Source organism: Nocardioides sp. W7 (genome assembly GCF_022919075.1).
Lineage (GTDB): Bacteria > Actinomycetota > Actinomycetes > Propionibacteriales > Nocardioidaceae > Nocardioides.
The window spans coordinates 1925414-1982009 of the sequence record NZ_CP095078.1 but is presented as its reverse complement, the minus strand read 5'-3'; the positions used below and the strand labels follow the sequence as shown (position 1 = coordinate 1982009).

56 protein-coding genes (2 of these 56 cut by a window edge) are annotated in these 56596 nt (G+C 72.4%); 16 read left to right on the top strand and 40 right to left on the bottom strand.

Annotation, left to right across the window (positions count from 1 at the left end; translation table 11 throughout):
* From MUB56_RS09390 to MUB56_RS09380, 3 genes are all read right to left on the bottom strand, one after another.
* Positions 1 to 304: the 5' end (the start) of a site-specific DNA-methyltransferase gene (locus MUB56_RS09390; RefSeq protein ID WP_244931634.1), read on the bottom strand. The gene continues 896 nt to the left of window position 1, outside the view; the window shows 304 of its 1200 coding nt (coding positions 1–304); its start codon is at positions 302 to 304; its stop codon lies off the left edge, out of view.
* Between the two features lie 29 nt (positions 305 to 333).
* Positions 334 to 864, bottom strand: a complete 531-nt coding sequence (locus MUB56_RS09385; protein ID WP_244931633.1) for a hypothetical protein — start codon at positions 862 to 864, stop codon at positions 334 to 336.
* A 260-nt stretch (positions 865 to 1124) separates the two neighbouring features.
* Positions 1125 to 1697, bottom strand: a complete 573-nt coding sequence (locus tag MUB56_RS09380) for a DUF6318 family protein (protein ID WP_244931632.1) — start codon at positions 1695 to 1697, stop codon at positions 1125 to 1127.
* A gap of 159 nt (positions 1698 to 1856) precedes the next feature.
* Here MUB56_RS09380 and MUB56_RS09375 point away from each other — a divergent pair, with 159 nt between their 5' ends.
* The 3 genes from MUB56_RS09375 to MUB56_RS09365 all read left to right on the top strand — a co-directional run bounded on the left by MUB56_RS09375 (position 1857) and on the right by MUB56_RS09365 (position 4730).
* Positions 1857 to 2783: a matrixin family metalloprotease gene (locus MUB56_RS09375; protein ID WP_244931631.1), complete on the top strand. Its 927-nt coding sequence runs from the start codon at positions 1857 to 1859 to the stop codon at positions 2781 to 2783.
* A 70-nt stretch (positions 2784 to 2853) separates the two neighbouring features.
* Positions 2854 to 4056: a phosphodiester glycosidase family protein gene (locus MUB56_RS09370; protein WP_244931630.1), complete on the top strand. Its 1203-nt coding sequence runs from the start codon at positions 2854 to 2856 to the stop codon at positions 4054 to 4056.
* Between the two features lie 77 nt (positions 4057 to 4133).
* Positions 4134 to 4730, top strand: coding sequence for a mismatch-specific DNA-glycosylase (locus tag MUB56_RS09365; protein WP_244931629.1), 597 nt, complete (start codon positions 4134 to 4136; stop codon positions 4728 to 4730).
* Between the two features lie 105 nt (positions 4731 to 4835).
* Here the strand turns inward: MUB56_RS09365 and MUB56_RS09360 are convergent, their stop codons facing one another.
* Positions 4836 to 6083, bottom strand: a complete 1248-nt coding sequence (locus tag MUB56_RS09360; RefSeq protein ID WP_244931628.1) for a glucose-1-phosphate adenylyltransferase — start codon at positions 6081 to 6083, stop codon at positions 4836 to 4838.
* Between the two features lie 37 nt (positions 6084 to 6120).
* Between MUB56_RS09360 and glgA the strand changes: the two genes are divergently transcribed.
* Positions 6121 to 7317 carry a glycogen synthase gene (gene glgA / locus MUB56_RS09355; RefSeq protein ID WP_244931627.1) on the top strand — a complete coding sequence of 399 codons (1197 nt, stop codon included), beginning with the start codon at positions 6121 to 6123 and terminating at the stop codon, positions 7315 to 7317.
* Here the strand turns inward: glgA and MUB56_RS09350 are convergent.
* Positions 7299 to 7754: a hypothetical protein gene (locus MUB56_RS09350; protein WP_244931626.1), complete on the bottom strand. Its 456-nt coding sequence runs from the start codon at positions 7752 to 7754 to the stop codon at positions 7299 to 7301. The genes glgA and MUB56_RS09350 overlap by 19 nt on opposite strands.
* Positions 7755 to 7950: 196 nt before the next feature.
* On the opposite strand from MUB56_RS09350, the gene MUB56_RS09345 reads away from it, so the two are divergent.
* A complete protein-coding gene (locus MUB56_RS09345; protein WP_244931625.1) occupies positions 7951 to 8637 on the top strand; it encodes a hypothetical protein in 687 nt (228 codons plus the stop codon).
* Between the two features lie 29 nt (positions 8638 to 8666).
* Here the strand turns inward: MUB56_RS09345 and MUB56_RS09340 are convergent, their stop codons facing one another.
* From MUB56_RS09340 to MUB56_RS09300, 9 genes are all read right to left on the bottom strand, one after another.
* Entirely contained in the window at positions 8667 to 10055 is a 1389-nt protein-coding gene (locus MUB56_RS09340) for a gluconate:H+ symporter (RefSeq protein WP_244931624.1), read from the bottom strand.
* Positions 10052 to 10531, bottom strand: coding sequence for a gluconokinase (locus MUB56_RS09335; RefSeq protein WP_244931623.1), 480 nt, complete (start codon positions 10529 to 10531; stop codon positions 10052 to 10054). The genes MUB56_RS09340 and MUB56_RS09335 overlap by 4 nt, the downstream gene beginning before the upstream one ends.
* Positions 10532 to 10569: 38 nt before the next feature.
* Positions 10570 to 10989: a DUF4234 domain-containing protein gene (locus MUB56_RS09330; protein WP_244931622.1), complete on the bottom strand. Its 420-nt coding sequence runs from the start codon at positions 10987 to 10989 to the stop codon at positions 10570 to 10572.
* A 42-nt stretch (positions 10990 to 11031) separates the two neighbouring features.
* Positions 11032 to 11658 (bottom strand): alpha/beta fold hydrolase, encoded by a 627-nt coding sequence (locus MUB56_RS09325; protein WP_244931621.1) that lies wholly within the window; start codon positions 11656 to 11658, stop codon positions 11032 to 11034.
* Positions 11659 to 11668: 10 nt separating this feature from the next.
* Positions 11669 to 12358, bottom strand: coding sequence for a hypothetical protein (locus MUB56_RS09320; RefSeq protein ID WP_244931620.1), 690 nt, complete (start codon positions 12356 to 12358; stop codon positions 11669 to 11671).
* 205 nt (positions 12359 to 12563) lie between these two features.
* Positions 12564 to 12893: a TraR/DksA C4-type zinc finger protein gene (locus tag MUB56_RS09315; RefSeq protein WP_244931619.1), complete on the bottom strand. Its 330-nt coding sequence runs from the start codon at positions 12891 to 12893 to the stop codon at positions 12564 to 12566.
* Positions 12890 to 13714: a hypothetical protein gene (locus tag MUB56_RS09310; protein WP_244931618.1), complete on the bottom strand. Its 825-nt coding sequence runs from the start codon at positions 13712 to 13714 to the stop codon at positions 12890 to 12892. Before MUB56_RS09310 ends, MUB56_RS09315 begins: the two co-directional genes overlap by 4 nt.
* Positions 13715 to 13933: 219 nt before the next feature.
* Entirely contained in the window at positions 13934 to 15046 is a 1113-nt protein-coding gene (rlmC, locus tag MUB56_RS09305) for a 23S rRNA (uracil(747)-C(5))-methyltransferase RlmC (RefSeq protein ID WP_244931617.1), read from the bottom strand.
* Positions 15047 to 15057: 11 nt separating this feature from the next.
* Entirely contained in the window at positions 15058 to 16047 is a 990-nt protein-coding gene (locus MUB56_RS09300) for an aldo/keto reductase (RefSeq protein ID WP_244931616.1), read from the bottom strand.
* 183 nt (positions 16048 to 16230) lie between these two features.
* Between MUB56_RS09300 and MUB56_RS09295 the strand changes: the two genes are divergently transcribed.
* Complete coding sequence (locus MUB56_RS09295) at positions 16231 to 17376, top strand: ScyD/ScyE family protein (protein ID WP_244931615.1); 1146 nt, start codon at positions 16231 to 16233, stop codon at positions 17374 to 17376.
* A 15-nt stretch (positions 17377 to 17391) separates the two neighbouring features.
* Here MUB56_RS09295 and MUB56_RS09290 read toward each other — a convergent pair whose 3' ends face one another.
* Positions 17392 to 19575, bottom strand: coding sequence for a glycoside hydrolase family 15 protein (locus MUB56_RS09290; protein WP_244931614.1), 2184 nt, complete (start codon positions 19573 to 19575; stop codon positions 17392 to 17394).
* 56 nt (positions 19576 to 19631) lie between these two features.
* Entirely contained in the window at positions 19632 to 19787 is a 156-nt protein-coding gene (locus tag MUB56_RS09285) for a hypothetical protein (protein WP_244931613.1), read from the bottom strand.
* 29 nt (positions 19788 to 19816) lie between these two features.
* Here MUB56_RS09285 and MUB56_RS09280 point away from each other — a divergent pair, with 29 nt between their 5' ends.
* Positions 19817 to 20434 carry a hypothetical protein gene (locus MUB56_RS09280; protein WP_244931612.1) on the top strand — a complete coding sequence of 206 codons (618 nt, stop codon included), beginning with the start codon at positions 19817 to 19819 and terminating at the stop codon, positions 20432 to 20434.
* A gap of 6 nt (positions 20435 to 20440) precedes the next feature.
* On the opposite strand, the gene MUB56_RS09275 is transcribed toward MUB56_RS09280, so the two are convergent.
* Positions 20441 to 22147, bottom strand: a complete 1707-nt coding sequence (locus tag MUB56_RS09275; protein WP_244931611.1) for a DUF3352 domain-containing protein — start codon at positions 22145 to 22147, stop codon at positions 20441 to 20443.
* Positions 22148 to 22385: 238 nt separating this feature from the next.
* On the bottom strand, positions 22386 to 22739 hold the full coding sequence (locus MUB56_RS09270) for a hypothetical protein (RefSeq protein WP_244931610.1): 354 nt from the start codon (positions 22737 to 22739) through the stop codon (positions 22386 to 22388).
* A gap of 222 nt (positions 22740 to 22961) precedes the next feature.
* Here MUB56_RS09270 and MUB56_RS09265 point away from each other — a divergent pair, with 222 nt between their 5' ends.
* Entirely contained in the window at positions 22962 to 23426 is a 465-nt protein-coding gene (locus MUB56_RS09265) for a hypothetical protein (protein ID WP_244931609.1), read from the top strand.
* Positions 23423 to 23707, top strand: a complete 285-nt coding sequence (locus MUB56_RS09260) for a transcriptional regulator (protein ID WP_244931608.1) — start codon at positions 23423 to 23425, stop codon at positions 23705 to 23707. The genes MUB56_RS09265 and MUB56_RS09260 overlap by 4 nt, the downstream gene beginning before the upstream one ends.
* Here MUB56_RS09260 and MUB56_RS09255 read toward each other — a convergent pair whose 3' ends face one another.
* The 3 genes from MUB56_RS09255 to MUB56_RS09245 all read right to left on the bottom strand — a co-directional run bounded on the left by MUB56_RS09255 (position 23708) and on the right by MUB56_RS09245 (position 27570).
* The gene (locus MUB56_RS09255; RefSeq protein WP_244931607.1) at positions 23708 to 26575 is read right to left on the bottom strand and encodes a choice-of-anchor Q domain-containing protein; all 2868 of its coding nucleotides are present in this window, start codon (positions 26573 to 26575) and stop codon (positions 23708 to 23710) included.
* A gap of 53 nt (positions 26576 to 26628) precedes the next feature.
* The gene (locus tag MUB56_RS09250; RefSeq protein WP_244931606.1) at positions 26629 to 26805 is read right to left on the bottom strand and encodes a hypothetical protein; all 177 of its coding nucleotides are present in this window, start codon (positions 26803 to 26805) and stop codon (positions 26629 to 26631) included.
* Between the two features lie 81 nt (positions 26806 to 26886).
* Positions 26887 to 27570, bottom strand: a complete 684-nt coding sequence (locus tag MUB56_RS09245) for a SprT-like domain-containing protein (RefSeq protein ID WP_244931605.1) — start codon at positions 27568 to 27570, stop codon at positions 26887 to 26889.
* A gap of 86 nt (positions 27571 to 27656) precedes the next feature.
* Here MUB56_RS09245 and MUB56_RS09240 point away from each other — a divergent pair, with 86 nt between their 5' ends.
* A complete protein-coding gene (locus MUB56_RS09240) occupies positions 27657 to 28064 on the top strand; it encodes a VOC family protein (RefSeq protein WP_244931604.1) in 408 nt (135 codons plus the stop codon).
* A 63-nt stretch (positions 28065 to 28127) separates the two neighbouring features.
* Here the strand turns inward: MUB56_RS09240 and MUB56_RS09235 are convergent, their stop codons facing one another.
* The 4 genes from MUB56_RS09235 to MUB56_RS09220 all read right to left on the bottom strand — a co-directional run bounded on the left by MUB56_RS09235 (position 28128) and on the right by MUB56_RS09220 (position 33038).
* A complete protein-coding gene (locus tag MUB56_RS09235) occupies positions 28128 to 29633 on the bottom strand; it encodes an SPFH domain-containing protein (protein WP_244931603.1) in 1506 nt (501 codons plus the stop codon).
* 25 nt (positions 29634 to 29658) lie between these two features.
* A complete protein-coding gene (locus tag MUB56_RS09230) occupies positions 29659 to 30162 on the bottom strand; it encodes a hypothetical protein (RefSeq protein WP_244931602.1) in 504 nt (167 codons plus the stop codon).
* 90 nt (positions 30163 to 30252) lie between these two features.
* Positions 30253 to 31806 carry an alkaline phosphatase D family protein gene (locus tag MUB56_RS09225; protein WP_244931601.1) on the bottom strand — a complete coding sequence of 518 codons (1554 nt, stop codon included), beginning with the start codon at positions 31804 to 31806 and terminating at the stop codon, positions 30253 to 30255.
* Between the two features lie 62 nt (positions 31807 to 31868).
* Entirely contained in the window at positions 31869 to 33038 is a 1170-nt protein-coding gene (locus tag MUB56_RS09220) for an acyl-CoA desaturase (RefSeq protein ID WP_244931600.1), read from the bottom strand.
* A 138-nt stretch (positions 33039 to 33176) separates the two neighbouring features.
* Here MUB56_RS09220 and MUB56_RS09215 point away from each other — a divergent pair, with 138 nt between their 5' ends.
* A complete protein-coding gene (locus MUB56_RS09215) occupies positions 33177 to 33692 on the top strand; it encodes a hypothetical protein (protein WP_244931599.1) in 516 nt (171 codons plus the stop codon).
* A 14-nt stretch (positions 33693 to 33706) separates the two neighbouring features.
* On the opposite strand, the gene MUB56_RS09210 is transcribed toward MUB56_RS09215, so the two are convergent.
* From MUB56_RS09210 to MUB56_RS09200, 3 genes are all read right to left on the bottom strand, one after another.
* Complete coding sequence (locus MUB56_RS09210; protein WP_244931598.1) at positions 33707 to 36970, bottom strand: DEAD/DEAH box helicase; 3264 nt, start codon at positions 36968 to 36970, stop codon at positions 33707 to 33709.
* 69 nt (positions 36971 to 37039) lie between these two features.
* A complete protein-coding gene (locus MUB56_RS09205; RefSeq protein ID WP_244931597.1) occupies positions 37040 to 37504 on the bottom strand; it encodes a TspO/MBR family protein in 465 nt (154 codons plus the stop codon).
* A gap of 1 nt (position 37505) precedes the next feature.
* Positions 37506 to 38069: a hypothetical protein gene (locus MUB56_RS09200; RefSeq protein WP_244931596.1), complete on the bottom strand. Its 564-nt coding sequence runs from the start codon at positions 38067 to 38069 to the stop codon at positions 37506 to 37508.
* A gap of 57 nt (positions 38070 to 38126) precedes the next feature.
* Here MUB56_RS09200 and MUB56_RS09195 point away from each other — a divergent pair, with 57 nt between their 5' ends.
* The gene (locus MUB56_RS09195; protein ID WP_244931595.1) at positions 38127 to 38516 is read left to right on the top strand and encodes a DUF2237 domain-containing protein; all 390 of its coding nucleotides are present in this window, start codon (positions 38127 to 38129) and stop codon (positions 38514 to 38516) included.
* 151 nt (positions 38517 to 38667) lie between these two features.
* Here the strand turns inward: MUB56_RS09195 and MUB56_RS09190 are convergent, their stop codons facing one another.
* From MUB56_RS09190 to MUB56_RS09175, 4 genes are all read right to left on the bottom strand, one after another.
* Positions 38668 to 39654, bottom strand: coding sequence for an ERCC4 domain-containing protein (locus MUB56_RS09190; RefSeq protein ID WP_244931594.1), 987 nt, complete (start codon positions 39652 to 39654; stop codon positions 38668 to 38670).
* A gap of 68 nt (positions 39655 to 39722) precedes the next feature.
* Positions 39723 to 40931, bottom strand: coding sequence for a hypothetical protein (locus MUB56_RS09185; protein WP_244931593.1), 1209 nt, complete (start codon positions 40929 to 40931; stop codon positions 39723 to 39725).
* 175 nt (positions 40932 to 41106) lie between these two features.
* Positions 41107 to 41619 (bottom strand): C40 family peptidase, encoded by a 513-nt coding sequence (locus MUB56_RS09180; protein WP_244931592.1) that lies wholly within the window; start codon positions 41617 to 41619, stop codon positions 41107 to 41109.
* A gap of 352 nt (positions 41620 to 41971) precedes the next feature.
* Positions 41972 to 42634: a maleylpyruvate isomerase family mycothiol-dependent enzyme gene (locus MUB56_RS09175; RefSeq protein WP_280637388.1), complete on the bottom strand. Its 663-nt coding sequence runs from the start codon at positions 42632 to 42634 to the stop codon at positions 41972 to 41974.
* Between the two features lie 82 nt (positions 42635 to 42716).
* On the opposite strand from MUB56_RS09175, the gene MUB56_RS09170 reads away from it, so the two are divergent.
* Positions 42717 to 43166, top strand: coding sequence for a MarR family transcriptional regulator (locus MUB56_RS09170; protein ID WP_244931590.1), 450 nt, complete (start codon positions 42717 to 42719; stop codon positions 43164 to 43166).
* 188 nt (positions 43167 to 43354) lie between these two features.
* On the opposite strand, the gene MUB56_RS09165 is transcribed toward MUB56_RS09170, so the two are convergent.
* The 5 genes from MUB56_RS09165 to MUB56_RS09145 form a co-directional block, all read right to left on the bottom strand.
* Positions 43355 to 44293, bottom strand: coding sequence for a hypothetical protein (locus MUB56_RS09165; protein WP_244931589.1), 939 nt, complete (start codon positions 44291 to 44293; stop codon positions 43355 to 43357).
* 413 nt (positions 44294 to 44706) lie between these two features.
* The gene (locus MUB56_RS09160) at positions 44707 to 47610 is read right to left on the bottom strand and encodes a vitamin B12-dependent ribonucleotide reductase (protein ID WP_244931588.1); all 2904 of its coding nucleotides are present in this window, start codon (positions 47608 to 47610) and stop codon (positions 44707 to 44709) included.
* Positions 47611 to 47760: 150 nt separating this feature from the next.
* Positions 47761 to 48279: a transcriptional regulator NrdR gene (nrdR, locus tag MUB56_RS09155; protein WP_244931587.1), complete on the bottom strand. Its 519-nt coding sequence runs from the start codon at positions 48277 to 48279 to the stop codon at positions 47761 to 47763.
* A gap of 369 nt (positions 48280 to 48648) precedes the next feature.
* The gene (locus tag MUB56_RS09150) at positions 48649 to 49773 is read right to left on the bottom strand and encodes an IS30 family transposase (RefSeq protein ID WP_244931586.1); all 1125 of its coding nucleotides are present in this window, start codon (positions 49771 to 49773) and stop codon (positions 48649 to 48651) included.
* Between the two features lie 254 nt (positions 49774 to 50027).
* Positions 50028 to 50534 carry a mismatch-specific DNA-glycosylase gene (locus MUB56_RS09145; RefSeq protein ID WP_244931585.1) on the bottom strand — a complete coding sequence of 169 codons (507 nt, stop codon included), beginning with the start codon at positions 50532 to 50534 and terminating at the stop codon, positions 50028 to 50030.
* A gap of 100 nt (positions 50535 to 50634) precedes the next feature.
* On the opposite strand from MUB56_RS09145, the gene MUB56_RS09140 reads away from it, so the two are divergent.
* On the top strand, positions 50635 to 51006 hold the full coding sequence (locus tag MUB56_RS09140) for a hypothetical protein (RefSeq protein ID WP_244931584.1): 372 nt from the start codon (positions 50635 to 50637) through the stop codon (positions 51004 to 51006).
* A 110-nt stretch (positions 51007 to 51116) separates the two neighbouring features.
* On the opposite strand, the gene MUB56_RS09135 is transcribed toward MUB56_RS09140, so the two are convergent.
* A complete protein-coding gene (locus tag MUB56_RS09135) occupies positions 51117 to 51449 on the bottom strand; it encodes a LysM peptidoglycan-binding domain-containing protein (RefSeq protein ID WP_244931583.1) in 333 nt (110 codons plus the stop codon).
* 274 nt (positions 51450 to 51723) lie between these two features.
* Here MUB56_RS09135 and lexA point away from each other — a divergent pair, with 274 nt between their 5' ends.
* Positions 51724 to 52440 carry a transcriptional repressor LexA gene (lexA, locus tag MUB56_RS09130; RefSeq protein ID WP_244931582.1) on the top strand — a complete coding sequence of 239 codons (717 nt, stop codon included), beginning with the start codon at positions 51724 to 51726 and terminating at the stop codon, positions 52438 to 52440.
* 79 nt (positions 52441 to 52519) lie between these two features.
* On the top strand, positions 52520 to 54085 hold the full coding sequence (locus MUB56_RS09125) for an MXAN_6640 family putative metalloprotease (RefSeq protein WP_244931581.1): 1566 nt from the start codon (positions 52520 to 52522) through the stop codon (positions 54083 to 54085).
* Between the two features lie 11 nt (positions 54086 to 54096).
* Here MUB56_RS09125 and MUB56_RS09120 read toward each other — a convergent pair whose 3' ends face one another.
* Positions 54097 to 56073 (bottom strand): ATP-dependent DNA helicase, encoded by a 1977-nt coding sequence (locus tag MUB56_RS09120; RefSeq protein WP_244931580.1) that lies wholly within the window; start codon positions 56071 to 56073, stop codon positions 54097 to 54099.
* A gap of 66 nt (positions 56074 to 56139) precedes the next feature.
* Positions 56140 to 56596 carry the 3' end of a sugar phosphate isomerase/epimerase gene (locus MUB56_RS09115; protein WP_244931579.1) on the bottom strand. 497 nt of this gene lie beyond the right edge of the window, so 457 of the gene's 954 nt are visible here — the last part of the coding sequence; its start codon lies off the right edge, out of view; its stop codon occupies positions 56140 to 56142.

Below are 56596 nucleotides of genomic sequence, written 5' to 3'. Positions count from 1 at the left end.
CGTCCATCAGCAGGCGCAGGTGCGCGGCCTCGTTGTCGTCGATGCTGACCGCGATCGCACCGGTGTCGGCGAGCAGCTCGCGCGCGTGCACCAGCCGGGGCCGCATCATCGCCACCCAGGCCTGGTGGCGGCTCGTGGTCGCGTCGCCCCGGATGTCGTCGCGGTAGGCGAAGTCGTTGCCCGTGTTGTACGGCGGGTCGATGTAGACGAGGTCGTACGGCGCCGCGTCGCCCGCGATCTGCGCCAGCCGGGGCAGCACGTCGAGGTTGTCGCCCTCGACGAACGTGTTCCACGGCTCGGCCACGCGCCGACCCTAGCCGCGACCGACCCTCGTCAGCGGTAGCCGACCAGCGTCGGACTCGCGGTCCGCACCTGGAGCGCGACCGGCTCGCCCTGCATCGTCACCGTGCCCAGCACCGGCTCCCACGCACCGCCGTTCACCCGGAACTCCGCGCTGTACGTCGTGTCCACGCTCGGCGTAATCGCTCCGGCTCGCGCGTACTCGTGCGTGATCTCCAGCGCCGGGTACGCCGCCCCCGGCTCCGTCGTGGTGGTCCCGCTCCCGTCGCCGAAGCGCCACCCGAACCCGCTCGGCCGGATCCGCAGATCCACCCGCTGCCCTACCAACGTCACCGACCGCTCGAAGGGCGCCGCCTCGGTGTAGAAGTTCGTCGCGAAGTTCACCAGGGTCTCGCCGCCCGGGGGCTGGACGACGAGCTGCGACGCCGGGAGGGGGATGCGTTTGAAGGCGCGCGCGACCATGGCGTTCGTGATCTGGACGGGTGTGGCGATCTCGCCTTCCTCCGGACACGCGTAGTAGCTGTCGATTCTCTCGCCTTCCACCTCCAGCCACCAGAAAGTCATCGGACTTCCGTCGTCGCAGCGCATGGCCTCGACGCACAACGCCGCCCCACCGAGTGCACAGGCAGGCTGCGAATGCCACGTACCGGGCGAACTGCCCACGCTCTGTGCGGTGGGATCAGGCTCCCCGCTGTGCTGGCCAGTTTGGGAATGCACCGAGAACGCGGTGCCCTTGGGCCCTACTCCAGTGTCGTCGTCGGCCCCCGCCGGTTGCGGGCAGAAGTGGAACGCTGCAACGGCGAAGACAGCGAGCCCTGCACGTCTCATGAGAGCGTCTCCCAGAAGCCAATGGCGAACCCGCTCTCCTGCCGTTCCACGAGAAAGCGAGTGCTTATGACCGCAGCGGGAAACACTTCGTCGTCTTTCGGTTCTGGCCAGTCCACGATCTGTTTCTCGTTGCGAACTCTCGCTCGTACCTCGAACCCCTCTACCGGACCCGCCTCGTATTCGGTTGAAACAGTGCTCGTGACTGTCGTCTCACCACCCTTGAATGACGCGCCCTGCGCGAACGCATCTCGTAGATAGTCCGTGCCGGAGCGACAGTTCCTGCAGGAGGTGCTCGCGAGAGCCTCGAGGCCTTCGACATCACCCGATGCCTGCGCATAGTGCGCTGTCTCCCAGTAGAACCGCACGAACGCCTCAGCAGCGGCAGCATCATCCCCCTCCGCCTCAGGCGGAAGCGTGGGCTCGACCGGACCCGTCGGCGTGGGCGTCGGCGTACTGACGGCAGACGAGCTGTTCGTGGGCGGGACCTTGGGCTCCGGATCGTCGCCGTCCGTACAGCCCGCGAGCAGCACCAGCCCCATGGCCAGGGTGACGGTGGACAGTCGCCTCATGTCGAGTCCTTCCCGAGAGCGCGGCATCCAGACCCGAGACGCCAACCCGGAAACTACCCACATCGTCCCGGGTCACGCACCACCGAAGGTGAAGCCTGTGGAGAAGGGTCAACGAGCCTCAACGGGACCATCGGGAACAACGCCGGGGACAATGGAGCGGTGAGCTTCGCGGAACGACGTGCGCAGCGTCGGTGGCGACGCGAGATGGAGCGGCGCCTGCGCGAGCTCGACCGGCTCGACGAGCGATACCTGCACGAGCACCAGATCCACCGGCCCGTGAGTGCGCCGGTCCCGCTGGGACGCGAACGACGCAGACGGAGAGGACGAGGCAGGGACGGCACTGGCGGCAGGCCGCGCAAGGAGCGCGGGCCCGTCGTACCCGGCCTGCTCATCGTGCTGGTCATCATGGTCGGGGTCTTCCTGGTCAACCCGTCCGACAACGGGCGGCGGCTGCGGGAGCTGGTCGGCTTCGACGGCCGACTGGGCGAGCTGGTGGGGGTGCCGGAGGGCGACGGCGAGTACGCGTTCGCGACCACCCAGCCGAACAGCGACGAGCCGGTGAGCTGGAACCCCTGCCGCCCGATCCGGTACGTCGTCAACCCGGCGGGCGCCCCCGACGACTGGGAGGAGCTGCTCGCCGAGGCGATGAGCGACGTCGCGGACGCGACGGGGTTCCGGTTCGAGGACACCGGCACCTCCGACGAACGGGAGTTCGGCGACCGCATCGACGGGCTGAACCGTCCGAAGCCGGTCCTCATCGGCTGGGCCGACGAGGAGGAGGTGCCGCGGCTGGCGGGCGACGTGGCCGGCCTCGGCGGCAGCACCTACCTGGAGCGTCAGCGGCACCGCACCTACGTCACCGGCTCGATCGCCCTCGACGCCGACCTGTTCGCCGAGCTGGCCGACGAGCGTGACGGCGACGAGGTGATGCGCGCGATCATCACCCACGAGCTGGGTCACGTCATCGGGCTCGACCACGTCGACGACGAGAACGAGCTGATGTACGAGGACAACATCGGACAGACCGAGCTCGGCCCGGGCGACCGCGAGGGACTGGCCCGGCTGGGCTCCGTCGACTGCGCCTGAGCCGGTTCAAGTAGGGACACACGAACCCGCCTGTCCGACCAGCGCCCGCGACCCGTTTAGCCTTGCGCAGGTGACCAAGCGCCGACTGACCCTGCCCGCCGGCCTCCTGGTGTGCGCCCTGACGATCCCCGGCACCGCGTTCGCCGCTGCTGCCGACGACCCGTACCCGCAGCACTCCTCCGACGGGGTCCGCGGACCGATCGCCCGGGATCTCCCGGCGTACGCCCGCAGCGCGGCGCCGCGCAGCACGACCCCGACGGGGTACACGGTCGCGCCCGGAGTGACGTACTCGACCTGGTCCGAGACCGACGCCCGCGGGCCGATCAAGGCGCACCTGCTGCGGATCAACTACCAGCAGCCGGGGCTCCGCCTCAACTACGCGAACCCCGGTCGGATCGCCAGCACCCAGCGGGTGCGCGGGATGCTCGACAAGAAGGCCGTGGCCGGCGTCAACGGCGACTTCTTCGACATCGGCGACTCCGGCGCCCCGTTCGGGATCGGCCAGGAGCGGGCCAAGGGGTTCCTGCACGGACCGAGCCCGTCATGGAGCGCCGGCTTCACGATCAGCAAGAGCGGGCAGCCCTTCATCGGCCCGATCCAGGTCCGGGCGCGCATCAAGCAGTACCGCGACTGGCCGCTAACCAACGTCAACTCCCCCAGCGTCCCCGACGGCGGCATCGGGATCTACAACGCCCGCTGGGGATCGACGCCCGGGTACGGCGTGACCGACGGCCAGAAGAGCCGGATCGTCCAGGTCCAGGTCGTCAACGGGAAGGTCGTCCGCAAGAAGGCCCGGCTCCGTGCCGGTCACCGGATCAAGGGCTTCCTCCTGGTCGGCCGCGGCTCGGGAGCACGGCTGCTCCGTCAGCTGCAGTTCGGGGACCGGATCAGCGTCGCCCGCGGCGTGACCGGCCGGCCCGGGATGGCGATCACCAGCAACAGCTTCCTGCTGCGCAACGGCCTGCGCACCGTCACCGACGACGGCCAGATGCACCCCCGGACCGCTATCGGGATCAGCCACGACACCTCGGAGATCCTGATGCTCGTCGTCGACGGGCGACAGGCGGCCAGCCGCGGCTACACGATGGTCGAGCTGGCCGAGATGATGCTCCGGCTCGGCGCCGAGGACGCCCTCAACCTCGACGGCGGCGGCTCCTCGACGATGGTCGCCCGCCGGCCGGGCGGGACGAACCGGGTCCTGAACACCCCCTCGGACGGTCGCCCGCGCAGCGTCGCGAACGCCATCCAGGTGCTCTACTCCGCGCCCCGGTAGCCCACCGCTCGACCAGCACCACGCTCGTCACCGGCACCCAGCACGGGCGGGCTCCGGGCCCGTGGCAGGCTGCGCGGGTGCCTGCCGACGCCCCGCGCCGTACCTTCACCCGCGCCGAGCTCGAGTCCTTCCGCGACGCCGAGGTGCCCGACCTGCTCCCCGACGCCGACGCGCCGCCGCTGCGGCTGCTCTTCGTCGGGATCAACCCGGGGCTGTGGACGGCCGCGACGCGCACCCACTTCGCCCACCCGGGCAACCGGTTCTATCCGGCGCTGCTGCGCGCCGGCATCGTGACCCGGCCGATCGACCCGGCGGCCGGGATGACCGACGAGGACCGCGACCATCTGCGCTCGCGCGGGATCGGCATCACCAACGTCGTACGCCGGGCGACGGCGAAGGCGTCCGAGCTGACGGCCGAGGAGTACCGGGCCGGTGGCGCCGCGCTCGTCGAGACGGTACGCCGGGTCCGGCCGGCCGTCGTCGCGATCGCGGGGATCACGGCGTACCGCGCCGCCTTCGGCCTCCCCCGGGCGGTCCCCGGCCGCCAGCCCGAGCCGCTCGCCGACGCCGAGCTGTGGGTGGTGCCGAACCCGAGCGGGCTGAACGCGCACGAGACCGTCGCCTCGCTCGCCGACGCGTACGCCGCCGCCGCGCGTGCGGCCGGGGTGATCTGAGCGTCCCATCGGCATCAGGGGTCACTGCGCTGTCGAGGAACTCGCGCTGATGTCGTGATGCTTCATGACACAGGACCGAGATTCACCGCCTGGGCGGAGAAATTGTCAGCTCCCCGGAAAAGCCTGGTCCTTCCCCAGCACCGTCAGCCCGTCCTCGACCAGGAACCCGTTCGCCCGGTCGGCGTCGTGGTCGACACCGATCTGCGCGCCGGGCGGGACGATGATGTTCTTGTCGAGGATCGCGTTGCGGACGACCGCGCCCGGTCCGACGCGGACGCCGTTCATCAGCACCGATCCGTCGACGACCGCTCCGGCACCGACGCTCACGGCGGGCGAGAGCACGGAGCGGGTCACGATGCCGCCGCTGACGACGACGCCGGGCGAGAGGACCGCCTCGTCGACGCGCGAGTCGACGCCGTCGGCGCCCTGCACGACCTTGGCCGGCGGCTGCGGGCCGTAGGAGGTGTAGGTCGGCCAGTCGAAGTTGTAGAGGTTGAAGACCGGCAGCGGTGAGACGACGTCCATGTGGGCGGCGTAGTACGACGACAACGTCCCCACGTCGCGCCAGTAGCCGCGGTCGCGGTCCGTGGCGCCGGGGACGACATTGTCCTTGTAGTCGTAGACGCCGGCCTGCGAGCGTCGTACGAACGCGGGCACGATGTCGCCGCCCATGTCGTGCTTGGACCCGGTGGTGGTCGAGTCGCGGGTCACCGCCTCGACGAGCGCGTCCGCGTCGAAGACGTAGTTGCCCATCGACGCCAGCACCTCGCCGGGGTTGTCGGGCAGGCCGACCGGGTCGGTGGGCTTCTCGAGGAACTCCCGGATCCGGCGCGGCTCGTCGGGGTGGACGTCGATGACCCCGAACTGGTCGGCGAGCCCGATCGGCTGCCGGATCGCGGCGACCGTGCAGGCCGAGCCGCTCTCGACGTGCTGGTCGACCATCTGCGCGAAGTCCATCCGGTAGACGTGGTCGGCGCCCACGACCACGACGATGTCGGGCTTCTCGTCCTTGATCAGGTTGAGCGACTGGTAGATCGCGTCCCCGCTGCCGAGGTACCAGTGCTTGCCGACCCGCTGCTGAGCCGGCACCGGGGCCACGTAGTTGCCGAGCATCGTCGACATCCGCCAGGTCTGGGTGACGTGCCGGTCCAGGCTGTGCGACTTGTACTGGGTCAGCACGACGATCCGCAGGTAGCCGGAGTTCACGACGTTCGACAGCGCGAAGTCGATCAGCCGGTAGATCCCCGCGAACGGCACCGCCGGTTTCGCCCGGTCCGCGGTGAGCGGCATCAGGCGCTTCCCCTCCCCGCCCGCGAGGACGATGGCCAGGACCTTCTTCCGGGAGGCAACCATGATGGCAACCTAGCGCGCCCGGGATAGGTTTCGGAGCGTGCGAGTCGACGTGCTGAGCAGGGAGTACCCGCCCGAGGTGTACGGCGGTGCGGGGGTGCACGTCGCCGAGCTGGTGCGGGCTCTGCGCGGGCTGTCTCGTGAGCTGGACCTCGACGCACGGGTGCACGCGTTCGGCGCCCCGCGGGCCGAGGCCGGGACGTCGTCGTACCCCGAGCCCGTCGAACTCACCGACGCCAACCCCGCGCTCCGAACCCTCGGGGTCGACCTCGCGATCGCCGACGCCTGCGGCGGTACCGACCTGGTGCACTCGCACACCTGGTACGCCAACATGGCGGGCCACCTGGCCTCGCTGCTGCACGGCGTCCCGCACGTCGTCAGCGCCCACTCGCTCGAGCCGCTGCGGCCCTGGAAGGCCGAGCAGCTCGGCGGCGGGTACGCCGTGTCGTCGTGGGTCGAGCGGACCGCCTACGAGTCCGCGGCCGCCGTGATCGCGGTGTCGTCGGCGATGGGCCGCGACGTGCTGGCTTCGTACCCCTCGATCGACCCGGCGAAGGTGCACGTCGTCCACAACGGCATCGACACCCAGGACTGGCAGCCGATCGTGGCCCCCGACCGAGTCCGCGAGCTCGGCGTCGACCCGGACCGCCCCTCGGTGGTGTTCGTCGGCCGGATCACCCGCCAGAAGGGGCTGCCGCTCTTCCTGCGCGCCTGCGCCCTGCTGCCGCCGGAGGTGCAGGTGGTGCTGTGCGCGGGCGCACCCGACACCCCGGAGATCCTGGCCGAGGTCGAGGGCCTCGTCGACGACCTCCGGGCGACCCGCACCGGTGTGGTCTGGATCGCCGAGATGCTCCCCCGGCCCGACGTCGTGGCACTGCTGACCGCGGCGACGGCCTTCGCGTGCCCGTCGATCTACGAGCCCCTCGGCATCGTCAACCTCGAGGCGATGGCCTGCGAGACGGCCGTGGTCGCGACCGCCACCGGCGGCATCCCCGAGGTGGTGCTCGACGAGGAGACCGGGCGGTTGGTGCCCATCGAGCAGGCCACCGACGGCACCGGCACCCCCCTGGACCCGGAGCGGTACGTCGCCGACTTCGCCGCCGCGCTGACCGAGGTGGTCGGCGACCCGGACCGGGCGGCCGCGATGGGCCGGGCCGGACGGCAGCGTGCCATCGACGCGTTCAGCTGGGCGACGATCGCCGAGCGGACCGTGGCGGTCTACCGCTCGGTGCTCTGAGCGCGGTCTCGCCGCAGCTCGACCACCTCACCCGGGCCGGCCCGGGGTCGGTCCTCGACGGCGAACTGCTCGTCGTCGAGCCGCAGCGAGCGGACCCGGCTGGCCCTGACGGCGATCAGCATCGGCGAGGGGACGTCGACCAGGACCCGTCCGTCGACCCGATGGTCCTGCAGGCCCACGGCCGCGGCGCGCTCCCGGGCGACCCGTGCGCGGGGACTGAGCAGCTCGCGGAGCAGGAACCGCAGCCAGTCCTCGGCGAGACCGGCACTCACGCCGTCGGCGAGGTCGAGGCAGCAACCGTCCGCGCACACCGACCAGGGCGAGCGGGGCCGCGGGCGGCCCGGCCACAGGCCGAGGCCGGCGACCAGATCGCGCTCGGAGGCGTCCAGGGGCGGGCTCACCACGAGCCGCTGCGGCAGCGTGAACGGGTCCGACACGACGGGCACCTCCGGTCCGAGAAGCGAGATGGCACTTCCACTCTTCCCGACGCGGTCCGAGCGCGACACGCGGGGTCGTCGTACCTGTGGAGGACGGGGCTGGTGGGAACGGCCTGTGGAGAGCGGTCCGGCCGCACCGTGCCCTGTCAGCGGGACCCGCTCGCCGCGGGCGGGCATCCGCCCTAGGTTGCGTCGCATGAGCACCGCGACCACGAACAAGCTGATGTTCGCCCTCTGGGGTGTCGACGCCTCCGCGCTGCGCGACGGCGCGCTGCACGACGCCCTGGCCGCGGCCGGGGTCCAGCGCCTCCAGCTCAACCTCGACGACGCCGACGTCGCGCCCGCGCTGCGGATCCCGACCGGCGAGCCGATCGCCGCGGTGGTCAGCGCCTGGTCCGGCTCCGCACCGGCGATCGCCGAGCTGCTCGGCGCGGCAGCCGCCCGGGTCGCCGGTTGGCGGGTCGACGAGCACCGCCGCCTCGACCCGCCGGAGGTCGCCGACGGCGAGCGCGCCGACGCCCTCGCGAACGTCGCGGTGCTCCGCAAGCCGGCCGAGCTGGAGAACGCCGAGTGGCTGCGCCGCTGGATGGTCGAGCACACCCCGATCGCGATCCGGACCCAGGCGACCTTCGGCTATCTCCAGAACGTCGTCGTCGAGCCCGTCACCGATGATGCGCCGTACGTCAGCGCGTTCGTGGAGGAGCTCTTCCCGAGCGCCGCGCTGAGCGACGTGCACGCGTTCTACGGCAGCGGCGGCGACGATGCCGAGCTCGGCCGACGGATCGAGACGCTGATGGCCAGCGTCGCGCGGATCGGCGCGGACCGCGACCTCGACCTGGTGCCGTCGAGCCGCTACACCTACGTGCTGGGGTCGGGCCGGTAGCCCACGCCCCTCGTAGGCACGGGCGGCCGTCAGACGAACAGGGACAGCACCAGCACGAAGCCCAGCCCGCTGACCGACAGCACCGTCTCCATCAGCGACCAGCTCTTGATGGTCTGTCCGACGCTGATCTTGAAGTACTCCTTCACCAGCCAGAAGCCGGCGTCGTTGACGTGGGAGAAGAACACCGACCCGGCGCCGACGGCGAGCACCACCAACGACGTCTCGGCGCTGGACATCCCCTCGACGAGACCGACCATCAGCGAGGAGGCGGTGATGGTGGCGACGGTCGCGGAGCCCGTGGCGAGCCGGATCAGCACGGCCATCACCCAGGCCAGCAGGTAGACCGAGAAGTCGGCGTCCTTGGCCCAGTCCGCGAGCAGGGTGCCGACCCCGGTGCGGACCAGGACCTCCTTGAACCCGCCGCCCGCCGCGACGATGAGCAGGATCCCGGCGATGCCCGGCAACGCCGACTCGACGGTGCTGCCGATCTCCTTCAGGTCCATCCCGGACCCGTGCCCGAAGGTCACCATCGCGACCAGGACGGAGATCAGCAGGGCGACCATCGGCTGCCCGATGACGTCCATCACCTGCTGGAAGCCGTTGTCCTCGTCGTCCACGACGATCTCGGTGACCGCCCGGCCGAGCATCAGCACGACGGGCAGCAGGACGGTGGCCATGGTGACGGCGAAGGTCGGCCGCGGGCCGGTCTCGTCCTGCTCGCGCCCCTCGAACGTGTCGGGGGCGGGTACGTCGACCCAGCGTCCGGCGACCGCCCCGAAGAGCGGGCCGGCGACGATGATGGTCGGCACGGCGACCAGCAGGCCCAGTCCCAGGGTCACCCCGAGGTCGGCGCCGAGGGTGTCGACGGCCACCACCGGACCGGGGTGCGGAGGCACGAAGCCGTGCATGGCCGACAGGCCGGCCAGCGCGGGGATGCCGACGGTGATCAGCGAGACCTGGGCCCGGCGGGCGACCAGGTAGATGACCGGCATCAGCAGCACCAGGCCGATCTCGAAGAACATCGGCAGGCCGATGATCGCTCCCACCAAGGCCATCGCCCACGGGAGGGCGCGCGTCGAGGCCCGGCCCACGATGGTGTCGACGATCTGGTCGGCACCGCCCGAGTCGGCGAGCAGCTTGGCGAACATCGCGCCGAGCGCGATCAGGATGCCGACGCCGGCGGTGGTGCTGCCGAACCCTTCGGTGAAGGTGATGAGCACGTCGCCGACGTTCTGCCCGGCGAGGATGCCGACGGTCAGGCCGCCGATGATGAGCGCGAGGAACGGGTGCAGCTTGACGACGGTGATCAGCAGGATCAGCAGCGTGATGGCACCGAGGGCCGCGACGACCAGCTGCCAGCCCGGCGCCACCGGCTCGTAGATGTCACCCGTGGCCAGCGGCAGGACGGCAGAAGTCATGCCCGGACGTACCCCTCCACGATCTCGTCGACACCCTGGGCGACGTCGAGCACCACGCCGCCCTCGTCGGGCTCGAGCGGCTCGAGGGTCGCGAGCTGGGAGGAGAGCAGCGAGGCCGGCATGAAGTGGCCGGGCCGGGAGGCTTGGCGCCGCTCGATGACCTCACGGCTGCCGGCGAGCAGCACGAACTCGATCGCGGTGTGGTGGCGAAGCTGGTCGCGGTACTTGCGCTTCAGCGCCGAGCAGCTCATCACCCCGCCGTCGGCGTGGTCGGCGAGCCAGGCACCGACGCTCTCGAGCCAGGGGTACCGGTCGTGGTCGTCGAGGGGCTCACCCCGGCTCATCTTGGCGATGTTGGCCTCGGGGTGCAGGTCGTCGGCATCGGCGAAGGGCACCCGGAGCCGCTGCGCGAGCGCAGCTCCCACGGTGGACTTGCCCGAACCCGAGACGCCCATGACGACGATGGGGTGAGTCACCCCGACACCGTAGACGACCGGTGCCGGGGCGGCCCGGGTCAGGCGGTGGCGCCCTGCGACACCCAGTACTCGTTGAGCGCACCGTTGGTCTTCACGAACCAGACGATGGGTCCGACCAGGATGAGCATGCCGGGGAAGTACCACAGGCCCGTCGTACCGCTGACCTTCGGCTCCTGGCCGCGCAGCTTGCGCAGGTTGCCGACCTCGGCCGAGAGGAGGTACGGGTTCACGATGCTGATGAAGATCGCGAGGATCAGGGCGATCGCGCCGCCGATGCCCTGACCGCTGTGCTGCTTCATCTCCTCGTGGGTCTTGTAGTAGTAGATCCAGCCGTAGATGCCGAGGGTGACGATGAACAGCAGGATGCAGGTGCCGGTGCTGCGGACCTGGCCGATCGGGCCGGCGACGGGGACTCCGCCGTACGGCGGGGGCGGAGCGGGCTGGTTGTAGTCGGTCATGTGTTTGCTCCAAAGGTTCACAGGGTCGAGACGGCCCCGAACCTAGGGCACCCGGCCGCCAAGCAACGACATAACGACGAATTCGGCGGCGGCGCGTTCGAAGTCGGCGCCGTGCCGCAGCATGGCGTGCTTGCCGCCCGACACGGTGCGCCACTCGACCTCCGCGGTCCGCGAGAGCCGGCGGGCCACCTGGGCCGCACGCTCCGGCGACGCGACCCGGTCGGCGTCGCCGTGCACCACCAGCACCCGCCGACCGGTGAGGTCGGCGCTGTCGGTCGGGTAGACCCACGGGTTGAGCGCCACCACGCCCACGACGTCGGGCTCGACCCCGGCCAGCAGCGCGGCCCGCCCGCCGAGCGAGTGGCCGACCAGGCAGGTCGGCAGCCGCCGCCCCAGCCGGTCCCGGACCCGGTCGAGCGCCCAGGCCGTGTCCTTGACCGGCGTGTGCTCGGTGTCCCAGCCGCGATGGGAGTTCAGCAACCGGTAGACCGCGACCCGGCCGCGCGTGGCGCGGGCGATCCGTCGGGCGACCGGGATCATCCGGAGGACTGAGAGCTGGGTGGGCCGGACCATCGGGTTGCCGGGGCGCGAGGCCCCACCGTGCAGCACCAGGACCACCCCCTCCGGACGGCGCGGCTCGGCGATCGGGACCAGGCGGGGCTCGGTCATCGTGATCCGTTCAGCCCCGGCCGCGGTGGGTGCGGGCCTCGTCGTACGACGGCTCCCGGAGCCGCTCCACCCAGCCGTACTGGTCGAGGCCGGGCAGTCGGTTCAGCACCGGGTCGAAGGAGATGCCGCCGCCGGAGTCGAGGTCCTCGGGGCCGGCGTCTCGCTCGGAGAGGCGCAGCTCGGCGAAGTGGTGCCAGGCACCGTCTCCCACCGAGCAGGCCAGCTCGATCGTCTCGGGCCCGCTGCTCCGGGCCCCGAGCAGGACCGGGCCGGCCGCCGTGCGGTACGGCAGCAGCGTCGTCATCGGCCGGCCGTAGGTCGACCGGCTCGCGGTCAGCACGAACCGGCTGACCCGACCCCACCCCGTGCTCGCGAACAGCAGGTCGCCGTGGCTGCCGTCGGCGTTCGGGACCCGGATCGCCAGCCCGTGGATATCGGGGAGGGCCTGCGGGAGCCCGAGCGCACGCGACTCCCGCACCACGACCTCGTCGACTCCCGCCGCGTCGAGGAACTCCACCCCCAGCGCCGTCCCGAGCGCCGGCTCGACGCCGGTGCGGTGGAGGCGGCCCTGCCGGACCCGGCCGCGCGGGTGCAACGGCTTCGCGGCGGGGCGGATCGCCGAGGTCGCGCGGGTCGCCGTCGCGAGCAGCGCACCGCCCAGCGAGGCGGCGCCGTGACGGACCGAGGCGAGGAGTGGCATGAGGTCTCGGTACCCACCCGGCGGTCGGTCACGAAGCGGGGCCGGATCGGCTTGGGGCGGGGGTGCGGGGGCGGGGCGGGGGCTGCTGGTTCATCACGGTATGCAGACGAGCCGACACCTCCCACGATGGGTACGCCATGGGAGGTGCGAACTGGTCTACATACCGTGATGAACCTGGGGCTCCCGTTTCCCGGGGCCTGCCGCCTCAGGAGCAGCCGACACAGCTCGCCGCGGACGGACGAGCCTCCAGCCTCTCGGACGGGATCGGGCGACCGCAGACCACGCAGGTGCCGTACGTCCCGACCGACAGCCGCGCCAGGGCCGCGTCGATCTCCGCGAGCCGCGACTCGGCCTGCCGGATCAGCGTGTCCAGCTGGGAGCGCTCGAACGCGATCGTGTGGCCCTCGGGATCGTGCTCGTCGTCGGCGTTGGAGTCGCGGGAGGCCTCGACCATCCCGCTGAAGTCGCCGCGCAGCGCGGCCAGGTGTCGTACGACGCCCGCGTGCGCCTCCCGGAGTCGCTCGTCGGGGGTCACCCGGCCGGGCTCGGCGCCGGGGCGGTCGGCGACGGGGCGGTCGCGCCGCCCGGCGTCTCGGTGGGTGCCTCGGTCGGCGCCTGGGTCGGCTCGTCCGACGGCTGCTGCAACGGCGTGGGCGTCTCGCTCGGCGCCTCGGTGGGCTCGTCGGTCGGGCTGGGCGACGGGGCTTCCGACTCGTCCCGGTCGTCCTGCTGCTTCCGGTCTCGGTCTCGGTCCCGGTCGCTGTCGCGGCCGCTGTCGTCCGACCGGTCGTCGGAGCCGCTGGAGCCGCCCAGCCGGCTGATGGAGGTGCCGCCGCTCCCGTCGGTGCCACCGGTGTACGACGACACCGGCTTGCCCCCGACGGCCTCGAAGGCGAGCAGCACCAGCATCGCGACGACGAAGGTGCCGGCCGCGAGCAGCGCGACTCGCCGCCACGGCAGGGCCGTCCGCCAGGAGCCCCGGGACGAGGCCGCGTCGAGCTCCTGCCGGGCCTCGCCCAACTGCTCGTCGGCGTGCTCGAGATGCGCGTCGACGGCTGCGGTGTCGCCGTGCCGGCGAGCGGCCCGGCGTACCTCCGACTGGGCGACGCCGACCTTGAGCAGCGCGTTCTCCTTCGCGACCTTCGCGACCTTCTGGCGGCTGCTGGCCAGGCCCTGGCTGTAGAGCGCGGTGCCGACGGTGGCGGCCACACTGCCGAAGGCGGCGCCGATCAGGGTGCCGGCCGCCCCGAGGGTCGAGAGCAGGACGGCGGTGGTCACCGCCGCGAGGGCGCCGGCGAGGGTCTTGAGCCAGTCGATGTCGAGCGTGGGCTGGGGGTCAGGTGGGGCGTCAGTCATCCCCATCGACGGTACCGACCCGGTCCCCCGTTTCTCGAACCTGCGCGACGTCGCCCTCGTCACGGTGGGCCTGGTGCACCAGGACCAGAACCGAGACACCGGAGGTCAGGAGAGCTGCGGCGGCTCCCGCGGAAGGGCGTGCCGTTTGGTCACCAACCGCAAGCCAGCGGCGGATCCGTTGTCGTTTGGTCACCAACGGCAACACCTTTCGGACGCCGGCTACGCCCGGGTCAGCAGCGTGACGACCTCGAAGTGCGCGGTCTGGGGGAACATGTCGAGCAGCCGCGCAGTGACGGGCCGGTACGCCGGCATCGCGGCCAGGTCACGGGCCAGCGTGACGGCGTTGCAGCTGGAGTAGAGGACGTGCGGGACCCCCGACGTCTCGAGCCAGCCGGCCAGGTCGGGACCGATCCCGCGCCGGGGCGGGTTGACCACGACCAGCTCGGGCGCAGCGGGCTGCGCGGGCGCCCAGGTGGTCGCGTCTGCGGCCACGAACGAGACGTGCGCGAGGTCGGTCGCACTCTGTCGGGCACTGGCGATCGCCTCCTCGCTGACCTCGACGCCGACGACCGAGCGGCCGGGGGCGGCGAGGTGGAGGGCGAAGCCGCCGACCCCGCAGTACAGGTCCCACACCGAGGCCGGTGCCAGCTCCGCCACCCAGCCGGCCGCCTGCCGGTAGAGCTCGGCACCGACGTGGCCGTTGGTCTGGAAGAAGCTCTGCGGTCGCAGGTGCAGCACCACCTCGCCGGTGCGCATCGGCAGCGTGTCACCGAGCAGCACCTCCTCCCGCTCCCCCTCCAGCACCGCCTTGTGGGCGGGCTGCAGGTTGACCGAGACGACGGCGAGCGGCAGCCGCTCGGCGAGCCAGGGCAGGTGCTTGCGGATCCGGGCGACCGACTCGGTGGAGCGCAGCACGAGCCGCACCATCAGCTCGCCGTCGGGCGACACCGTCACGATCAGGTGCTTGAGCTCGCCGCGACGCTGCGGGACGTCGTACGGCGTGAGCGCGGCCCGGGTCACGAACTCCGCGAGCACCGGCAGCGCGTCGGCCAGCCGCGGGTCGTGCAGCCCGCAGCCGCGCAGGTCGACCCCACCACCGGTCGGGTCCAGGATGCCCAGCGTGGGGGCCTCGACCGTGCCGGCGACGACCATCTTCGCCTTGTTGCGGAACCCCGACTCCGGGCTGGTGACCGGAGGCAGCCAGTCGAGGCCGGGCCAGGGCGCGAGCAGCTCGGCACAGCGCGCCTGCTTGGCGGCGAGCTGCTCGTCGTACCCCTGGCCCATCCAGGTGCACGACCGGCAGACCCCCGCGTCGAAGTAGTCACACTGCATCGTCGATCAGCTCACCAGCGGTCGTGGACCGCCTCGCGGAAGTAGGTGTCGTACAGCCGGGCGATCCCTTCCAGCAGCTCGGGCGCGAGCGGCGGGAGCGACCCCGCGGCCGCGTTGGCGCGAGCCTGGTCGGGGTTGCGGGCGCCGGGGATGACGGTGCTGACCCCGTCGAGCTGCGCCACCCACGCCAGCGCGACCTGGGCCGCCGTCGCCCCGACCGGCCGGTGCCGGCCGACCAGCTCGGCAAACTCACGCGCCGCGGCCACGCCGGCCTCGAAGTCCACGCCGGAGAAGGTCTCGCCCACGTCGAACGCGCTGCCGTCGCGGTTGTAGGTGCGGTGGTCGTCGGCGGCGAACGTCGTGCGCTCGTCGTACTTCCCGCTCAGCAGCCCGGACGCCAGCGGCACCCGCGCGATGATGCCGACCCCGGCCTCCCGCGCCGCGGGCAGCACCTCGTCGAGCGGCTTGAGCCGGAAGGCGTTGAGGATGATCTGGATGCTCGCGACGTGCGGCCGGGCGATCGCGCTGAGGGCCTGGCCGACGGTCTCGACGGAGACGCCGTACGCCGCGATCGCGCCCTCGACGACCAGCGTGTCGAGGGCGTCGTACGTCGCGTCGTCGTCGATCGTGGCGCTCGGCGGGCAGTGCAGCTGCACCAGGTCGAGGGTGTCGACGCCGAGGTTGCGGCGCGAGCGGTCCGTCCAGGCGCGGAAGTTCTCCAGCACGTAGTTCGCCGGGACCTGCTCCAGCCGGCGGCCCATCTTGGTGGCGACGGTGATGCCCTCGCGGTCGGCCAGGAACCGGCCGATCACCTGCTCGCTGCGGCCGTCGCCGTACACGTCGGCGGTGTCGAAGAAGCTCACCCCGGCCTCGACGCTCGCGGCCAGCACCGCGGTCGCGTCCTGCTCGGTGACCTCGCCCCAGTCGGCCCCCAGCTGCCAGGTCCCGAGCCCGATCACCGAGACGTCCCGGCCGGTGCGGCCGAGGGTCCTGTTCTCCATGGGTCCGTCGCTTTCGTAGGGGGAGGGCCATTCTTGCCGGTCGGGTACGAAGTGGTCACAAGTGGTGATGACGAACCGGATCGCGCGGGGCTTACGTGGGAGGCGGCCCTGTCCCCCGATCCTGGAAGGTCCCCCATGCACCGCCATCTCACACTCATCGCACCCGCGGCAGCAGCCGCTCTCGTGCTCTCCACCCTCGCGCCCGCGACCGCGGGCGGTGGCCACGGCGGCCACCACCCCGGGCACTCCTCCGGCCTGCAAACCGTGACCGCGCTCGACGGTCCCCGGGGAGTCGACGCGCTCGGCGACGGCCGCACGCTGGTCGCCGAGGGCGACGGCTCCTTCAGCCTGGTCGTCGAGCGTCGCCACAAGCAGGCCTTGGTCATCCCCCTCGGCAGCGTGGCCGGAGGCTTCCCGCCCGCGGTCGCCGCCGGTAGGCACGGCACCGTCTACATCCTCACCGGCGCCGGCGGCGAGCCCGGTGGCCCGCCCGTCCCGGGAGCGGCCACGCTGTACAAGTGGCGTCCCGGGTACGCCGCACCGGCGTTCGTCGCCGACATCGCCGCCTACCAGGCCGGTGACCACGATCCCTACAACCAGGAGGGCCCGGCCGGCGAGAGCAACCCCTACGGGCTGGCCGTGCTCGGCAACGGCGCGGTCCTGGTCGCGGACGCCGCCGGCAACGACGTGCTGAAGGTGTCGAAGAACGGCCGCCGCATCACCACGGTCGCGCGGCTCAAGCCCCGCACCGTCCCGGTGCCGGAGGGGCTCCCGGCCACCGACCCGGAAGGCCAGCCCACGGGGTTCCCGCCCGCCGGCACCCCGATCCCGGCCGAGGCCGTGGCGACCTCGGTCGCGGTGGGCCAGGACGGCTCAATCTACATCGGTGAGCTACGCGGCTTCCCGGCCACTCCCGGCACCTCGCAGATCTGGCGGGTCAGGCCGGGCACGACCGGAGCGGTGTGCGACCCGGATGCGCCGTACTCCGGCTCGTGCAAGCGCTGGGCGGACGGTCAGACCTCGATCGTCGACCTCGCCGTGGGCAAGGACGACACCGTCTACGCGCTGTCGCTGTCGAAGCTCAGCTGGTTCGCGTTCGAGCTGGGCGTGCCCGGCGCCGAGGTGGGCGCGCTGCACGCCCTCACTCGCTCCTGGCACGGCGGCGTCCGTGCCAAGGAGTTGGCGCCGGGCATGCTCATCACCCCGGGTGGCGTCGACGTCGTCGACAACACGGCGTACGTGACCGGTCCGATCTTCGGGCCCGGCTCGCTCAGCAAGCTGGAGCTCGGGCGGAAGGGGCACCACCACAAGGGGCACCACCCCCGGTAGCACCGACCCGGTGGATCAGCGGACGTAGCGGCGTGCCACCGCGCGCTGCTGGTCCACCGGCCGGCCCCGCTCGATGGTCCAGGCCAGGCGCACGAGCCCGGCGTGCGACCAGACCAGCGGGGTCGCGGCCCGCGTGTTCTCGCCGGCCGGGCAGCAGGACCGCCCGGTCGGCGACCGGCCGTCCCAGACCTGCTCGGAGATCAGGTCGCTGGTGCCCGCGGCCGCCGCCATCGTCGTGAGGTACGACGACGCGTCGCGGCCCGCGGTCACGGCGTACTCGCCGCGCTCGCCGGTCAGCAGCGGCCACGCCCGGCCGAGCGTCCGGCGGGAGCCGGGCTGGGTGACCCGCCACTGGCGACCGCTGCGGGTCTCGCCGTACCCGTCGAAGGAGAAGCGGCGCCAGAACGGCCCGTTCGGCGTCTCGACCCGCAGCTGCTCGTCCACGACCCGCAGGCTGCGCCGCACGGCCCGGTCCGCGGGCGGCAGCACGCCGTAGCGGACCAGGTCGAGGAAGCTCGCGTCCACGACCCGGCGCTGGTCGACCGCCGCCGGGCCGCCGTCGCCGATGCCGTACGTCGTGCCGCGGTCGGGGCGGCCGTCCTTGGTGAGGCGGAGGAAGTACGGCCCGTCGGCCAGCGGACCGGTACGGGTCACCGTCCACCGCTTCACCCGCGCCTGCCAGCGGTCGGCGACCCGCAGCCAGCGGCGTGCGAGCGCCGGCTCGCCGTTGGCGCGCGCGATCGCGGCGGCGCTCACGAGGCCGTTGACCTGGGCCGCGATCGAGTTCGGCGAGTAGCCGGACTGGTTCTCCCACCGCTCCTGGGGCGAGTACGGCGCCCGCCGGCCGGTCTCCTCGTCACGGAACGAGACCAGGAACTCGGCCGCCTTCCGCACCCCGCGCCAGGTCCGCGGGCCGGTGCGGCCGGTGAGCCGGGCGAGGGCGATCGGGAGCGCCACCTCGTCCAGCTGCAGCTCCGACCAGACCGGGCGGCCCGCGACGTCGGAGTTCTGCGGGAAGGATCCGTCGGGCAGCTGCTGCACCCCGAAGAGCCAGTCGACGACGCGCCGGGCCGCGGCCCGGTCCCCCATCGCCCACAGCGCGGTGCCGAACTCGTAGGCGTCGCGCGACCAGACCAGGTGGTAGGCGCCCGACGGGCTGGAGAGGTCCTTGATCTCGTCGCCCCACACCCACGGAGCCGAGGGCGAGGCCACGATCGCACCGGGGTGCGCCTTGTCCTCGGCAGCCGCCAGCACGAGCGCGGAGGCGAGGTACTGACGGCGGAGGGCAGCGGCCGACTCCGGTACGCCGGAGAGCCGACCGAGGTAGCGGTGCCAGCCGCGGTCGTAGCGGGCCGCGGTGCCCGACCAGCCGGCGGTCCGGGTCGCCCGCGCCGCCCGGAGCGCCTGCTCGGGGGTCCGGCCGAGTCCGAGGGACAGGGTCGCGTCCTGGGCACCGGCCAGCCCGGTCAGCTGGGAGATCCGGCCGGTCTGGACGACGTTGCCGGGCCGGCGCAGCCGCTTCCTCCGGCCGTCGAGCACGTGGTCCTCACGCAGGTCGCGCCACCCGTCGCCGGTGCGGTGGTAGCCGTTGCCGGTGGCGTCGAACCGCGGCTGCGCCACGAGTGCGCTGGCGACCCGCCGGCGCGCGTCGGCCGCGACCAGCGCGCTGCCCCGGGTGCGGGCGCGGTCGTCCATGCCGGTGTTGGCCAGGGCGGGGTCGTGCAGGGCGTAGAGCGTGTACGCCGCACCGTCGAGCGACTCCAGCCGCACCGCGACGGTGACGACGTGCCGCCGCGGGTCGGTGACGTACTGCTGGGTGAGCCGGTAGCGGCCGCCCCGGTCCTCGCTGACCTGGGTGAACCGCAGGCTGCGCTCGTCCGGCCGGGTCACCGTGTGCCTCATGTCGGCGGCCCGGTCGGTGAACGTCCGGCCGTCGCTGACCACCAGCTCCAGGGCCCGGACGCTGGGGGTCGAGAGGTCGGGATAGAACACCTCGCTCACCCGGCCGCCCTGCAGCGTGAACCAGACCCGACTGCCGCGTGCGCGCGCGGTCCCGAAGCCGGCCTTGTCCGCCTCGGTCCAGGTCGACTTCCCGCCCGGCCCCGGATCGGCCGCGGGTGGTGCCGCGCCGGCCGGTCCCGGCGCGAGCCCGAGGGTGAGGACAGCGGCCAGGGTGGCGACGAGCGGGCGTGCGGACACGGCGTACCTCCAGGGCGAGACCCTGCCATTACCCCGTGATCCACGTCACATTCGGTTCAGTGCTTCGGCGGAGCCTTCAGCCGCTCCTGCAGCTTGGCCCGGACCTCGTCCGGCGTGACCTGCGCGCGCTGTCGCTGTCCACGCGCGATGATGGCGCCGGTGGCGGCCACCCCCGCCACGCCGGCGACGCCCAGTACCTTCCACAGCTTCACGAGGAGACTCCTTCCATGATCGAGCGGCCGTGACCGACCTGTCCCTGGACGAGGCCGTCGACCTGACGCGCACGGGCGACCTCTGGCTGTTCCGTGGCCGCTCCGCCGCAGACCACGCTATCCGGGTGCTGACCAACGCGCCGGTCAACCACGTCGGGATGGCCATCGTGCTCGACGACCTGCCCCCGCTGATGTGGCACGCCGAGCTCGGCAAGGGGCTGCTCGACGTGTGGTCCGGCCGGCACCACCGGGGCGCCCAGCTGCACGACCTGCGGGAGGCGGTGGTGCAGTGGACCGGCCGCTACGAGCAGCGCGGCTGGCTGCGCCAGCTCGACGTGCCGCCGACCGGCGAGGTCACCCGCGAGATGGAGGACGCCGCGCTGCGGACGGTCGCGCGCCTGGACGGCACGCCGTTCCCGCCCACGGCCGCGCTCGCCGGCCGCTGGCTGCGCGGCCGGGCCCACCTGGTCGCGCCCGCGGAGACGACGTACTGCGCCGAGGTGGTGGCCGCGGCGTACACCGCCATGGGCCTGCTCGACGACTGGCCGCCGACGAACTCCTACGACCCGGGCCGGTTCTGGTCCGGCGACGACCTGGCACTGCGGAAGGGCGCCCGTCTGGGCGCGGAGATCGGCGTGCGGACCTGAGCCGGCTCAGTCCTTCGTCGTGAGCCGCACCAGCCCGTGCTCCACGCCGTCCGACTCCCAGCTGGAGGCGCCGGCCCGGGTGAACGGCTTCAGGTTCCGCACGAGCTCCTCGTCCCCGTCGAAGAGCTCGGGCAGCCAGCTCCGCACGGCGTCCAGGTCGAGATAGAACGCCGCGCTCGCGTCGTCCGCGTGCCCGACGACGTCGTCGAAGCCGTCGACCTCGCCCAGTCCACCGTCCTCCAGGAGCCGGTCGCGCCACCGCTCGTCCGGTCCTACCGCGAGGGCGTCGTCCGCGGAGCTGCTGTCCAGGAGCTCCCGGCCGTCGGCGGGCACCTTCGGGCGGACCCGGTCAAGGAGCTCGACCAGCGGGCTCGGGTCGCCCGACACCTTCAACCCGGCCCCGGCGTTCCCGAGGTCGCCCGACCCGGAGAAGGTCTCGGGGTCGGCGTCGCCCGAGATGGCGAAGGCCCCCGCTCGCCCCGTCAGGAGCTCGGCGTCCTCGGGCAGCCGCAACCCGGTGAGCTCCTCGAGCTCGCCGAAGGCCTCGTCGGCGACGACGCCCAGCGCCAAGAACGGCGCAGTCATCCCGTTGCGGACCAGCTCCTCGAGCCAGCCCGTTCTGAACCCGGCGCCGAACGCCACGGCGGTGTCGTCGGGCAGGGCCTGCACGGCCGCGCCGCCGCCGGGACCACCGAAGAGCTGAGGGCCGAGGAAGCTCAGGTCGCCGGCCGTCTCCACCTCGACCGCGCCGTCGGCGAAGCGCAGCGTCGCTGCGGCGCCCTCGAACCCGCGCAGCTCAGCCTGGAACTTCTGGACCTCGGGGGAGGGCTCGGCCTCGGTCGGCTCCTCCTCGAGGCTCTCGATGCACTCGGTCCACTCCTGGTACAGGCGGTCCATCTCCTTCTCGGAGAAGTCGGCGTCGGGATCGTCGAAGGGCGGCGGCATCGGGCACGCCTCCTCCTGGGCCTCGTAGCCGGCCATGGGCGCGATGAACGCGCTGACGACCTCGTCGGCGTACCAGGCGCCGGCCGCGGCAGCGGCGTACAGGTGGACGACGCCGGGGTCGCCCGCGGCCTCGGTCCACTTCTGGAAGCCGGCGTCGTCGGCCAGGGTGCCGTCCTCCCGGTCGGCGACGAGCCGATCCACCGTGTCCTGCTCCTCGGCCACGACCGCCCACTCGCCGTCGACGCTGAAGCCGATCTCAGGCTGGTTCTCTCTCTCGTCCTCGCCATCGGCGTCGTAGACGATGAACCCGGACTCCTCGGCCTCGTCGTCGTCCGTCCCGAGGTCGGCACAGGCGGCCAGCGCCGTCAGGCCGTCCCGGGCCGTATCGGCGTCGGTCACCTGGACGACCACCACGGGCACCGGCATCCCCTCGTCGGACGGCAGTGCGGCCAGCGCACCCCGGTCGCCGAGCCAGTCGGTCACGTCGTCGGCCCGGAGGTCGCAGCCGTCCGCCTCGAGGTCCGCATCCAGGATGGTGCTGGTCACGTCGACGCTCGCCGGGTTCCCGTCGAGGTCGAGCTCCTCGGAGACGGCCGGCACCTTCTTCAGCAGATCGAGCGCGGCCAGCTTCTGCCCGCCGGAAGGGTCCAGGTCGACGGCGGCGTACCCGAGGACGTTCGCGGGGAGCGCCTCGGCCGGCTGCGGACCGGTGCTGGTGTACCACCAGGCGCCGAATCCGACCGCGACCACCGCCCCCGTGCCGAGCACCGCGGCGCCACCCAGTGCCCAGCGCCGGCGGCGCGGCCGGGGTCGCTCACGCGGCTCGGTGGTCCCACTGCCGCCACCCGACTCCAGGATCTCGACGAGTTGTCCCCGGCCGCGGGCGAGCTGTCGGGTCGATCGGAGCGCGGGGTCTCGGACACGCGCGGAGCGTAGCCGCGTCCCCTGAGGGCGAATGAACGATCCGGGCCAGGACCTCATCGAGCGGTCTGGTCCGGCCCAGGGCTCAGGCCTCGGGGAGGTCCGCGCTTCGACCCAGCTCGCTGAGCCGCCAGACGCCGGGGGCCGCCTCGAGCAGCCCGTCGTCCATCAGCGACTTGCGCGCCTTGCGGGCGGCGGCACGCCACCGGAGCTCGCCCTGCGGGTTCGCCTCGCGGTCGCCGGGGCGCAGCTGGTCGCCGATCCGCACCTCGAGGTGCACGAAGACCTCGTCCCCGTCGAGCTCGCCTTCGGCGTCCTGCAGTGCGCTCAGGATGGCCGGGCGAAGCTCCGCGGGCGAGGTCCACTTCCGCGGCGCGCTCCGCTTGACCGGCGGGGCGCTGACGGCGGGCGCGCGCGGCGGGGTGCTGCTGCCGGGCACGCGCGGCGGCACCTTCACCCGGGGGGTTCGCGACGCCGGGTCCGGCGGCGGCGGGGGCACCGGTTCGGGCCGCCCGTGCACGCACTGGCTCAACGGGAGTTCACAGAGCTCGCAATAGTCCGCATCAGCCACGAGGACGACGGTACGGCGTCGCCTCACCGCCCGGGTCGGCAGGGGCCTACCACTTGCCAGACTGGAAAGTTAAGAACTACGCTTTCCGACATGGAAAGCGATCGACTCGACCCGCAGCAGGCCCGCCGGATCGCCGAGCGCGCGGAGGCGGCGCCGTACATCGACTACCCGCCGACCCCGTGGTGGTACGCCCCCGCGGCCGGGCTGTGGGCGGGCGCGCTCATCCTGCTCATCGGGCTCGCCCAGGATCGCCGCGTCCTCGCCCTCGTCGGCCTCCTCGCCCTGGTAGCGCTGGAGGGCGCGTTCCTGGCCTGGTACTCCCGCTACCACGGCGCCCTCCCCTCGCTGCGCCACGCGCCGGCGGAGTTCCGCCCCGCCTTCGTCCGGTACGGCGTCGGGGTCGCCGTCGTGCTCGCCCTCGTCGTCGGCAGCTGGCTGCTCGCCGGCGCGATCGCCGCCGCCGTCGTCGCGGGCGTGGCGGTCACCGTCGGCCTGGTCCTCTACGAGCGGACCTTCGCCCGGGCCGCCGCGCGCACCCGGGCACGGCTCGCGTGATCGAGGACCTCGATCCCGTCATCCACGCGCCGAAGCGGCTCGCGGCGATGGCCGTGCTGTCGGCCGCGACGACGGTCAGCTTCGCGTTCCTGCGCGAGCACCTCGGCGTCTCCGACTCCGACCTGTCCAAGCAGATGGCGACCCTGGAGAAGGCGGGGTACGTCGACATCAGCAAGTCCGGGCGCGGCCGCGGCGCGACCACGACGTACCGGATCACCCGCGCGGGACGCAAGGCGTACGACCAGCACCGCAAGGCGCTGGCCGCGATCCTGGGAGCCTGATCAGCGCCGGACCTTGAAGACCTTCCTCACGACCGGTCCGGTGCCGGCCGCGGTGCGGACGACGACCGTGACGGTCAGCCGACCGCGGGGCAGCCGCGCGCGCTTCAGGGTGACCTTGCGGGCCCGGGTCGTGGTGGTCGACACCTTCTTCGCGCCCTTGGTCACCGTGACGACGTAGCCGGTGATCGGGAGACCGCCGGTGCTGCCGGGTGCGGTCCACGACACCACCCGCCTCGCGGCCGCGATCTTCCCGGACACCTTCAGTGCGCGGACCGCCGTCGGTCGGACGGCGGCGAAGGTCACCGTCGTCGGCGCCGACGAGACCGGCTCCAGGCCGAGGCTGCCGGCCTTCGTGGCCGTCACCCAGCAGGTCCCCGCCGTCGAGACGGTCAGGGTGGCCCCGCGGAGGGTGCAGGCCGCGGCCGTGCCGTCGGCCACGGCGTACGACACCGCACCCGGGCCCGAGCCGCCGCTCGTCGCGAGGGTCAGCGCCCCGCCGTACGTGCCCTGCGTCGACGTCACCACGAGCGGCGCCTGCGCGGACCGCGGGAAGGCCACCGTCGTCGTGACACTCGTCGACTCGTAGCGAACGTCGGCCGCCTTCGTCGCGGTCACCACGCAGGTGCCGGCGGCGACCACGCGCAGCGTGTACGGCGGGTCCTCGCTCACCTCGCACCGCTCAGCCGTGCCATCGGTGACGGCGAACGTCACTCCCCCGTCGCCGCTGCCCCCCGAGGTCGTGAGCGGCAGGCCCTGCCCGAACGTGCCCACCGTGGAGGTGAGGACGAGCGGCTCCTGGAGGCCGCGTGCGAAGTTCACCACCACGGTCGGCGATCCGGCCTCGGCGTACGCCCCGTCCGCGGCCTTCGTGGCCGTGACCGCGCAGGAGCCCGGGGCGTCGGCCTCCAGCTGTGCCTCCCCCGGCCCGACGAGCTCACAGCTCGCGGTGCCGTCGGAGACCTCGTAGGTCACCGCCCCGCTCCCGGATCCACCGCTGGTGGTGAGCGGCAGCGGCGTGCCGTAGCGCCCGCTCGTCGAGGTGACCACGAGGGCGGCCTGCGCCGCGCGGGCGAGCGTCACCGTCGTCGGCGCCGAGGCGGCCGGCAGGCGCAGCTCGTCACCCGCCTTGGTCGCGGTGACCGTGCAGGTACCACCGCTCGCGCTGGTCAGCCGGTACGGCGCGGGGCCGCCGACCTGGCAGCCGGTCGCGGTGCCGTTCGTCGTGGCGAAGGTGACCTCGCCGCTGCCGGTGCCGCCCGCGCTGGTGAGCGTGAGGGGCGTCGCGAAGGTCCCGGACGTGGACGTCACGGTCAGCGGCGTCTGCTCGACCTTGGCGAGGGTGACGGACGCGGGCGCCGAGGAGGCGGAGCCGTAGGTGCCCCAGGCGGCCTTGTGCGCCGTGACCGTGCAGGTGCCGGCGCTCGCCGCGCTCAAGGTGTACGGCGGGGTCGCGCTGACGGTGCAGCCCGACGCCGATTCGTCCGCCGTCGTGAAGGTGACCCGACCCTCGCCGGACCCGCCGGCGGTGCTGAGCGCCAGCGGGGTCGTCACCGGGCCCGAGAGGGAGTCGACGACGAGCGGCGCCTGGTCGGTCAGCACGAACGCGGCCGGCTCGACCGCACCCACGCTGCAGCCGGTCGCGCCGGCGACCGGGCCGGGCACCCCACGCTGGTCCTGGCGGGCACACATCGAGATGGCGTAGAAGGCGGTGCCGACCGGGATGCGGTCGACGGCCGGGCCGGTGGCGGCCGGGAGCAGGGTGGCGGTCACGCCGCCGTTGTCCTGCAGCGGCCCGAGCTGCGGGTCGGTGCCGCTCTGGTCACCGGTGCCGGCGAGCCCGCAGCCGGTGCCGCTGTCGAGGTTGTAGCCGCGGCTGACGAAGACCGGACTGTTCCCGCCGCACCCGACGCCGGTCTGCGGTCCGACGATGGTGCTCGCGAGCTCGACGGTGCCGTGATCGTTGTGGATGCCGCTGACGCCGACCGTTGCGACGTTGCGCGCCACCGTGCTGCCCACCACCCACGAGGTGCCGAGGGAGTTCCAGATGCCGGCACCGTAGGTCGCCTGATTCTCGGTCACCGTGCTCCGCGCGAGGGTGAGTCGGCCGGTCGCGTACAGCCCGCCGCCGTTGACCGCGCTGTTGCCGGAGATCGTGCTGTCCTCGACCACCACCGTGCCGTCGCCGAGCTCGCTGATCTTGGCGATCCCGCCCCCGCCGCCGCCGGAGGCGGCGTTGTTCGCGATCAGGGTCCGGCGGACGGTGATCGAGCCGTTCCTGCTGTAGAGGCCACCACCGCCGCCGAGGCCGGTGGCGACGTTGTCGACGATCCGGCTGTCCTCGACCGTGACGACGCCGTCGTTGTCGTTGTAGATGCCGCCGCCCTTGTCGCCGGTGTTCCCGCGCACGACGACGTGGGACAGGGCGAGCTCGCCGCCGGTGTTCGCGATGGCACCGCCCGCCCCGACGTCACCACCGGTGACCTCGAGGTGCTCCAGCGTCAGGACCCCGAAGTTGGAGAGGACCCGGCTGGACTCGTGCGCCTGCAGCACGGCCGGAGCCGACGCCCCGGCGCCGGTGATCAGCAGCGGTTCCTTGTCCCCGTGGACCTCGAGGTGGTCGACGATGGTCCCGGAGACGCGGATCGTGGCCCCCGCCCCGACCTGGGTCAGCGCCCGGCTGACGGTGGCGCAGGGCGCTGCGGCGCTCGAGCAGTCGTTGCCGGTGTCGTTGCCGCCCTGCGCGACGTACGCCGTCAGCGGGCCGGCCGCGGACGCGGGCGCGGGTGGCACGGCGGCTGTCAGTCCGGCGACCGCGATGCCGAGGACGAGCGACGAGGTCAGGGGGCGCAGGTTGAGGAGGCCTCTCACGCGTGCACCCTAGGGTTTCCCGACGGTGCCGCGCTGGGGTTTGCGGCGAAAAGTCAGCGCAGGCTGCGGGCGTCGCGCTCGAGCTCGACCTGGTACCGGTGCCGGAGCTCAGCGAGGCGCTGGGCCCTCTCCTCCGGGGTGAGGGCGTGCGCGGTGCGGCGGCGGACCGCGCGCTGCTGCTTCATCACCATGACCTCCGGGAGCTGACTGATCGTCACAACGGTAGACATCGGCGCCCCCTTCCCGCATCCGACTTTTGTCTGGACCAGTTCTCGCGGGGACCGTCTTTCGGCGGGGGTGCGGGCCGGCGCTCAGCCGGCTCGCTCGACGAGCTCGAACGGCACGGTGAGGATGCCCTCGGGGATGCGCAGGTGGTAGCGGGTGCGCCCGCGCTTGACCAGCGTGCCGACGGCGCCGTGGTAGCGGCCCTGGGCCAGCACCCGCGCCTGCTCCCCCGGCCGCAGCACGACCGGTCCTCTCGAGCCCGCCTCCGGCCTCGCCCGGATCCGGCGCAGCTGGGTCTCGTACGCCGCGGACATCGGCACCGTCTGGCCGTGGTGGGTCCAGGTCAGCAGGTGGGCGAGGTCGAACGACGGCCCGCAGCGCCGGCAGGCCGCCGGCCGGTCGGGGCGACGATGCCGGGTGACCCGGTGGCCGGCCGCGCACACCCCGACCCAGGCGCCCTCCAGCTCGGGCGCCTCGCGGCTGACGCAGCGCTCGCCGCTGCAGCCGATCCGCCGGGCGGTCGCCCGCCAGACGGCGTCGTGCCCGTGGCGGACCCCGACCAGCGCGTGGGCGATCTCGTGCAGCACGGTGTCGCGCACGTCGGCCTCGTCGTGCAGCCGGGTCAGCGGCGCGCTCAGGCCGATCTGGCGCTTGTCGTAGCGGCAGATGCCGGCCCGCCGCTTGGCCCGGTCGAAGACCAGGGTCCAGTCGCGCAGGCCGTGGTCGGCCAGCAGCGCCCGGGCCATCCGGGCCGCCTCGTCGAGATCCACGCGCAGAACGCTAGCCGCGGTCACCGACAGAGCCGGCAGGCAGCACCGTGCGATGAGTTCGCGTCCTCCGACCGGTCAGAGCTGCCATGACGACCATCCTGAACCCCTACCTGCACTTCGACGGCACCGCGCGCGAGGCGCTGACCTTCTACCACTCGCTGTTCGGGGGCGACCTGAACGTGATGACCTACGGCGACATGGGCATGGAGGGCGACCAGGCCACCCAGGTCATGCACGGTCAGGTCAACAACCCGGGCGGCATCACTCTGATGGCCTCCGACGGCGCACCCGGCCAGACGCTGGTCCGGGGCAATGCCTCCAACCTCAGCCTCAGCGGCGACGACGAGGCCGAGCTGCGCGGCTGGTTCGAGACCCTGGCCGACGGCGGCGAGGTGCATGTCCCGCTGGAGAAGCAGATGTGGGGCGACGTGTTCGGCCAGGTGCAGGACCGGTTCGGCGTGATCTGGCTGGTCAACATCGCCCAGCCGGCCTGACCGGTCGCCCGACATCATGCGATCCGGGCCCGGTCGCGCCCGGGTCGCATGACGTCGCGGCCCTTACTCGGACGCCGAGACCTCCGCCGAGGTGCCGTTCGCGGCCTTTCCGACCGAGCTCTTCACCAGTGCCTCGAGGTCCAGCCCGGTCGAGGTCTTCAGCATCGCCAGGGTCTGCACGATGTTGTCGTTGACCTGGCGCGGGAGCGCGCCGGCGCCGTCGGGCGAGATGACCGTGAGCTGGTCGATGGCGGAGATCGGGGCGGCCACCTCGCGGGCGATCTGCGGCAGCACCTCGATCAGCATCTGCAGCACGGCGGCGTCGTTGTAGTTGGCGAACGCCTCGGCGCGCTTGTCCATCGCCTCGGCCTCGGCCTGGCCGACGGCGAGGATCGCGGCGCCCTGGGCCTCGCCCTCGGCGCGGGTGGCGTCGGCCTCGGCGGTACGACGCGCCTTCTCCGCCTCGCCTCGCTTGGCGCCCTCGATCGCCTCGGCCTCGGCCAGCGCGGCCCGGCGGGACTTCTCGGCCTCACCGGACAGCCGGACCTGCTGCGCCTCGGCCTCGGCGGAGGCGATGGTGGAGGCCTTGCGGGCGTCGGCGGCGGCGATCTCGGCGGAGCGCTTGGCCTCGGCCTCCTGCTCGACCTTGTAGCGCTCGGCGTCGGCCGGCTTGCGGACCTCGGTCTCGAGCTTCCGCTCGGTCAGGGCCGCCTGCCGGACGGCGACCTTCTCCTGCTCGAGGAGGATCGCCTGGTCCCGGTCGGCCTGGGCGAGCGGGCCGGCGGCGGCGGCCTGGGCGGAGGCGGCGTCGGTCTCGGCCTTGATCTCGGCCTGCTTCAGCGCCAGCGTCCGCTGGGCGACGGCGATCTCCTGCTCGGCGGCGATCTGGGCCTGCTCGGCGGCCTGCCGGGCGTTGGCCTCGGCGATCCGGGCGGTCTGGCTGACCCGGGCGGCCTCCGGGCGGCCGAGGTCGGCGAGGTAGCTGCCGTCGTCGGTGACGTCCTGGATCTGGAAGGTGTCGAGGATCAGGCCCTGACCGGTCAGGGAGTTCTCGGACTCGTCGGCGACGCGCTGCGCGAAGGCGGCGCGGTCCCGGATGATCTGCTCGACGGTCAGGCCGCCCACGATGGAGCGCAGGGCACCCGCGAGCACCTCCTGGGTGAACGGCTCGACGTCCTGCTGCTGGCTCAGGAAGCGCTGCGCGGAGAGCCGGATCTGGTCGGCGTTCCCGCCGACCTTGACGATCGCCACGCCCTCGACGTTCAGCTTGATGCCCTGGCCCGAGACCGCGCCGCGGATCTGCACCGAGATCCGGCGCGAGGAGAGGTCCATGGTGGCGAGCTTCTGCACGAACGGGATCACGAAGACCCCGCCGCCGAGCACGACCTTCTGACCCGACAGGTCGGTGCTGAGCTCGCCGGTCTCGGGGTTGAGCACCGCCTTGCCCTTGCGGCCGGTGACGATGAAGGCCTGGTTGGGCCCGGCCACCTTGTAGCGGCTCGTGACGAGCAGGACGAGCAGGATCAGCAGCAGGACGAGTCCGCCGACAGGGATCAGCAGGTCGGGCATGGGGTGCCTTTCAGGGGAGGGCCGTTCAAGGGAGGGAGCGCCACACCGGAGCGACCTCGACGGCCGTCGGTGAGAGGACGGTGGTGACGAACACCTCGGTGCCAGCCTCCAGGGACTGCTCGGAGCGCGCGTTGAGCCGGACCGGGTTGCCGCTGACGAGTACGTCGACGACGCCCAGCCCGTCGGCCGGGATCGCGGTGACGACCCGCCCGCTCCGGCCGACGGTGTGGTCGACCGAGGGGGTCGCGTCGCTGCCGCCGTCGCGGATCAGCCGGGTCAGCCAGGCGGCGAACCAGCCGAACGCCACGCCGGCGACGATGCCGACGGGCAGCGACACGGCGAGCGGCGCACCCACCGCCTCGGCGGTCGCACCGCCGAATCCGGTCGCGGCCACGAACGCGCCGATGACGGCCGTGGAGAAGACGTCACCGGGGAGCGCGTCGGCGAGCCCGTCGAGCAGGTCACCGAGCACGAGGCCGACCGCGAGCAGCACCAGACCCAGCACCCCGATCACGAGGAAGGTGGTCACGCTGGGATCTTCTCCTACCGCCGTCGGACCCCGGTGCTCCGGGGTGAACCCGCAGCATGTCCCAAGAGGCCTACTTGAAACCCCCGGTGTCTAGTCCTCCGGCTCCAGCTCACGGCTGAACAGCACCACACCGGACAGGTCCCGCAGGCTCACCGTCAGCCGCCCGTCGCGGGCGATGTCGACGTGGCCGAAGAACTGGTTGCCGTGCCGCGGCGACTCGTTCGGGGTCGCGGCGTGCTTGCGGAAGACCACCTCCGGCCCGAAGGTGCCGTCGAGGTCGCTGGGGCCGAACGTTCCCGCGGCGATCGGACCGGCGACGAACTCCCAGAACGGGTCGAAGTCGGTGAAGCCGGCCCGGTCCGGGGAGTAGTGGTGCGCGGCGCAGTAGTGCACGTCGGCGGTGATCCAGACGACGTTGCGCACGCCGTGCCGCTTGAAGGCCGCGAGCACCGCCGCGATCTCCTGCTCCTTGCCGAGCGGGGCGCCGGGGTCCCCGTTGGCCAGGCCCTCCTGGGCCAGCTGGCCGTCGGGCACCACCAGGCCGAGCGGCAGGTCGGCGGAGATCACCTTCCAGGTCGCGCGGGAGCATCGTACCTCTCGGATGAGCCAGTCGACCTGCTCGGCGCCGAGCAGCCGGGTGCCGTCGGGCTCGAGCCCCGCCGTGTTGGGGTCCTTGTGGGTGCGCATGTCCAGGCAGAAGACGTCGAGGTGGCCGCCACGCTCGACCTTGCGGTAGATCCGGGCCGGGGCGAAGCCTGAGTCGTGGGAGAGGCCACGGCGAGCCGGGGCCGCGATCGGCTGGTACTCCTGCCACGCCTGCCGGGCCCGCCGGGCCAGCACGTCGACGCGCCGCTCCTGGGTGTAGCGCGGGTCCTCCAGGATCTCGCCGGGGTACCAGTTGTTGGTCGTCTCGTGGTCGTCCCACTGCGCCACGACCGGGGTGTCGGCGTAGAAGGCCCGGACGTTCTCGTCGAGCAGCGTGTAGCGGTGCCGGCCGCGGAACTCCCCCAGCGTCTCGGCGACCTTGCTGACCTCCTCGGTGACCAGGTTGCGCCAGACCTGACCGTCGGGCTCGGTGACCGATGCCGCGATCGGGCCGTCCGCGTAGATGGTGTCGCCGGCGTGCACGAAGAAGTCCGGCCGGGTCTCGTGCATCGCGCGGTAGCCGATCAGACCCCCGAGATCGGGGTTGATCCCCCAGCCCTGCCCGCAGGTGTCGCCCGTCCACACGAAGCTGGTCGCGGCCTCGTGCAGTGACCCGGTCCGGAACGTCGCTGTCTGGGTCTCGCCGAGCACGCCGTGCTCGTCCTCGAAGCCGAGACGTACGGCGTACTCCCGGCCCGGCGCGAGTCGGTCGAGCGCGAGCCGGGCGGTGTGGTCGCTGCTGCCGGTCGCCCAGGCCCCGCGGACCCGGTGGCGGCGTCGGCCGCTCACCACCTCGGCGACCAGACGCCCCCGGCCCGAGGCCCGCGCCCACAGCACGGCTCCGTGCGTGGTGACGTCGCCGGACTGCACGCCGGAGGTGAGGGTGAGCCGGCGCCGGACGAGGCCGGCGGCGCCGGGAGCGGCGGCCAGCACGCCGGTGGCGGCGGCCGTGCCGGCGAGGAGGGTACGACGGTGGAGGTGCTGCCCGAGATCAGTCATGCCGCCACGCTCCCGGCCGGAGGTGGCACCTGCGTGAGCGCCAGGTGGCGCGTCGGTGAAGGTCAGGCGGCCCCGGCCGCGAGCCGCCGCAGCTGCGGCACCAGGTTGCGGCGGTTGGTCTCGGCGAGCCAGCCGTTGGGCAGCGAGAGCCGGACCACCTTGTGCCAGGCGCTGGCCACCTGCTGCACCAGTGGGCGGGCGCAGTAGTTCAGCCCGAACTTGTCGAACACCTCGCGCACCCGCGGCGCGATCTCGCCGTACCGGTTGCTGGGAAGGTCGGGGAAGAGGTGGTGCTCGATCTGGTGCGAGAGGTTGCCGGCGAGCAGGTGCAGCACCGGGGGGCCGGAGATGTTGGCCGAGCCGAGCATCTGGCGGACGTACCACTCGCCGCGGCTCTCGTCCTCGTCGAGGTCGGGCTGCTCGAATGCCTCGACCCCCTCGGGGAAGTGGCCGCACATGATCACCGAGTGGCTCCACACGTTGCGGACCAGCACCGCGGTCGCGTCGGCGGCGAGCGTCGCGCGCCAGCCCGGGCCGGAGAGGAGCGGCCAGACCACGAAGTCCTTGGCGGCCTGGCGCAGCGCCCGCTTCAGCGTCACCTTCGCCTCGGCCCGCTTCTCGGGCGACATCGTGCGACCCTCCCGGAGGTGGTCGCCGAGGTCGAGGTCGTACATCGCGATGCCGTACTCGAAGATGCACGCGGTCACGGCGTTCCACAGCGGCTGGACCAGGTAGCGCGGCTTCCACGGCTGGGCCTCGTCGACGCGCATGATGCCGTAGCCGAGGTCGTTGTCCATCCCGATGATGTTCGTGTACGTGTGGTGCACCTGGTTGTGCGCCCGCTGCCACTGCTCCGGCGGCGTGGCGTGGTCCCACTGCCACGTCGAGGAGTGGATCTTCGGGTCGCGCATCCAGTCCCACTGGCCGTGCAGGACGTTGTGCCCGATCTCCATGTTGTCGAGGATCTTCGCCAGGCTCAGCGCCGTCGTGCCGACCACCCAGGCCGCCTTGTTCCGGCCGGCAAGCAGCACCACCCGACCGCCGAGCTCGAGGCCGCGCTGCACGCGGATCACTCGGCGGATGTACGCCGCGTCGCGAGCCCCGCGGTCGTCGAGGACGTCCTGGCGGATGGCGTCGAGCTCCTGGCCCAACAGCTCGATCTCCGTGGCGGTGAGGCCGCCCGGTCTCGGCGCAGTGGCGTTCGCGGTGGCGGTCGCAGTCGCGGTCGTCATGGCTCTACTGTGCCTCCTCGGCGAGTCGGGTCGGTGATCGGGATGTGACGGATCGACCCCCAACACCGGTACCCCGTTCACAGCGAGACCACAGGTCAGGCTGACGCAGCTGCCAGCCGGACCGCCCAGGGTCGGGCCATGACCCAGAACCAGCCGGGCGACCAGCGCCCGCAGGACGAGACCAGCCCCCTCGCCGCCCAGCCCGCTGCCGCGGGCTCCACGGCCACCGCCGAGGCGGGGCCGCCGCCCCCGCCACCACCCGCTCCGCCCGCGTACGAGGCGGCCGCCTCTCCCCCACGCCCCGGCCCGCTGCGCCGGGTGCCCCGGACGGCGTGGCTCTCCGCCGCGGCCGTCCTGGTCGTCGTCGGCATCGGGCTGGGCGGCTTCCTCGTCGGTCGCGCCACCGCCCCGGACAATGACTTCCGACCCCCGTTCGACCGCGGCGAGCGTCCGGACTTCCCCGGCGATCGGGGCGGTCCAGGTGGCCAGGGCCGTCCGGGCGGTCCGGGCGGTCAGCTGCCGGGCCAGCAGGGGCAGGCGCCCGCCCAGCCGGGCGGCGGCACGGACGGAAGCACCGAGGACGGTACGGATGGCAGCACCCAGGAGAACTCGGCCGACACGACCGCGTGGTACGTCGTAGCGCAGACTGCGTGAATCCAGGCTGAGCCCTACCCGCCGAGCAGCGCCCGCACGTCGTCGGCGGTGACGGCTGTCGCCATCGCGCCGTCGCCGTCGACGACCTGCGCGAAGAGCGCGGCCTTGCGGGACTTCAGCTCCATCACCTTCTCCTCGATGGTGTCGGTGGCGACCAGGCGATAGACCATCACCGGCTGGTGCTGGCCGATCCGGTGGGCCCGGTCGACGGCCTGGGCCTCGGCCGCGGGGTTCCACCACGGGTCGAGGACGAAGACGTAGCTGGCCTCGGTGAGGGTGAGCCCGACGCCGCCGGCCTTCAGGCTGATCAGGAACGCCGGCGCGTCGCCGTGCCGGAACTCCGAGATGGCGGCGTCGCGGTCGCGGGTGCGACCGTCGAGGTAGGCGTGCCCGATGCCCTCGGCGTCGAGCCGGCGGCGCACCCGGGCGAGGAAGCTGGTGAACTGGCTGAAGACCAGCGCCCGGTGCCCTTCGGCGGCGAGCTCGCGCAGGTGGTCCACCAGGACGTCGATCTTGGCCGACCCGATCGCCTCGTGCTCCTCGTCGACGAGCGCCGCGTCGAGGCTGAGCTGACGCAGCTTGGTCAACGACCGGAAGATCGCGACCCGGTTGGCGTTGAAGTCGCCGATCAGGCCCAGGATGTGCTGGCGCTCGCGCTGCAGGTGGGTGTCGTAGACCTTGCGGTGCTTCGGGCCGAGGGCGACGTCGAGCACCTGCTCCTGCTTGGGCGGCAGGTCGGAGGCGACCCGTTCCTTGGTGCGGCGCAGCAGGAACGGCCGGATCCGGGTGCGGAACCGCGCGAGTGCCCGCTCGTCGCCCTGCTTCTCGACCGGCGTCGCGACCAGCTCGGAGAACTTCCGCGGCCACGGGTAGAGGCCCGGCGCGACGATCGACAGCAGCGACCACAGCTCCATCAGCCGGTTCTCGAACGGCGTGCCGGTGAGCGCGAGCCGGAACGGCGCCTCGATCCGCCGGACCGCCTGGTAGGTCTTGCCCTGGTGGTTCTTGACCTGCTGGGCCTCGTCGAGCACCAGCCCGCCCCACGGCAGGGCGACGTAGTCGTCGGCCTCCAGCCGCAGCAGGGTGTACGACGTCACCACGATGTCCGCACCCTCCGCCAGCTCGGCGAGGCTGGTCCCCCGCCTACTTTGGCCGGCCGAGACGGCGCGGACCACGAGCCCGGGCGCGTGCTGGTCGGCCTCGCGGACCCAGCCCGGCACCACGCTGGTCGGGGCGACCACGAGGAACGGCTCGGCGCCCCGACTGCGGGCGTGGGTGATCAGGGCGAGCGCCTGCAGGGTCTTCCCGAGGCCCATGTCGTCGGCGAGGATCCCGCCCAGCCCCGCGTCGTGCAGGAAGGCCAGCCAGCGGAACCCCTCCAGCTGGTAGTCGCGCAGCTCGGTCGGCACGCCGACCGGGTCGACCTTGGGCAGCTCGGTCAGGCCGCTGAGCTGCTGGGCGGCGGAGACCCAGCGGGCCGCCTGCTGGTCGACGAGCCCGATCTCGGCCAGCTCACCCCACAGCCCGAGGTCGTGGGTGCCGACCCGCAGCCCGCCGTCGTCGTCCTGCTCGATGAGCTCGGACGCCGCCCGGACCGCGTCGGCGAGCCGGGCGAGCGCCGGGTGGCCCGCCGGGAGGTAGCGGCCGCTCGGCAGGAACACCTGCTCCTGGTCGCGGGTGAGCGCCTCGAGGACGTAGGCGAGCGGGACCTCCTCGCCGTCGACGTCGATGACCACCCGCAGGTTGAGCCAGTCGACCGGGCCGGCGGAGTCGTCCTCGGGCAGCTCGAAGCGGATCTCGGGCGCGTTCTCGGCCGGGCGGTAGTCGAGCTGCACCCCGACCTCCTCGACCTCGACCGACGGGTCCTCGCGCAGCGCGGGCAGCACCTCGCCGACCAGCGCGAGCAGCCGGTCGCCGCGGAGCTCGTGGTGGGCGCGCAGGTCCCCGGCCTCGTCGCGCAGCAGCCGGTCGCCCGCCTGGCCGAGCTGGAGGCGGTCGAGGTGGGCGCGCTCGCGCTCGGGACGGCGTACGTCGCCGCGGGACCCGGCCAGGTCGTAGGCATGCGCGTCGGCACCGACGCGGTAGCGCCAGGACCAGGCGATCTCGGCGACCCCGGGGCCGCGCCAGCCGACGGTCAGCACCAGCGCCGGCGGGAGCTCCTGCGGCAGCGGCACCGCACCGTCGGTGGACCGGACGGCCAGGTGGCGCCGCAGCCGCGGCAGGTAGTCGCGCACGAACTGCTCGCCCTGGCCGGCGGGGATCCGCACCGGATCGGGTCCCTCCACGAGCCGGCGCACGGGCTCGGCGAGGATCCGGTCGAGCGGCGCGAGGACGAGGTCCCCGGTGTCCGGGTCGACCAGCGCGACGCCGTGCCCCTGGCGACCCACCACGACCAGGTCGTCGCCCGACCACCAGCGGCCGTCGTGGTCGACGCCCACCTCCAGCCGGGCGGCGCCGTCGACGTCGGCCCGCAGCTCCGCCCGCAGCGAGAGCGGCTCGTCCTCCAGCCGCACCGAGGGGACCCCGGTGCCGCCGACCAGCTCGACGCCGGCCTCGCGGGCGCGGGCAAGCATCGACCACACGCCCGACCCGAGGTCGTCGAGCGGGGTCTCGCCCCGGTAGTAGTGCGGCGAGCGACGCGCCGCCGCCAGCTCCGAGAGCGCGGCGAGCTGAGCGGGATCGTGGCTGTGGGAGTACGCCGCCCGCGGGAGCTCGTCCCAGCCGACCCCCCGCTTGATCCAGGCGCCCTTGCGGCCGGTCGTGAGCGGGATGACGCGCACCGTGGGCTGACTGGCTCGCACCTGCCAGGACGGCACCCGGCGGGTGCCGTCGGCGGTCGAGTCGGGTCGGTCGATGCTCACCTCGAGGACGAGCGGCTTGAGCGCCTCGGTCGTGGCGACCCGACCGAGCTCGTCCAGCACGTCGTCGAGGCGCTTGCCCCAGTCGGGCTCCTCGTCGTCGACCGCGCCGGCCTGCCAGGCGAGCAGCACGGCCGCGGCGTGCTTGCACGATCGTGCGACGAAGCAGGAGCAGCGGCTGCGCACCAGGACGGTGCGGGCGGAGCGGACCAGGGTGACGGACACGTCGTACGGGTCGGGCTCGCCGCCCTGGACCTCACCCTCGAGGACCATCTGGTCCCGGCCGGGGCTGGCGACGTCGACCCACTCGACCCGTCCCTCCTCGACGTAGGCCCGAGCGCGCTGCAGGGTGCCGGTGTCGAAGGAGAGCCCGAGCGCGACATCGTCGAGGAGACGCAACAGCGGCAGGGACTCGGGCATCCCCCGATCATGCCGTGCGCCGGGGACGGTCTTGCGGGCGCGTCGGTCCGAGCTGTGGAGAACCGGCGCTCAGCGGCCCCGGTTGCGCCACCAGATCGAGGCGTTGAGCACGGTCGCGAACCCCGTCCACACGACGTACGGCGCCAGCGCGGCGGCCGCGACCCTGTCGTGCCGGGCCGCCTCGCGCACCAGGGCGACGTTGAGCACGTCGAGCACCGCGATGACGCCGAGCCCGGCCGCGGGCGACTCCTCGGCGAAGAACGCCCAGCACCAGCCGGCGTTGACGGCGAGGTCGGCCGTCGTCAACGCGAGCACCCGCGCCTCGGCGTCCGGCCCAGCCTTCTCGGCGGCCCGGCCGGTGCCCCAGGCGATCAGCCCGTAGAGCGGCGTCCACACGATCGGGAAGGCCGCGGCGGGCGGCTCCCACGGCGGCTTCTCGATCGAGCGGTACCACGGGCTGTCGGGGCGGGTGCCGACGAAGCCGATGCCCGCCGCGGCCGCCGTGAGCGCGCCGGTCAGGATCGTCCGGCGCACGTCAGGCCCCCGGGTCGGCGGTGGCGTAGGAGAGCACCCGACGGGTGAGCCGCTCGGTGCGCGGCGCCCAGTCGGCCGACGGCACGGGCTCGCCGTGCCGGAACGAGCGCGCCGACACCGCGAAGTTGCGCGACGGGCCCAGGCAGTCCGGCCGGAACCGGACGACCGCGTGCCGCTTGCGCATGGACAGCGAGAAGCAGTTCCGGTCGCTGATGTCCTTCCCGTGCCGGGTGAAGGACCGGGCGCGGAAGACGGCGTACTCGGAGAAGGCCATGCCGGTGAGGTAGACGTCGGGCGCGCGGTCCCCGTCGAGGTCGAACCACAGGTCGATGCCGTCGCCGCTGCGGACCTGACGGTCGTGGGTGACCACCACCTTCGCCTTGCGCCCCGGCTTGGGCGCGGCGACCAGCGTGGTCCTCACGATGTCGTACGGCGCCTCCTCGTCGACCGTGTCGAGGACGACCCGTTCGCGCGGTGGGGCGGCGCTCGCCTCCGGAGCGGCCGCCACGAGGGCGAGGACGGCGGCGGCGGCGACTCCGGCGGCGAGCAGGCGGCGAGACGACATCGTGTTGGCCTTCCGAGCGAGGTCTGGAAGTCCAGTTGTACCCCTATTCTCGGGTTGGTGACCGAGCGCAACGTCCTGGGCGGCGTCCTGGAGCCCTGCGGCACGGACCCGATGACCGGGTTCTACCGCGACGGCAGCTGCTCCTGCGGGCCGGACGACGTGGGTCTCCACGTGATCTGCACGATCGTGACGCGAGAGTTCCTGGACCACCAGGCGTCGGTGGGCAACGACCTCGCGTCGCCGCGGCCCGAGTACGACTTCCCCGGGCTGCACCCGGGCGACCCGTGGTGCATCGTCGCGGCGCGCTGGCGGCAGTCCTACGAGGCGGGCGCGGCGGCCCCGGTGGTGCTGGCCTCGACCAACTACCGCGCCCTGGAGATCGTGCCGATCGAGGTGCTCCGCGAGCACGCGGTCGACGTACCGCCGGATCTCAGCGGGCTGCCCTGAGGGTCCTGGCCCGCGTCCTGGCGCGAAATATGAGTGACCCCGCTGGCGTCTCGGGTCACCAGCGGGGTCGAGTAGAACTCTAGGTCGCCGGGGGCCCGACGAGAAGGCGAATTCGGGCTTCTTGCGGAAGCCTTGAGGAAACGTTGAGATTTCACCCAGCCGGGCCGGCCGGGCCGCTCTCCCGCGCGTCCAGGTACGCCGTGACGAGGCGCTGCGGGACTCGACCGCGGTCGGAGACGACCAGCCCCTGAGCCGCCGCCCAGACCCGCACCTCGGCGGGAGTCGGCGGCGCGGGCGCGAGCTCGGGAGCCGACGCCAGCGACGCGACGACGGCCGCGCCGTGCTGGTCCTCCAGGCGCCCCACCCTGGCCGCCGCGAGGAACCGGTAGGTCCACTCCTCGGCGAGCGGACGGGTCTCGGCGAAGAACACCGGGACGGCGGGCCAGCGCACCTGGCACTCCGCGAGGCCGTCGGCGACCGCCGCAGGTCGCACGTGGTCGAGCTTGAAGACCGCGGAGTACCGGTCCTCGACCACTACCGCGGCGCGCGGCACGGCTGCGAGCTCGCCGAGCTGGAAGCGCAGCCGGCCGGAGGTGAGGGAGGAGACGAGGTCGGTCAGGCTCTTCCGCTCCACCGTGGCGACGACACCGCCGTCCTCCAGGATCGCGTAGTCGCCCGCGGCGAGCCGGCTTCGTCGTACGACCACCTGCTGGCGGGCGAAGCGGTACGCGTAGCGCTCCCGGTCGTCGACGTGGATCTCCAGGTCCCGGACCGCCGAGGCCCGCGCGGACGGCACTGCCACCGCGGGCCGGGCCTGCTTGTTGGTCCGGGCGGTCTGCCAGAAGATGGTCTCGCGTCCGCGGGTGCGGGTGAGCACCAGCTGACTGCGGTTCTCGCGGCTCCGGTCCAGCACCAGCTCGATGGCGGCGCCGCGCCGCAGGCAGCTGCGGACCGCGACCCGCTCGACGATCTCGGCGTCCTCGGGCCACTCCTCGACCCGGTGGCAGTAGACCTTCGCGGTCCTGGGCCAGGTCTCGCGGGCCTTGAGGATCACCCCGTCCCCGAGCGGGATCCGGAGCAGGTAGGGCAGCGTGGATTCCGGGTCGGGGTTGCGGGCGACGACGAAGTCGGCGGTCACCCCCGCAGTCTGGCAGCACCGGGCGCGAGCCGTCGTGCGCACGGTCGTTCGCACGGTCAGGCGCACGGTCAGGCCGCGTCGTCGGCGTCCTCGGCCACGGCGGAGAGGCCGAGGCAGATCTCCGCGGCAGGGCCGATCACCAGGTCGGCCAGGTCGCGCAGCCACGGCGCGTGCTGCGGACCCAAGCGCTCGCGAACGACCTTGACCACGAACGGTTGGACCACCATCGCGGCGACGCAGGGCAACAGGTCGTCGAGGTCGAGCAGCCGGGCCTGCTCCTCCAGCTCGGCGAGACCGGCCAGGACCAGCCGGGCCGCACCGTCGAGCAGCGCCTCCGCCGCCGGAAGGTCCGGTTCGGCCGCGCACAGCGCCGCCAGCTCCCAGACGACGTCGGGTACGTCGGAGAGCAGCGGGTCACCCGTGACCGAGCCCACCCGGATCCGCTGATCCTCGCTGCGCTCGCGCGGGACCTCGGCGCGGAGCACGTCGAGCCATCCGGTCGGGTCGCCGGCGACCCGGGCGGCGACGTCGTCGGGCACGAACAACGGCAGGCCCTCGAACATCAGCCCCTCGTCGATCGGTACGACCCGGCCCAGCACGCACTCCCCCGGCCCCACCCAGACCCCGGCACCGAGGTCGAGCAGCTCCAGCCGCTCTCCGGTCGCGAGGTCGACCCAGCGCAGCAGGCCGAGCCCGGGTCCGTCGTACCGCAACGCCCGCAGCGGGGCCCGGGCCCAGTCGTGGATCCGGTCCGCCCCGGCCACCAGGTCGGGCGTCGCCCCGTGCCTCAGGAAGATCGAGAGCCCACCGAGCTCGTAGAGGAACAGCTGGCGACAGACCCAGTCGTGGTCGGCGACCCGGCAGGCGGCGTCGATGTCGTCGACCCCGGGCAGTTGCTCGAGGCCGCCGCGCACGTCGATCGCGAGCTGCCGAGACCGTTGGTGGGCCGTGCGCGCTGCGGGGAGCAGCGACTGGCGCGCCTGGGCGAGGATCCAGCGGGAGGTGGCCCACCGGGGCAACAGCGGTCCGAACTCGGCGAGCTGGCCGAGCCGGCGCAGGCGCCACGGCCGCCAGAACCTCCGCCCGCGGGCGTCGAACAGGTGGTCGCTGATCAGCTCGTACGCCGCGACCGCGTCCCCCCGTGCCTCGGCGGCGTCCGAGGCCTGCATGACGGGGAGCATCTCCCGGTCGAACTGCTCGTCGACGGGGCCGGTCCTCCCCCGACCGGTCGACCGGTGACGGTTCTTCTTCGGTCGGCGTCCTCGTGACTTCGGCATGCCGTCCAGCCAACGCGCCGCTTCCGGCCTCGGCCAGGGGGTGTCGTCGATCTGTGGAGAACCTCGGCCGACCCCACGCCGGCTCGGTGGTCCGGCGTCCCCGGACGCGACGACGCCCGCACACCGACCGGCGGGTCGGCGTACGGGCGTCGTCAGCGAGCAGGCGGGCGCTGGCTCAGCGGACCCGGCCGAAGAAGATCGAGCCGGTCCAGATCTTGGCCTTGCTGACGCTCTTGCCGGAGCCCGGGGCGTGCCACACCTCGTTGCCGCCGGCGTAGATGGCGACGTGGTAGACCCCACCGCCGCCGGTGAAGAACACCAGGTCGCCGGGCCTGGCGTCGCCCCGGCTGATCCGCTTGGTGGCACCGGCCTGCGCGCTGCTGGTACGCGGCAGATTCTTGCCGGTGGCCTTCTTGTAGACGTACTGGGTGAGGCCGGAGCAGTCGAAGCGGCTCGGGCCGGTGCCGCCCCAGGAGTAGGGGTCGCCGGCCTGGGCACGCACGGTGCTCATGACCTTCTCGCCGCGGGACGGGAGGGGCTTCGCGGTCATCTGCTCGACCCGCTGGCCCTCGTGCCGCTTGCCGACGGCGGCGTCGGCCGTGGCGGTCGGGGCGAGGGGGCTGATCCCGAGAGCGAGACCGAGAGCGAGAGCGCCGGTGGCGGCGCCGCGAAGGATTCGGGCGCGCACTGGCGCGCCCTGAGAGGCGTGGTTCAACGGTGTTTCCTCGGCGACGCCTGCGAAGGATGACCTGTCGGATTCGGACGCCGTGCCCGGCCGAGCTCTGCTCGGCTTCACCCCTAGCCCTGACGGGCGTGCTGCGTGGGTCCCCCGTGCCCGTCTCTGCTTCCTGATGTCGGTGACCACCTGGCGACGTGACGGGCCTCGGCGCGGTCCAGGCTGCTGATAGAAAGATCGATCGGGACGAGGGTCCCGGTCGACGCCATTCCACCGTCGCACATCAGGAAGCGGGCACCAAAAGCCCGACACGGGTGACGATCATCACCCTCTCCTCACCCACTCGGACGTCAGCGGGCTGTCGTCACGACCCCCGCAGCGAACGGCGCGCGCCGAGTCCTGCGACTCCGGGACCGTGGAGCATCGGAAGGGCCGCCGCGGTGCGGCCGGTCATCAGCAGCGCGAGGGCGGCAGCCGACCCCCTCACCTCCGGCCCCCCGCCCACTTCCCACTCCTGAGGTGCGCCCCGTGTCCCCGGCTCCAGGTCGCACCTGAGACGGACTCCGGCCAATCGTCGTCGCGCATGGAATGGCCACCCCATCGACCAGATCCGGTCGAGCGTGAGGACCGCCGCCGCCGCGGGCACCGGCCGGTCCAGCCCGAGGGGCACCGCGATGTCCTGACCGTGCACCACCAGGTCGAGGAGGATGTTGGCGTCCTGGACGAAGATCGGCCTGGTCCGCGAGCCCGCGGTCCGCTCCAGCTCCACCACCAGCTCGGAGGTGGGCCGGCGAGCGTACTCGCGGGCGACATCTCGGCCGGCGCTCCACAGGTGACCGCGCGCCTTCACCAGGGCCACGACCATCGACCGCACGTGCGGCTCGCCTGCGGGCGTCATCAGGAGGTGGGCGACCACGTCGCGCACCGTCCATTCCGCGCACAACGACGGCGTCGCCCATTGCTCGGCGCTCAGGGGTGCGACCAACCGTGCCAAGGAGGCACGCTCTTCGCGAATCAGTTCCCACACGGTCGCATCCACGAGAGACTCCCAAGTAGTAAAAGTCTCTGACTATCTTGGCTCCGCCAGCCGAGCCTGACAAGGGGTCCGCATGACCGTGGTCGAGCCCGAGGGCACGCCCATCAGCATCGGCGTCCTGCTCTTGCTCCCGTACCGCCACCTGGAGCAACGCATCCTCGCCGCCGTGGACGCCGCTGGGTACGACATCACCCTCGCCCAGGCGCGGGTCTTCCAACGCCTGGACCCGGGCGGCTCCCGCCTCACCGACCTCGCCACGGCCGCCCAGACGACCAAGCAGGCGGCCGGCTTCCTGGTCGACGAGCTCGAGCGCGGCGGGTACGTCGCCCGCGGCCCCGACCCCCGCGACCGCCGCGCGCGCCTCATCCAGATCACCGACCGGGGCCGCGACGTGGTCGCGGTCGCGCTGGCCGAGCAGCGCGGCATCGAGGCCGAGTGGGAGGCCCACCTCGGCCGAGCTCGCCTGGACGAGCTCCGGGTGACGCTCGAACGGCTGCGCGAGATCACCGACCCCTGGCTGTGATGCCTCGAACTGGTTCCAGACCGGGGTCGCGTTGTGCTGCCACTCGTAACGAGCTGCAGCGGCGCTGCGCACCGTTGAGCTCCAGCCCGGGCTCACCGATACCGATCGCGTCGAGTGCCGCAGGTCGACCGAGGGCCGGCGGACCATCGCCCGGCGCCGCGGCTCTTGTTGTGCGCCCGGAGCTCACCTCATCGGTGAGCGGAGGAGTCGACGTGGACGGCGACGGGGTACGTGGGCCGTCCCGCCCACACGTACGGGATCACGTCCATGTTGACGCTGTGGGCGAAGCGTCGAACGCGCAGTCCCGCGTCACGTACCTGGCGTTCGAGCTTGGCGTCCCATCCGACAACGGCCAACGGTCGCCCATCGTGGTCTACGACCCACGTCTCCATCGCGGGGAACTCGTTGACCAGGTCCGGCGCCCACGGAATCTGCACGAAGAAGCTGACGGCGTCCGCATGGATGCTCGCGCCGAGACTCCCTCGCCGCCGCACGTCGAGAGACCGATCCGAGAGCACGGTTCGGGCGGGCAGGAGGTCGGTCAGGGACCACCTGGCAGGGAGCGCAGCGACGCTGTCGAGGTCGTCGCCGTGCAGGAAGTTCGTGAGCCTGTTCGCGGTCTCGAAGTCAGTGCGCGGCGGGCCGACGTACGCCGCTTCCGCGTTCGCACCGGCTAGTTGCCAGTGACCTCGGATCTCGGCGCGGAGCACCTCCTCAACCTCGTCGAGGTCGTCGGCGAGGCCAGGACGCTTGGCGAACAGGAACCAGCCGGCCAAGACGAGAGCTGTCCCCATCAGGAAGGCGGAGATCCCGTCACGTGGCGTCAGGCAGCCGGCCACGACACCGCAGGCGATGAGCAAGTAGCCCATGCCGTGCGCTTTCGTCTCGACGGTCACGGCCACCTGGTTGCTCCCCTCCGGCAGGGTTGCTTTCCCGAGCGTCATCACGAGTGCGCCGCCGAGCGCGGAGCCGACGTACTCCTTCACGACGAACGTCGTCTCGTTCTTGCGCCAGAACCTGCGGTTCGGCCCCAGCGGCCAGTGCTTCTTGCCTGCCGCCTTGTTGCTGAACGCACGTAACCGGGCTGCCTCGGCGTCCGGGATCGTCACGACGTACTCGCGTCTCACGCCACCACCTCGCTGGCACGCTGCGCGACCGCGGTACTTCCTCTCGCCCAACCATCGACCGTGTGCGTACTCCCGCGTGCAGCTTCCAGGTGCTGACAGCTGGGCCTGATGGTCCGCCTGCAGTGGATCATGAGGCGCCGACGACAGCCGGGCGCAGAGCGTGTGCGCGCAGCCGACGAGCTGTCGCAGGTCACCGTGCCCAGGGCCCCCGAGGCCCTCACAGATCTGGTCGAGCCTCCTCGGACGCAGCTACGGCCCGGCGCCCCCTTCATGGGGGAGCCGGGCCGCCGACGATCGTTCATCGTCATCGGCTGTGCGAGCTCTTCACCAACGTCATGATGATGCGGTTTGACACGAGGCCAGCCGCTGCCGAGCGGGGCAACTTCTGGTGAGGGAGCCGGGCAACTTCACAATCAGCTGCAGCCGGAGGTGCTTCCGCAGCCCTCGCAGACGTAGCAGGAGCCGGCGGGGCGCATCTTGGTGCCGCAGGTGAAGCAGAGCGGAGAGTCGACGGCGGTGCCGCTGAGCTTCTCCAGAAGCTCGGCCGTGGTGTGGGCCTCGCGGGGAGCGGGCTTGGCGGCGGCCGGGGTCTCGGTCGAGGCGACCGGGACGTCGGTGATCTCCACCTCGACCGCCGAGGACTTCGCGGCCGGGGCGACGTCCTCGATCAGCTCGGCGGCCGCACCGGTCTCCTCGACGGGCTCGTAGGAACCCGTCTCGAGCTGGCGTCGACGCTCCTCGGCGGAGTAGATGCCCAGAGCAGCGCGCTGCTCGAAGGGCAGGTAGTCCAGCGCGAGCCGGCGCCACACGTAGTCCATGAGGGACTGCGCCATCCGGACGTCGGGGTCGTCGGTGAGGCCGGCAGGCTCGAAGCGCAGGTTGGTGAACTTCGAGACGTAGGTCTCCAGCGGCACGCCGTACTGGAGGCCGATGCTGACCGCGATCGAGAACGCGTCCATCACGCCGGCCAGGGTCGAGCCCTGCTTGCCGAGCTTGAGGAAGACCTCGCCCAGCTCCCCGTCGTCGTGGGCGCCCGAGGTGAGGTACCCCTCGGCGCCACCGACCGTGAAGGAGGTGGTGCGCGAGACTCGCGACTTCGGGAGCCGCTTGCGGGTGGGGGCGTAGACGACCTTCTCGACGACCTTGGTCTCGACCACGGCCTCCGTCGCGGCGGAGACGTTGGAGTCGGTGCCCTTGTTCTCGCCCTTGCCGGACGACATCGGCTGGCCGACCTTGCAGTTGTCGCGGTAGATCGCGGTCGCCTTCAGACCGAGCTTCCACGACTGCAGGTAGACGTCCTCGATCTCCTCGACCGTCGCCGACTCCGGCAGGTTCACCGTCTTGCTGATCGCACCGGAGAGGAACGGCTGTGCCGCGGCCATCATCCGGACGTGGCCCATCGGCTTCAGCGAGCGGGCGCCCATCGCGGTGTCGAAGACCTCGTAGTGCTCCTGGCGCAGGCCGGGGGCGTCGATCACGTGGCCGTGCTCGGCGATGTAGGCGACGATCGCCTCGGCCTGCTCCTCCACGTAGCCGAGCTTCTTCAGCGCGCGCGGGATGGTCTGGTTGACGATCTGCATCGAGCCGCCGCCGACGAGCTTCTTGAACTTCACCAGGGAGAAGTCCGGCTCGATGCCGGTGGTGTCGCAGTCCATCATGAAGCCGATGGTGCCGGTGGGCGCGAGCACCGAGGCCTGCGCGTTGCGGAAGCCGTTCGCCTCCCCGGTCTTCACGACCGCGTCCCAGGCCTCGGTCGCGAGCTTGTGCACCTGGCTGTCGGCGATCGACAGGGTGCGGATCGTGTCGTTGGCCGCCTGGTGCTTGCGCATGACCCGCTGGTGGGCCTTGGAGTTGCGGGCGTAGCCGGCGTACGGGCCGACGATCCCGGCGAGCTCGGCGGAGCGCTTGTACGAGACGCCGGTCATCAGCGAGGTGATGGTCGCGGCCATCGTGCGGCCACCCTCGGAGTCGTAGCCCAGGCCCATCGCCATGAGCAGGGCGCCGAGGTTGGCGTACCCGATGCCGAGCTGGCGGTAGTCGACCGTGGTCTGACCGATGGCCTCGGTCGGGAAGTCGGCGAAGCAGATGGAGATGTCCATCGCGGTGATGATGAACTCGACCGCCTTCGCGAACAGCTCGCCGTCGAAGGTGTCGTCCTCCTTGAGGAACTTCAGCAGGTTCAGCGAGGCGAGGTTGCACGAGGAGTTGTCGAGCGACATGTACTCCGAGCACGGGTTGGACGCGGTGATCCGGCCCGTCTCCGGGTTGGTGTGCCAGTCGTTGATCGTGTCGTCGTACTGCAGGCCCGGGTCGGCGCACTCCCAGGCGGCCTCGGCGATCTTGCGGAACAGCTCACGGGCGTCGACGCGCTCGATGACCTCGCCGTTGGTGCGGGCGCGCAGACCGAAGTCGGTGCCGTCCTCGACGGCGCGCATGAACTCGTCGCTGACCCGAACGGAGTTGTTGGCGTTCTGGTACTGGACGGAGGTGATGTCGGCGCCACCCAGGTCCATGTCGAAGCCGGCGTCGCGCAGCGCGCGGATCTTGTCCTCCTCGCGCGCCTTGGTCTGGACGAACTCCATGATGTCGGGGTGGTCGACGTCGAGCACGACCATCTTGGCCGCGCGCCGGGTGGCGCCGCCGGACTTGATGGTGCCGGCGGAGGCGTCCGCGCCGCGCATGAAGGAGACGGGGCCCGAGGCGGTGCCGCCGGAGGAGCGGAGCAGCTCCTTGGAGGAGCGGATGCGGGAGATGTTCAGGCCGGCACCGGAGCCGCCCTTGAAGATGAAGCCCTCCTCCTTGTACCAGTTCAGGATCGAGTCCATCGAGTCGTCGACGGCGAGGATGAAGCAGGCGGAGACCTGCTGCGGCGACTCGGTGCCGACGTTGAACCAGACGGGGCTGTTGAAGGAGAAGTACTGGTGGACCAGCAGCCAGGTCAGCTCGTGCTCGAAGACCTCGGCGTCGACGTCGGAGGCGAAGTAGCCGTTCTCGACGCCCGCCTTGGTGTAGGTCTTCACCACGCGGTCGACGAGCTGCTTGAGGCTCCACTCGCGGGCGTCGGTGCCGACGGCGCCGCGGAAGTACTTCGTCGTGACGATCGTGGAGGCGTTGACCGACCAGAAGTCCGGGAACTCCACGCCGCGCTGCTCGAAGACGGACTCACCGGTCTTCCAGTTCGTCTGGACGACGTCGCGACGCTCCCAGGTGAGCTCGTCGTAGGGGTGCACGCCCGGGGTGCTGAACACCCGTTCCAGGGTCAGAGCACGCCCCTTCGCGGACGCACCCGTCGTCGTCCCGCTGACCGTCTCCGTCATGCCGTCTCCTCTGATCCCGTGATGTAAGTCGTTGTTGCAGTCGATGGTCGTCGAGGCCACCGACAGTCGTATCGGCCGTGCTGTCCTGCGTGTTGCTCCAAGTGGTGCGCCCGGCACGCAGCTTCCCCACTACGTGCCGGGCGGATCGGGTCAGCCCGTGGTGACGGGCTGAGGGACGGTGTCCCGAGAGGGTTGCCGCGCAACCTCCTCGACCACCGTGGGGGCGCGCTCGGCGCGCAGCATCGCGATCTCGTCCTCGAAGTCGTCGGCGGACTCGAAGGCCCGGTAGACGCTCGCGAAGCGGAGGTAGGCGACCTCGTCCAGCTCACGCAACGGGCCCAAGATCGCCAGGCCCACCTCGTTCGCCGGGATCTCGGCCGCCCCCGAGAGCCGCAGTGCGTCCTCGACGGCCTGGCCGAGACAGGCGAGCTGGTCCTCGGTGACCGGTCGGCCCTTGCAGGCCTTCCGGACTCCGGAGACCGCCTTGTCCCGGGTGAACGGCTCCGTGGCGCCGGAGCGCTTGAGGACCGTCAACTGCATCATCTCGACGGTGGTGAACCGCTTGGTGCACCCCGAGCAGGTACGCCGGCGCCTGATCGAGCCGCCGTCGTCGGCGACCCGGGAGTCGAGGACCCGGGTGTCGGCGCCACGGCAGTACGGACAGTGCATCTGGGTCTCCTTTCCGGGCACGCCTCAACCACCCCCGAAGAGGTGCGAGCTTGTGGATAACGGGGGGTTTCTCTGTGTAGAACACGCCGTTCGCTGTGAGTCTTCCGGCTCTACCTGTGCACTAGATGTGGATAACTACAGCGATGTAAGTACTAGATGTGGGGAACCGTACGCCTGCTGGCAGCGACGCGCAAGCGGCCCGGCGTGTCGCGGCCGAGCACATCCCGACCGCCCGCGAAACCGCAGGTCAGCGGCGTCCGAGCCGACCCGCCGCGCCGCTGTCGGGCTCGGACTGGGAGTGAACTGCCGGGGTAGTCCGTCACACCAGAGCGGCTAAGAGTCGGGCGGGTTCAATCGGTCGAAGCAACGTCAGGCTGCTGCCGGGTCTGACAGCAGTTCGGCCAGCGCTTGGGCTGGAGTCTTCAGGTCGAGGGTAGGTCGTGGCCGCTGGTTGAGGGTCGTAGCGATGTGGGCGAGGTCGTCGGCGGTGTGGACCGAGAGGTCGGTGCCCTTGGTCAACCAGAACCTCAGGAGCCGGTTGGTGTTCTCGTTCGTGCCGCGTTGCCAGGGCGAGTGCGGGTCGCAGAAGTAGACCGGCATGTCGTCGAGGGCGACCTGGATATCGCGGTAGCCGGCCATCTCGGTGCCGCGGTCCCAGGTCAACGACCGCCGTAGGTGGACGGGGAGCTTGCCCATCTCGCGGATCATCGCCTCGGCCACCGACGCGGCGTCGTGACGTCCGGGCAGGTGCAGCAAGATCACGAACCGGGTGGAGCGTTCGACCAGGGTGCCCACCGCCGACCCGTTCGCGGTGCCCAAGATCAGGTCGCCCTCCCAATGGCCGGGCACGGCCCGGTCGGCGACCTCAGCTGGACGATCACTGATCTTGAACGCCTCGCGGTACGGGCTCTTCGCCCGTCGGTCGACGCTTCCTCGCGGCTGGCGGGCCCGTCGTGACGTGGACAGGTTGCGGGCCAGGTCTTGGCGCAGGCTGCCGCGGGTCTGGACGTAGAGCGCCTGGTAGATCGTCTCGTGCGACACACGGTCCATGATCGTGCGTGGGTGATCACCACGCAGGACCGTGGCGATCAGCTGGGGTGACCAGCCTTCATCCATCCAGGCCTCGATCCGGCGACACAGTCCGGGGTTCTCGAGGAGTCGGAACGGTTTTGGTCGTCGACGCCTCAGCAGTGCCTGGCGGTGCGCCAAGGAACCGTAGTAGCTGCCGTCGGGTCCGCTGTTGCGGGCAATCTCGCGGCTGATGATCGACTTGTCCCGCCCGATCAACGCACCGATCGCTTCCAGGCTCGGTCCACGTCGCCCCGCACGCTCGGCAAGCAGCCGCTGCTGCACCCCCGCCGCGATCACCGCGCGATCCTCACTGCTCAACCGCCGACGCAGACCAGGCTCGCCCGACACTCCTCGCGCCGGGCGTTCATGCCCCGCAACAGTCCCGAGCCCACCGTCTGGTCCATGCAGGATCCTCAGCGTCACGGGCGCAGCCTGACGCCACCACACGCCCGCGGTATCGCGTGACACGCCCACCAACCGAGCCGAGTGCCACACCGAACGACCCGCACAGATCGAATCAAACAACCGCGCACGAACCTCGTACGGCAGCGGTCGACGTCCCATCACCAACACCTCACTCACTAGGTGTTGCTTCGACCGCCTGAGCCTGCCGTCGTCTCATCCCCGCTGGTGTGACGGACTACCCCGACGGCCCCGACAACGGGCCGAGCCCGGCCTCAGGCGCCGCGACCGACGAGGGCAGCGAGGTCACGCCACCACGACAGCCGGTTCGGTCGACCGTCGTAGTCGCGGCGCTGGTTGGCGCCGCTCGTCCCCGGGAGCACGAAGACCTGCGCGGGCCCGACGTACCAGTCCTGGACTCCCAGGTGCGGCCGTCCCGGGCGACCAAGCGCACGCGCGGCCTCGTGCGCGACGCCCTTGCTGGTGAACGCCAGCCACTCCGGTCGCCACCGCTCCACCTTCGCCGCCAGTTCGTCGACCTCCACCCAGCGCGGGTCCCAGTGCCCCACCAGGTCGGTCAGCCCGAATCCCAGCTCGGCGACCAGCCGGTCCTCGTCGGGGCGCAGCCGGCGGGGGCTCAGCCCGCTGAGATGGAGCGACTCCCAGAAGCTGTTGCCCGGCGAGGCGTAGTAGTGCTCGCGCCACTTGGTCGACTCCGCGCCGGCCAGGCCGCAGAAGACCACGATCGGCTCAGGACCCACGATGTCCGGAAGCACCTCCACGTCTTCACTCTCCGGGCCGCACCAAACTCAGGGCACGGAGCTGCCGCCGGATGCGCGGGTCCTCCCACACCGTGTGGGTCGGTGCGACACAATGACCGGCGTGGCGGGCGAGGGAAAGCGAGCAGGGTCGCGACGTGCCGCACGCCCACCGCGGACCTTCCGCCCCCGACTGCTGCTGCTCGCCGTCGGGGTGACCCTGGCGGTCGTCGCCTGGGGCTACCTTGTGTACGCCGCCATCGACTTCGGCGCGAGCGCCCGATCCGGTGACGAGCGCGCCTGGCTGTTCCTCGCCCTCGCCTCGGCCGGCGCGATCGCCTGCCTCTTCCTCGGCCTGATGATGGTCGCCCGTCTGCTCCGCGGGCTCGGCATCACCGCTCCCCCGCCGTCACCGGAGTCCCCCGTGCCGTCGGAGACGGCGGACCGGACCCCGCCCGCGCCGCGCCCGCCCGGTGGCCGGCGCGCGGCCCGCTGACCCCCTCGGACACCGAAACGCCGCAGGGGCGGGGCCACCTCGTGGCCCCGCCCCTGTCTTCCCCGGCTCGCCAGCCGGGGTCGAAGCGGCTGGCGAAGTCTGTGGTGGCGCTACTCCGTCGGGACCCGGAGCTCCTGGCCGGCGAGGAGCACCGTCGACTCCAGGCCGTTGAGGCGCTCGATGTGCTCGATCATCTCCTGGACCTGGCCGTCCTCGGCCGCACCTGCCGCGATGTCCCAGAGGGTCTCGCCGGTGCCGACCGTGACGACCGTCGTGGGCTCCGCGGTGCCCGGCTCGGGCGTGGCCACCGACCCGGCGGCGAGCATCAGGCCGATCCCGAGCACCAGGGTCAGCCCGAGCAGGAAGATCACCAGCCGGCCGCGCCGGGTGAGCCGGAGCTCGCCGCGAGTGAGGGACAGGTCGGACATCTGCATCGTGCTCATCGGGACCTCCTGGGGAAGTGGCGGTCAGCCTGGGTGCCTGGCCACGAGCGAATGTCTATCCGCGCCCACCGACAGTCCGGTGCTGGCCAGCTGGTCGATCAGACGTTCGATCGAACATGTGTGCGAGACTAGAGCACCTGTTCGAACGAAATCAAGAACCGGGGGAACATTTGTTCGAACGGATCGGGACGACACGCCCTTCGAACACATGTTTGAAGCCGGAGCCGCATCTCGGTACGGTGAGCCCACGAGCATCCCGGCGAAAGGCATCACCATGGCCACGAAGAAGAACGTCCGCGAGCTGCCCGACGGGCCGCCCGACGCCACCGGACTGACCCCGCGCCAGCAGCGCGTGCTCGCGCACATCAAGGACTGCATCGAGAAGCGCGGCTACCCGCCGAGCATGCGCGAGATCGGTGACGCCGTCGGGCTGACGAGCTCCTCGAGCGTGGCGCACCAGCTGAAGTCGCTGGAGGAGAAGGGCTTCCTCAAGCGCGACCCGCACCGGCCGCGCGCGCTGGAGGTGTTCCTGCCCGAGGTGATGGCCGCGCGGCGTGCCCTCTCCGGTGCCGACGAGTCGTCGTACGACGAGACCGGCGTCGGCGACGCCGCCCCGGTGCCGACCAACGTCCCCCTGCTCGGGCGGATCGCCGCCGGCGGACCGATCCTGGCCGAGGAGCGCTACGAGGACGTCTTCCCGCTCCCCCGTCAGCTGGTCGGCGAGGGTGAGCTCTTCCTCCTCGAGGTCGCCGGTGACTCGATGGTCGACGCCGCGATCTGCAGCGGTGACTACGTGGTGATCCGCAAGGAGCAGACCGCCGAGAACGGCGACATCGTCGCCGCCCTCCTCGACGGCGAGGCCACCGTCAAGACCTTCAAGCGCAAGGACGGGAAGGTCTGGCTGATGCCCCACAACGAGGCCTACGACCCGATCGACGGCACCCACGCGACGATCCTGGGGAAGGTCACCGCGGTCCTGCGCAAGGTCTGAGCGAGGAGGCTGGACCGGGCCGTTCACGAGGGCGGGCGTGCGAGGATTGCCCGCCCGCTCCCTCCCGGTTGGAGACCTCGTGCCCGCACGCCACCGCACGCTGCTCGCGACCGTCGGCGCCGCCGTCCTCGCCGCCGCGCTGCTGACTCAGCCGGGCGCCGCCTCAGGCGCGAGCGGCTGGGACGGCGAGCCGGTCGGACACCCGATCGAGGGCCCGGCAGCCCGCGCCGCCCAGGTGCTCGAGGAGGCGGACGGCCTCCTGCGCGGCAGCTCGTCGGGCCGCGACGCCAGCCTGGTGCTGCTCGAGCTCGCCCGGAGCCGAACCGCTCTCCCGGCGGCCCGCCGGGCGGAGGCCGATCGGATCCTGGCCCGACCCACGGACAACCCCGACCCCCAGCAGTTCGGCTACCGGGCCGGCGCCCAGCCGACCGCGGCGTGCCAGGACGGCTTCTGCGTGCACTGGGCGCGCCAGACCTCCGACGCCCCCGATCTCTCCGACGGCAACGGCAACGGCCGCCCCGACTACGTCGACCTGGTCTTCACGACCCTGGCCGAGGTCAGCGGCACCTACGCGGGCGCCGGCTACCGCCGCCCGGTCGCGGACGGCATCCGCGGTGGCGGACTCGACCAGTTCGACGTCTACCTCGTCGACAGCGGCACCCGCGGGGACGGGATCTACGGCTACTGCGCCCCCGAGGGAGTCACGAGCGCCCAGCAGCGCAGCGCCACGGCGTACTGCGCGCTCGACAACGACTTCGCCGAGTTCCCGTCCCACACCCCCACCGAGAACCTCCAGGTGACGCTCGCGCACGAGTACTTCCACGCGGTCCAGCTGGCCTACGACCTCACCGAGGACCCGTGGTTCCTCGAGTCGACGGCCACCTGGGTCGAGGACGAGGTGTACGACGGCGTCAACGACAACGTGCAGTACCTCCGGAACAGCCCGATGAGCCAGCCCGGGGTCCCGCTCGACCAGGGCGAGGGGATGCGGGTCTACGGCAGCTGGATCTTCTTCCGCCACCTCAGCGAGGTGGAGCCACGCGCACAGGGCGGGCTGCCCACGATCATCCGGGAGATCTGGGAGCGAGCCGCCGGACCGGCGTACTCGATCCAGGCCGTGGAGGCCGTGCTGGGCGAGCGCGGACGGTCGATGACCGCGACCGTCGCCCGGTTCTCCGCCGCCAACCGCCATCCCAGGAGCAGCTACGCGGAGGGCTCGCGCTACCCCGCGACCACGCCGGAGAGCAGCGCCCGGGTCGCGCGCGGGCAGAGCCGCCGCGCCGCGCTCACCCTCGACCACCTCGGCAGCGGGACCCTGCGCTACCGACCCGACACCGGTGCGTCCCGGCGCGCCGGCAGGCTCCGGATCACCGTCGACCTCCCGCGCCGCAGCCGACCGACGGCCGCGGTCCTCACCGTGCGTCAGGAGTCGGGCCGGCTGCGGACCCGGGTCGTGCGGGTCGACCGGTCGGGGGGCGCCCGGATCACGCTCCCGTTCGCGGCCGGCCGGGTCAGGTACGTCGACGTCACGCTGGTCAACGCCGCCACCCGCTACCGCTGCGGCCGCGGCACGGTCCACTCCTGCCGGGGCCGCTCGCTCGACGACGACCTGACCCTGCGGGTGCAGGTCCGCGCGCTGGCGTAGTCGCTCAGGCCTCAGCCGGCGGCGAGCCGGGCCAGGGCCTTGCGGACCACGGCCGGGTCGGTGGTGGTCCACATCGGCGGCAGGCTGGACTTGAGGAAGCCGCCGTAGCGAGCGGTCGCCAGCCGAGGATCGAGGACGGCGACGACGCCGCGGTCGGAGGTGGTGCGGATCAGTCGACCGGCGCCCTGCGCCATCAGCAGCGCGGCGTGCGTGGCGGCGACCTGCATGAACCCGTTGCCGCCGGCCTTGTCGGCCGCCCGCTGGCGCGCCGACATCAGCGGGTCGTCGGGACGCGGGAAGGGGATCCGGTCGATGAGCACCAGCTGGCAGGTCTCGCCCGGCACGTCGAGGCCCTGCCACAGCGACAAGGTGCCGAACAGGCAGGTGTGCGGGTCGGCGACGAACTGCTTCGCCAGCTCGGGCAGCTGGGCGTCGCCCTGGGCGAGCGTGGTCAGGTGCGGCAGCCGCTCGCGGACCACCTCTGCGGCGGCCTCGGCGGCCCGCCGCGACGAGAACAGCCCGAGCGTGCGCCCCTCGGCCGCGTCGACCAGCTCGACGATCTCGTCGAGCTGGGCCTTGACCAGGCCGTCGCGGCCGGGCGGCGGCAGGTGGCGCGCGACGTACAGGATGCCCTGCTGCCCGTAGTCGAACGGCGAGCCGACGTCGATGCCGCGCCACGGCAGGCCGCTGCCGGCGGCGTGCGCGTCGGCGGGCGCGCCCTCCAGGACCCGCTCACTGGCCTTGAGCCCGACACCGGTGGCCACTGCGCCGAAGTCGCCGCCGAGCATCAGGGTCGCCGAGGTCATCACGACCGTCTTGTCGGTCAGCAGCTTGTCGCGCATCGTGCCCCAGACCTGGAGCGGCGCGACGCAGAGCCGCGGCGGGAGCCGCTCGGAGCCCTCGGTCAGCCAGAGCACGTCGGCGTCGGAGCCGGACGCCATCCGTTCGGCGGTCGCGAACACCTCCTGCACCGCGCCCCGGGCCTGGGTGCGACCGGCGTCGGGGTCGCCGTCCTTGTCGGGCTTGGGGTACGCCGAGTAGCAGGCGCGCGCGGCGTCGCGCACCAGCGCCAGGGCGTCGGAGAGCTGCTCGGGCAGCTGCTCGAACCGGCCCGGGCTGGCCTCCCCCATCGCCGCCCGCAGCGCGTCGGCGGCATCGGCGAGGTCGTCGGCCTCCGAGCCGTCGACGTGGCGCTGGGAGCGACGGGCCGAGCGCTCGACCTCGGCCGCCCAGAGCTCGTCGGTGGCGGCCTGGGTGACCCGGGCGGTCAGCTCGTGCGCCTCGTCGACCACGACGACGTCGTAGTCGGGGATCATCGGCACCCCCTCGATCGCGTCGATCGCGAGCAGCGAGTGGTTGGTGACGATCAGGTGCGAGCGGTGCGCCTTCTCCTTGGCGAGCTCGGCGAAGCACTCCTGGCCGAACGGGCACTTGGCGGCGCCGAGGCACTCCCGGTGGTTGACGCTGACCTGGCGCCACTCCTTGTCGGTGTGGCGCGGGGCGTGGTCGCGCTCGCCGCTGCCGCCGTCCTCGGCCGCCTTCTCCGCCCAGGCCCGCAGCTCCAGGATCTTGGCGCCCATCGACCCCTCGGGCATCTGCACCAGCGCGCCCTGCTCGTCCGGGACGCCCTCGCGGACCCGGTGCAGGCAGGCGTAGTTGGAGCGGCCCTTGAGCACGGCGTACGACGTGTCGACACCCGGCACGCCCTTGACCGCCTCGGCCAGTCGCGGCAGGTCGCGCTCGACCAGCTGGTGCTGAAGGGCGAGCGTCGCGGTGGCGATCACGACCCGCTCGCGGTGCAGCAGGCTGGGCACGAGGTAACCGAGCGACTTGCCGGTGCCGGTGCCGGCCTGGACCAGCAGGTGACGCTCGTCGGTCATCGCGGCGGCAACCGCCTCGGCCATCGCGACCTGGCCGGAACGCTCCTGACCGCCCAGCGCCTGGACGGCGGCGGACAGCACCTGCGTCACGGCGGGGGTCTCGGGCACCCGAGCACCCTAGACGTCTCCGCCGACCGCCGAGGCGCCTGTCCCCAGGCCCCCGACGCGGCCGGGTCAGAAGCGGACGTGCTCGAGGTACAGGTGGCCGACCGCGGCGCTGGTGAGCGGGCTGACGTCGGGAGTGTCGTTCTCGACGATGTACTCCTCGGCGGTATGGCGGCGGAAGATCCGCGGGAAGTCCACGACGCCGGTGCCGAGGTCGCACATGTCCCCCGTGGCCTCGTCCCGGTCCTTGACGTGGAACTGGCGTACCTCCTGCGGCGCCCTGCGGATCACGTCGATCGCGAACCGGTCCGGGTCGGCCGCACCGACCCCGATGCCGCCGGTGTAGACCCAGTAGAGGTCGATCTCCAGGTGCACCAGCCGCGGGTCGAGCCGCTCGGTGAGCACTTCCCACGGCGTCACCCCGCCACCGAGGTCCGTTGTGAACTCGTGGGCGTGGTTGTGGTAGCCGTAGCGCAGGCCGTACCGACGGGCGAGCGCCGCCTCGGCGTTCATCCGGTCCGCCCAG

Coding starts and splice junctions, on each gene's coding strand:
- MUB56_RS09340 (WP_244931624.1), bottom strand. CDS start 10,055: ATGACTTCTGCCGTCCTGCCGCTGGCCACGGGTGACATCTACGAGCCG.
- MUB56_RS09330 (WP_244931622.1), bottom strand. CDS start 10,989: ATGACCGACTACAACCAGCCCGCTCCGCCCCCGCCGTACGGCGGAGTC.
- MUB56_RS09235 (WP_244931603.1), bottom strand. CDS start 29,633: ATGCCCGACCTGCTGATCCCTGTCGGCGGACTCGTCCTGCTGCTGATC.
- MUB56_RS09215 (WP_244931599.1), top strand. CDS start 33,177: ATGACCCAGAACCAGCCGGGCGACCAGCGCCCGCAGGACGAGACCAGC.
- MUB56_RS09325 (WP_244931621.1), bottom strand. CDS start 11,658: ATGACCGAGCCCCGCCTGGTCCCGATCGCCGAGCCGCGCCGTCCGGAG.
- MUB56_RS09135 (WP_244931583.1), bottom strand. CDS start 51,449: ATGAGCACGATGCAGATGTCCGACCTGTCCCTCACTCGCGGCGAGCTC.
- MUB56_RS09220 (WP_244931600.1), bottom strand. CDS start 33,038: ATGACGACCGCGACTGCGACCGCCACCGCGAACGCCACTGCGCCGAGA.
- MUB56_RS09265 (WP_244931609.1), top strand. CDS start 22,962: ATGGAAAGCGATCGACTCGACCCGCAGCAGGCCCGCCGGATCGCCGAG.
- MUB56_RS09200 (WP_244931596.1), bottom strand. CDS start 38,069: ATGTCGTCTCGCCGCCTGCTCGCCGCCGGAGTCGCCGCCGCCGCCGTC.
- MUB56_RS09170 (WP_244931590.1), top strand. CDS start 42,717: ATGACCGTGGTCGAGCCCGAGGGCACGCCCATCAGCATCGGCGTCCTG.
- MUB56_RS09380 (WP_244931632.1), bottom strand. CDS start 1,697: ATGAGGCGACTGTCCACCGTCACCCTGGCCATGGGGCTGGTGCTGCTC.
- MUB56_RS09300 (WP_244931616.1), bottom strand. CDS start 16,047: ATGGAGAACAGGACCCTCGGCCGCACCGGCCGGGACGTCTCGGTGATC.
- MUB56_RS09225 (WP_244931601.1), bottom strand. CDS start 31,806: ATGACTGATCTCGGGCAGCACCTCCACCGTCGTACCCTCCTCGCCGGC.
- nrdR (WP_244931587.1), bottom strand. CDS start 48,279: ATGCACTGTCCGTACTGCCGTGGCGCCGACACCCGGGTCCTCGACTCC.
- lexA (WP_244931582.1), top strand. CDS start 51,724: ATGGCCACGAAGAAGAACGTCCGCGAGCTGCCCGACGGGCCGCCCGAC.
- MUB56_RS09160 (WP_244931588.1), bottom strand. CDS start 47,610: ATGACGGAGACGGTCAGCGGGACGACGACGGGTGCGTCCGCGAAGGGG.
- MUB56_RS09320 (WP_244931620.1), bottom strand. CDS start 12,358: ATGCCACTCCTCGCCTCGGTCCGTCACGGCGCCGCCTCGCTGGGCGGT.
- MUB56_RS09185 (WP_244931593.1), bottom strand. CDS start 40,931: ATGCCGAAGTCACGAGGACGCCGACCGAAGAAGAACCGTCACCGGTCG.
- MUB56_RS09250 (WP_244931606.1), bottom strand. CDS start 26,805: ATGTCTACCGTTGTGACGATCAGTCAGCTCCCGGAGGTCATGGTGATG.
- MUB56_RS09360 (WP_244931628.1), bottom strand. CDS start 6,083: ATGGTTGCCTCCCGGAAGAAGGTCCTGGCCATCGTCCTCGCGGGCGGG.
- MUB56_RS09310 (WP_244931618.1), bottom strand. CDS start 13,714: ATGACTGACGCCCCACCTGACCCCCAGCCCACGCTCGACATCGACTGG.
- rlmC (WP_244931617.1), bottom strand. CDS start 15,046: ATGCAGTGTGACTACTTCGACGCGGGGGTCTGCCGGTCGTGCACCTGG.
- MUB56_RS09210 (WP_244931598.1), bottom strand. CDS start 36,970: ATGCCCGAGTCCCTGCCGCTGTTGCGTCTCCTCGACGATGTCGCGCTC.
- MUB56_RS09345 (WP_244931625.1), top strand. CDS start 7,951: ATGAGCACCGCGACCACGAACAAGCTGATGTTCGCCCTCTGGGGTGTC.
- MUB56_RS09385 (WP_244931633.1), bottom strand. CDS start 864: ATGACTTTCTGGTGGCTGGAGGTGGAAGGCGAGAGAATCGACAGCTAC.
- MUB56_RS09240 (WP_244931604.1), top strand. CDS start 27,657: ATGACGACCATCCTGAACCCCTACCTGCACTTCGACGGCACCGCGCGC.